At 71.8% G+C, this 55,281-nt stretch carries 56 protein-coding genes, 2 tRNA genes, 4 pseudogenes and 1 riboswitch (1 of these 63 only partly in view); of the genes and pseudogenes, 25 read left to right on the plus strand and 37 right to left on the minus strand.

Features of this window, described 5'->3' with window-relative positions; all coding sequences use genetic code 11:
• Together MCBG_RS19465 and MCBG_RS19470 are read left to right on the plus strand one after the other, a co-directional pair.
• Positions 1-332, plus strand: a pseudogene (locus tag MCBG_RS19465) (hypothetical protein); the annotation flags it as partial.
• A 119-nt stretch (positions 333-451) separates the two neighbouring features.
• Positions 452-2,286 (plus strand): annotated as a pseudogene (locus MCBG_RS19470) (NHL domain-containing thioredoxin family protein).
• Between the two features lie 60 nt (positions 2,287-2,346).
• Here MCBG_RS19470 and MCBG_RS19475 read toward each other — a convergent pair.
• From MCBG_RS19475 to MCBG_RS19485, 3 genes are read right to left on the minus strand one after another with little or no spacing between them, the layout of a single operon-like run.
• Positions 2,347-3,096, minus strand: a complete 750-nt coding sequence (locus MCBG_RS19475; protein ID WP_043327589.1) for a LamB/YcsF family protein — start codon at positions 3,094-3,096, stop codon at positions 2,347-2,349.
• Positions 3,080-3,943, minus strand: coding sequence for a 5-oxoprolinase subunit C family protein (locus MCBG_RS19480; protein WP_043327590.1), 864 nt, complete (start codon positions 3,941-3,943; stop codon positions 3,080-3,082). The genes MCBG_RS19475 and MCBG_RS19480 overlap by 17 nt, the downstream gene beginning before the upstream one ends.
• Positions 3,940-4,554 (minus strand): 5-oxoprolinase subunit B family protein, encoded by a 615-nt coding sequence (locus MCBG_RS19485; RefSeq protein WP_043327591.1) that lies wholly within the window; start codon positions 4,552-4,554, stop codon positions 3,940-3,942. Before MCBG_RS19485 ends, MCBG_RS19480 begins: the two co-directional genes overlap by 4 nt.
• A gap of 75 nt (positions 4,555-4,629) precedes the next feature.
• Between MCBG_RS19485 and MCBG_RS19490 the strand changes: the two genes are divergently transcribed.
• Positions 4,630-5,307: a PAQR family membrane homeostasis protein TrhA gene (locus MCBG_RS19490; RefSeq protein WP_030500524.1), complete on the plus strand. Its 678-nt coding sequence runs from the start codon at positions 4,630-4,632 to the stop codon at positions 5,305-5,307.
• Between the two features lie 70 nt (positions 5,308-5,377).
• Here MCBG_RS19490 and MCBG_RS19495 read toward each other — a convergent pair whose 3' ends face one another.
• Entirely contained in the window at positions 5,378-5,668 is a 291-nt protein-coding gene (locus MCBG_RS19495) for a DUF6458 family protein (RefSeq protein ID WP_030500523.1), read from the minus strand.
• A gap of 117 nt (positions 5,669-5,785) precedes the next feature.
• Between MCBG_RS19495 and MCBG_RS19500 the strand changes: the two genes are divergently transcribed.
• The gene (locus MCBG_RS19500; protein ID WP_043327592.1) at positions 5,786-6,322 is read left to right on the plus strand and encodes a SixA phosphatase family protein; all 537 of its coding nucleotides are present in this window, start codon (positions 5,786-5,788) and stop codon (positions 6,320-6,322) included.
• Between the two features lie 10 nt (positions 6,323-6,332).
• Here MCBG_RS19500 and MCBG_RS19505 read toward each other — a convergent pair whose 3' ends face one another.
• On the minus strand, positions 6,333-6,743 hold the full coding sequence (locus MCBG_RS19505; RefSeq protein ID WP_043327593.1) for a winged helix-turn-helix transcriptional regulator: 411 nt from the start codon (positions 6,741-6,743) through the stop codon (positions 6,333-6,335).
• 128 nt (positions 6,744-6,871) lie between these two features.
• Between MCBG_RS19505 and MCBG_RS19510 the strand changes: the two genes are divergently transcribed.
• The gene (locus MCBG_RS19510; protein WP_043327594.1) at positions 6,872-7,738 is read left to right on the plus strand and encodes an aldo/keto reductase family oxidoreductase; all 867 of its coding nucleotides are present in this window, start codon (positions 6,872-6,874) and stop codon (positions 7,736-7,738) included.
• Positions 7,739-7,747: 9 nt separating this feature from the next.
• Here MCBG_RS19510 and MCBG_RS19515 read toward each other — a convergent pair whose 3' ends face one another.
• The 4 genes from MCBG_RS19515 to MCBG_RS19530 form a co-directional block, all read right to left on the minus strand.
• On the minus strand, positions 7,748-8,017 hold the full coding sequence (locus tag MCBG_RS19515) for a DUF6458 family protein (protein WP_013283345.1): 270 nt from the start codon (positions 8,015-8,017) through the stop codon (positions 7,748-7,750).
• A 185-nt stretch (positions 8,018-8,202) separates the two neighbouring features.
• A complete protein-coding gene (locus tag MCBG_RS19520) occupies positions 8,203-10,059 on the minus strand; it encodes an acyl-CoA dehydrogenase (RefSeq protein ID WP_043327595.1) in 1,857 nt (618 codons plus the stop codon).
• A 116-nt stretch (positions 10,060-10,175) separates the two neighbouring features.
• Positions 10,176-11,303 (minus strand): PP2C family protein-serine/threonine phosphatase, encoded by a 1,128-nt coding sequence (locus MCBG_RS19525; protein WP_043327596.1) that lies wholly within the window; start codon positions 11,301-11,303, stop codon positions 10,176-10,178.
• Between the two features lie 68 nt (positions 11,304-11,371).
• Positions 11,372-12,004, minus strand: coding sequence for a septal ring lytic transglycosylase RlpA family protein (locus MCBG_RS19530; protein WP_043327597.1), 633 nt, complete (start codon positions 12,002-12,004; stop codon positions 11,372-11,374).
• Between the two features lie 160 nt (positions 12,005-12,164).
• On the opposite strand from MCBG_RS19530, the gene MCBG_RS19535 reads away from it, so the two are divergent.
• Both MCBG_RS19535 and MCBG_RS19540 read left to right on the plus strand, forming a co-directional pair.
• The gene (locus tag MCBG_RS19535) at positions 12,165-12,713 is read left to right on the plus strand and encodes a phosphoribosyltransferase family protein (RefSeq protein WP_181373796.1); all 549 of its coding nucleotides are present in this window, start codon (positions 12,165-12,167) and stop codon (positions 12,711-12,713) included.
• 39 nt (positions 12,714-12,752) lie between these two features.
• Complete coding sequence (locus MCBG_RS19540; protein ID WP_043327598.1) at positions 12,753-13,166, plus strand: ASCH domain-containing protein; 414 nt, start codon at positions 12,753-12,755, stop codon at positions 13,164-13,166.
• Here the strand turns inward: MCBG_RS19540 and MCBG_RS19545 are convergent.
• The 3 genes from MCBG_RS19545 to MCBG_RS19555 all read right to left on the minus strand — a co-directional run bounded on the left by MCBG_RS19545 (position 13,163) and on the right by MCBG_RS19555 (position 16,120).
• Positions 13,163-14,044, minus strand: a complete 882-nt coding sequence (locus MCBG_RS19545) for an LLM class flavin-dependent oxidoreductase (protein WP_051611557.1) — start codon at positions 14,042-14,044, stop codon at positions 13,163-13,165. The genes MCBG_RS19540 and MCBG_RS19545 overlap by 4 nt on opposite strands.
• Positions 14,045-14,094: 50 nt before the next feature.
• A complete protein-coding gene (locus MCBG_RS19550; RefSeq protein WP_043330778.1) occupies positions 14,095-15,147 on the minus strand; it encodes a MerR family transcriptional regulator in 1,053 nt (350 codons plus the stop codon).
• 76 nt (positions 15,148-15,223) lie between these two features.
• On the minus strand, positions 15,224-16,120 hold the full coding sequence (locus MCBG_RS19555; RefSeq protein ID WP_043327599.1) for a LysR family transcriptional regulator: 897 nt from the start codon (positions 16,118-16,120) through the stop codon (positions 15,224-15,226).
• A gap of 87 nt (positions 16,121-16,207) precedes the next feature.
• Between MCBG_RS19555 and MCBG_RS19560 the strand changes: the two genes are divergently transcribed.
• Positions 16,208-16,603, plus strand: coding sequence for a VOC family protein (locus MCBG_RS19560; protein ID WP_043327600.1), 396 nt, complete (start codon positions 16,208-16,210; stop codon positions 16,601-16,603).
• 9 nt (positions 16,604-16,612) lie between these two features.
• Entirely contained in the window at positions 16,613-17,119 is a 507-nt protein-coding gene (locus MCBG_RS19565) for a GNAT family N-acetyltransferase (RefSeq protein WP_043327601.1), read from the plus strand.
• Here the strand turns inward: MCBG_RS19565 and MCBG_RS19570 are convergent.
• The 5 genes from MCBG_RS19570 to MCBG_RS19590 form a co-directional block, all read right to left on the minus strand.
• On the minus strand, positions 17,098-17,709 hold the full coding sequence (locus MCBG_RS19570) for a dihydrofolate reductase family protein (RefSeq protein ID WP_043327602.1): 612 nt from the start codon (positions 17,707-17,709) through the stop codon (positions 17,098-17,100). The genes MCBG_RS19565 and MCBG_RS19570 overlap by 22 nt on opposite strands.
• 182 nt (positions 17,710-17,891) lie before the next feature.
• On the minus strand, positions 17,892-18,362 hold the full coding sequence (locus MCBG_RS33100) for an SRPBCC family protein (RefSeq protein WP_043327603.1): 471 nt from the start codon (positions 18,360-18,362) through the stop codon (positions 17,892-17,894).
• A gap of 88 nt (positions 18,363-18,450) precedes the next feature.
• Positions 18,451-18,870: a hypothetical protein gene (locus MCBG_RS19580; protein ID WP_043327604.1), complete on the minus strand. Its 420-nt coding sequence runs from the start codon at positions 18,868-18,870 to the stop codon at positions 18,451-18,453.
• A gap of 219 nt (positions 18,871-19,089) precedes the next feature.
• Entirely contained in the window at positions 19,090-19,482 is a 393-nt protein-coding gene (locus tag MCBG_RS19585; RefSeq protein ID WP_043327605.1) for a hypothetical protein, read from the minus strand.
• On the minus strand, positions 19,475-19,783 hold the full coding sequence (locus MCBG_RS19590) for a hypothetical protein (protein ID WP_043327606.1): 309 nt from the start codon (positions 19,781-19,783) through the stop codon (positions 19,475-19,477). Before MCBG_RS19590 ends, MCBG_RS19585 begins: the two co-directional genes overlap by 8 nt.
• A gap of 502 nt (positions 19,784-20,285) precedes the next feature.
• Between MCBG_RS19590 and MCBG_RS19595 the strand changes: the two genes are divergently transcribed.
• Together MCBG_RS19595 and MCBG_RS31915 are read left to right on the plus strand one after the other, a co-directional pair.
• Entirely contained in the window at positions 20,286-21,035 is a 750-nt protein-coding gene (locus tag MCBG_RS19595; RefSeq protein WP_043327607.1) for a PIN domain-containing protein, read from the plus strand.
• Positions 21,036-21,449: 414 nt separating this feature from the next.
• Positions 21,450-22,013 carry a tyrosine-type recombinase/integrase gene (locus MCBG_RS31915; protein ID WP_223201273.1) on the plus strand — a complete coding sequence of 188 codons (564 nt, stop codon included), beginning with the start codon at positions 21,450-21,452 and terminating at the stop codon, positions 22,011-22,013.
• A 51-nt stretch (positions 22,014-22,064) separates the two neighbouring features.
• Here MCBG_RS31915 and MCBG_RS19605 read toward each other — a convergent pair.
• Positions 22,065-22,138 (minus strand) — tRNA-Gly (locus tag MCBG_RS19605).
• Between the two features lie 268 nt (positions 22,139-22,406).
• Between MCBG_RS19605 and MCBG_RS19610 the strand changes: the two genes are divergently transcribed.
• Positions 22,407-23,399 (plus strand): zinc metalloprotease, encoded by a 993-nt coding sequence (locus tag MCBG_RS19610; RefSeq protein ID WP_043327608.1) that lies wholly within the window; start codon positions 22,407-22,409, stop codon positions 23,397-23,399.
• A gap of 72 nt (positions 23,400-23,471) precedes the next feature.
• On the opposite strand, the gene MCBG_RS19615 is transcribed toward MCBG_RS19610, so the two are convergent.
• Complete coding sequence (locus MCBG_RS19615) at positions 23,472-24,017, minus strand: pyridoxamine 5'-phosphate oxidase family protein (protein ID WP_043327609.1); 546 nt, start codon at positions 24,015-24,017, stop codon at positions 23,472-23,474.
• Between the two features lie 78 nt (positions 24,018-24,095).
• On the opposite strand from MCBG_RS19615, the gene dcd reads away from it, so the two are divergent.
• The gene (gene dcd, locus MCBG_RS19620) at positions 24,096-24,674 is read left to right on the plus strand and encodes a dCTP deaminase (RefSeq protein ID WP_043327610.1); all 579 of its coding nucleotides are present in this window, start codon (positions 24,096-24,098) and stop codon (positions 24,672-24,674) included.
• A 64-nt stretch (positions 24,675-24,738) separates the two neighbouring features.
• Here the strand turns inward: dcd and MCBG_RS19625 are convergent, their stop codons facing one another.
• On the minus strand, positions 24,739-25,770 hold the full coding sequence (locus tag MCBG_RS19625; RefSeq protein ID WP_043327611.1) for a C40 family peptidase: 1,032 nt from the start codon (positions 25,768-25,770) through the stop codon (positions 24,739-24,741).
• A 13-nt stretch (positions 25,771-25,783) separates the two neighbouring features.
• Positions 25,784-25,921, minus strand: a riboswitch (cyclic di-AMP (ydaO/yuaA leader).
• A 238-nt stretch (positions 25,922-26,159) separates the two neighbouring features.
• On the opposite strand from MCBG_RS19625, the gene MCBG_RS19630 reads away from it, so the two are divergent.
• Positions 26,160-28,193: an N-acetylmuramoyl-L-alanine amidase gene (locus tag MCBG_RS19630; protein WP_043327612.1), complete on the plus strand. Its 2,034-nt coding sequence runs from the start codon at positions 26,160-26,162 to the stop codon at positions 28,191-28,193.
• A 65-nt stretch (positions 28,194-28,258) separates the two neighbouring features.
• Here the strand turns inward: MCBG_RS19630 and MCBG_RS19635 are convergent, their stop codons facing one another.
• From MCBG_RS19635 to MCBG_RS19655, 5 genes are all read right to left on the minus strand, one after another.
• Positions 28,259-29,269, minus strand: a complete 1,011-nt coding sequence (locus MCBG_RS19635; RefSeq protein WP_043330781.1) for a C40 family peptidase — start codon at positions 29,267-29,269, stop codon at positions 28,259-28,261.
• 170 nt (positions 29,270-29,439) lie between these two features.
• The gene (locus MCBG_RS19640; RefSeq protein WP_043327613.1) at positions 29,440-30,444 is read right to left on the minus strand and encodes a hemolysin family protein; all 1,005 of its coding nucleotides are present in this window, start codon (positions 30,442-30,444) and stop codon (positions 29,440-29,442) included.
• Positions 30,437-31,744 carry a hemolysin family protein gene (locus tag MCBG_RS19645; RefSeq protein ID WP_043327614.1) on the minus strand — a complete coding sequence of 436 codons (1,308 nt, stop codon included), beginning with the start codon at positions 31,742-31,744 and terminating at the stop codon, positions 30,437-30,439. Before MCBG_RS19645 ends, MCBG_RS19640 begins: the two co-directional genes overlap by 8 nt.
• Positions 31,745-31,882: 138 nt before the next feature.
• Positions 31,883-34,081: a (Fe-S)-binding protein gene (locus MCBG_RS19650; RefSeq protein WP_043327615.1), complete on the minus strand. Its 2,199-nt coding sequence runs from the start codon at positions 34,079-34,081 to the stop codon at positions 31,883-31,885.
• A gap of 179 nt (positions 34,082-34,260) precedes the next feature.
• On the minus strand, positions 34,261-34,524 hold the full coding sequence (locus MCBG_RS19655) for a cell division protein CrgA (RefSeq protein ID WP_043327616.1): 264 nt from the start codon (positions 34,522-34,524) through the stop codon (positions 34,261-34,263).
• 230 nt (positions 34,525-34,754) lie between these two features.
• Between MCBG_RS19655 and MCBG_RS19660 the strand changes: the two genes are divergently transcribed.
• The 4 genes from MCBG_RS19660 (at position 34,755) to MCBG_RS19675 (ending at position 38,346) form a co-directional block, all read left to right on the plus strand.
• On the plus strand, positions 34,755-35,561 hold the full coding sequence (locus MCBG_RS19660; protein ID WP_043327617.1) for a DUF881 domain-containing protein: 807 nt from the start codon (positions 34,755-34,757) through the stop codon (positions 35,559-35,561).
• Positions 35,562-36,565: 1,004 nt separating this feature from the next.
• Positions 36,566-37,414, plus strand: a complete 849-nt coding sequence (locus tag MCBG_RS19665) for a class E sortase (RefSeq protein WP_051611559.1) — start codon at positions 36,566-36,568, stop codon at positions 37,412-37,414.
• A gap of 3 nt (positions 37,415-37,417) precedes the next feature.
• A complete protein-coding gene (locus MCBG_RS19670) occupies positions 37,418-37,690 on the plus strand; it encodes a hypothetical protein (RefSeq protein ID WP_030500496.1) in 273 nt (90 codons plus the stop codon).
• A 5-nt stretch (positions 37,691-37,695) separates the two neighbouring features.
• Entirely contained in the window at positions 37,696-38,346 is a 651-nt protein-coding gene (locus MCBG_RS19675) for an aminodeoxychorismate/anthranilate synthase component II (protein ID WP_043330783.1), read from the plus strand.
• Between the two features lie 175 nt (positions 38,347-38,521).
• Here the strand turns inward: MCBG_RS19675 and pknB are convergent, their stop codons facing one another.
• From pknB to MCBG_RS19710, 7 genes are read right to left on the minus strand one after another with little or no spacing between them, the layout of a single operon-like run.
• Positions 38,522-40,369: a Stk1 family PASTA domain-containing Ser/Thr kinase gene (gene pknB, locus MCBG_RS19680; RefSeq protein WP_043327619.1), complete on the minus strand. Its 1,848-nt coding sequence runs from the start codon at positions 40,367-40,369 to the stop codon at positions 38,522-38,524.
• Positions 40,366-41,763, minus strand: a complete 1,398-nt coding sequence (locus MCBG_RS19685; RefSeq protein ID WP_043327620.1) for a serine/threonine-protein kinase — start codon at positions 41,761-41,763, stop codon at positions 40,366-40,368. Before MCBG_RS19685 ends, pknB begins: the two co-directional genes overlap by 4 nt.
• Before the next feature lies 1 nt (position 41,764).
• Positions 41,765-43,273, minus strand: coding sequence for a peptidoglycan D,D-transpeptidase FtsI family protein (locus tag MCBG_RS19690; RefSeq protein WP_043327621.1), 1,509 nt, complete (start codon positions 43,271-43,273; stop codon positions 41,765-41,767).
• Positions 43,270-44,760, minus strand: a complete 1,491-nt coding sequence (locus MCBG_RS19695) for an FtsW/RodA/SpoVE family cell cycle protein (RefSeq protein ID WP_043327622.1) — start codon at positions 44,758-44,760, stop codon at positions 43,270-43,272. The genes MCBG_RS19690 and MCBG_RS19695 overlap by 4 nt, the downstream gene beginning before the upstream one ends.
• 28 nt (positions 44,761-44,788) lie before the next feature.
• Complete coding sequence (locus MCBG_RS19700; protein WP_043327623.1) at positions 44,789-46,234, minus strand: PP2C family protein-serine/threonine phosphatase; 1,446 nt, start codon at positions 46,232-46,234, stop codon at positions 44,789-44,791.
• A complete protein-coding gene (locus MCBG_RS19705; protein ID WP_030500489.1) occupies positions 46,231-46,716 on the minus strand; it encodes an FHA domain-containing protein FhaB/FipA in 486 nt (161 codons plus the stop codon). Before MCBG_RS19705 ends, MCBG_RS19700 begins: the two co-directional genes overlap by 4 nt.
• 6 nt (positions 46,717-46,722) lie before the next feature.
• On the minus strand, positions 46,723-47,511 hold the full coding sequence (locus MCBG_RS19710) for an FhaA domain-containing protein (protein WP_026267912.1): 789 nt from the start codon (positions 47,509-47,511) through the stop codon (positions 46,723-46,725).
• A gap of 209 nt (positions 47,512-47,720) precedes the next feature.
• Here MCBG_RS19710 and MCBG_RS19715 point away from each other — a divergent pair.
• The 4 genes and pseudogenes from MCBG_RS19715 to MCBG_RS19730 all read left to right on the plus strand — a co-directional run bounded on the left by MCBG_RS19715 (position 47,721) and on the right by MCBG_RS19730 (position 50,481).
• A tRNA-Leu gene (locus MCBG_RS19715) sits at positions 47,721-47,806 on the plus strand.
• Between the two features lie 71 nt (positions 47,807-47,877).
• Positions 47,878-48,987 (plus strand): NAD-dependent epimerase/dehydratase family protein, encoded by a 1,110-nt coding sequence (locus MCBG_RS19720; RefSeq protein ID WP_051611303.1) that lies wholly within the window; start codon positions 47,878-47,880, stop codon positions 48,985-48,987.
• A pseudogene (locus MCBG_RS19725) lies at positions 48,984-49,785 on the plus strand (WecB/TagA/CpsF family glycosyltransferase). The gene MCBG_RS19720 and the pseudogene MCBG_RS19725 overlap by 4 nt, the downstream one beginning before the upstream one ends.
• A 93-nt stretch (positions 49,786-49,878) precedes the next feature.
• Positions 49,879-50,481, plus strand: coding sequence for a hypothetical protein (locus MCBG_RS19730; protein WP_043327625.1), 603 nt, complete (start codon positions 49,879-49,881; stop codon positions 50,479-50,481).
• On the opposite strand, the gene MCBG_RS19735 is transcribed toward MCBG_RS19730, so the two are convergent.
• From MCBG_RS19735 to MCBG_RS19745, 3 genes are all read right to left on the minus strand, one after another.
• The gene (locus tag MCBG_RS19735; protein WP_043327626.1) at positions 50,449-50,847 is read right to left on the minus strand and encodes a hypothetical protein; all 399 of its coding nucleotides are present in this window, start codon (positions 50,845-50,847) and stop codon (positions 50,449-50,451) included. The genes MCBG_RS19730 and MCBG_RS19735 overlap by 33 nt on opposite strands.
• Before the next feature lie 136 nt (positions 50,848-50,983).
• Positions 50,984-51,205 carry a DUF397 domain-containing protein gene (locus MCBG_RS19740; protein ID WP_043327627.1) on the minus strand — a complete coding sequence of 74 codons (222 nt, stop codon included), beginning with the start codon at positions 51,203-51,205 and terminating at the stop codon, positions 50,984-50,986.
• Positions 51,175-52,056 carry a helix-turn-helix domain-containing protein gene (locus tag MCBG_RS19745; RefSeq protein ID WP_043327628.1) on the minus strand — a complete coding sequence of 294 codons (882 nt, stop codon included), beginning with the start codon at positions 52,054-52,056 and terminating at the stop codon, positions 51,175-51,177. Before MCBG_RS19745 ends, MCBG_RS19740 begins: the two co-directional genes overlap by 31 nt.
• Before the next feature lie 610 nt (positions 52,057-52,666).
• Here MCBG_RS19745 and MCBG_RS19750 point away from each other — a divergent pair.
• Both MCBG_RS19750 and MCBG_RS19755 read left to right on the plus strand, forming a co-directional pair.
• On the plus strand, positions 52,667-52,954 hold the full coding sequence (locus MCBG_RS19750; protein WP_030500482.1) for a hypothetical protein: 288 nt from the start codon (positions 52,667-52,669) through the stop codon (positions 52,952-52,954).
• Positions 52,955-53,051: 97 nt separating this feature from the next.
• A complete protein-coding gene (locus tag MCBG_RS19755; RefSeq protein ID WP_140946290.1) occupies positions 53,052-53,504 on the plus strand; it encodes a hypothetical protein in 453 nt (150 codons plus the stop codon).
• A gap of 24 nt (positions 53,505-53,528) precedes the next feature.
• On the opposite strand, the gene MCBG_RS19760 is transcribed toward MCBG_RS19755, so the two are convergent.
• A complete protein-coding gene (locus tag MCBG_RS19760) occupies positions 53,529-54,374 on the minus strand; it encodes a PASTA domain-containing protein (protein WP_084789575.1) in 846 nt (281 codons plus the stop codon).
• A 98-nt stretch (positions 54,375-54,472) separates the two neighbouring features.
• On the minus strand, positions 54,473-55,138 hold the full coding sequence (locus MCBG_RS19765; RefSeq protein ID WP_043327629.1) for a PASTA domain-containing protein: 666 nt from the start codon (positions 55,136-55,138) through the stop codon (positions 54,473-54,475).
• A gap of 104 nt (positions 55,139-55,242) precedes the next feature.
• Here MCBG_RS19765 and MCBG_RS19770 point away from each other — a divergent pair.
• A pseudogene (locus MCBG_RS19770) lies at positions 55,243-55,281 on the plus strand (hypothetical protein) (its annotated part continues 1,158 nt past the right edge of the window); the annotation flags it as partial.

A 55,281-nucleotide genomic window follows, 5' to 3' on the forward strand; every position in this document is an offset into this window, starting at 1 on the left:
CCGAGGCGCCCCCGCCGAAGGTACGCAACGGACGGGTGCTAAAAAAACGTACTGATCGCGGCGGTGCTCATCTCGCCGTACCGCTCGGTCTGCTCACGCTGCTCGGCAAGGTCGGCGACGACAAGCCGGCGGGCTTCGACCCGGCGGTCGGTTCCTGCGTCAAGCAGTCCGGCGAGACCGCCGTTCCCGCCGACTGCGGTGAGCAGGGCGCGTTCAGCGTGGTGTCGAAGGTGGACAACAAGGACAAGTGCGCCGATCTGACGCAGCCCACCGTCTCCGTCGAGAACGGCGGGACCACCCGAGTGCTCTGCCTGAAGCCGGCCGGCCAGTAACCACACGTACGCGGAGCGTCCACCCCTCACCGGGCGGGCGCTCCGCGCCGTTCCGGTGTGACCTCTGTTCACCCCGGGTTCGCCGCGAGCGCACCCGGCCGGTGCGGCACGATGGGGGCATGAGCGCGCGCGTACGGGCACCGGAACTGCGGGGTCGGGCCTGGCTGAACACCGGCGGCAAGGCCGTCACGCTGGCCGACCTGCGAGGCAAGATCGTCCTGTTGGACTTCTGGACCTTCTGCTGCATCAACTGCCTGCACGTGCTGGACGAACTGCGCCCGCTCGAAGAGAAGTACGGCGACGTCCTGGTCGTGATCGGGGTGCACTCGCCGAAGTTCGAGCACGAGAAGGACCCGGCGGCGCTGGCGGCGGCCGTCGAGCGGTACGGCGTGCACCACCCGGTGCTCGACGACGCCGACATGGACATGTGGCAGCAGTACGCGGCCAAGGCATGGCCGACTCTGGCCGTGGTCGACCCCGAGGGGTACGTGGTCGCCACCATGGCCGGCGAGGGGCACGCCGAAGGGCTGGCGCGGCTGATCGACGAGTTGATCGCCACCCATGAGGCGAAGGGCACGCTGCACCGGGGCGAGGGCCCGTACGTGCCGCCGGCCGAGCCGGACACCGTGCTGCGGTTCCCCGGCAAGGCGCTGCCGCTCGACGGCGGGAACCTGCTGGTCAGCGACTCGGCCCGGCACTCACTGGTCGAGCTGGCCGCCGACGGCGAGACGGTGGTGCGCCGCATCGGCGCCGGGTTCCCGGGGCCGTACGGACGGCCCGGCCTCCGCCGCCACGTTCGCCGAGCCGCAGGGGCTCTGCCTGCTGCCGCCGCACGTGGCCGAGGTCGCCGGTTACGACGTGGTCGTCGCGGACACCGTCAACCACCTGCTGCGCGGCGTACGGCTGTCCTCCGGCGAGGTGGTCACGATCGCGGGCACCGGGCGGCAGTGGCGCTCGACCGTCGACGACCACGCGCACGACGCCCGCGCCGTCGACCTGTCGTCCCCGTGGGACGTGGCCTGGTACGGCGATCGGGTGATCGTCGCCATGGCCGGCATCCACCAGCTCTGGTGGTTCGACCCGATCAAGCGGACCGCCGGCATGTACGCCGGGACCACAGTCGAGGCGCTGCGCGACGGCCCGCTGCCGGACGTGTGGATGGCCCAGCCGTCCGGGTTGTCCGTCTCCGTCGACGGGACACGGCTCTGGGTGGCCGACAGCGAGACCAGCGCGATCCGGTGGGTCTCCGGCGGCGAGATGCACACCGCAGTCGGTCAGGGCCTGTTCGACTTCGGGCACGTCGACGGCCCGGCCGACCAGGCGTTGCTCCAGCACCCGCTGGGCGTGTGCGCGCTGCCCGACGGTTCGGTGCTGATCGCCGACACGTACAACGGGGCGGTGCGCCGCTTCGACCCGGAGACCGGCCAGGTGGGCACCGTGGCGGACGGGCTGGCCGAGCCGAGCGACCTGGTGCTGACCGGCGAGGGCGACGTGCTCGTGGTCGAGTCGGCCGCGCACCGGCTGACCCGGCTGGCGCCGGGCGCGCTGACGTCGGCCGGGGCGAACACGGTGGACGGCCCCCGGCACCGGCTGGAGCGCAAGCCGACCGACGTGGCGGCCGGGGAGCTGACCTTGGACGTGATCTTCACGCCGGCGCCGGGGCAGAAGCTCGACGAGACGTACGGGCCGTCGACCCGGCTGGTGGTCTCGGCGTCCCCGCCGGAGCTGCTGGTCGAGGGCGCGGGCACGACCACCGACCTGTCCCGCAAGCTGGTGGTCAGCGGCGACGTGACGCAGGGGGTGCTGCAGGTGACCGCCCAGGCGGCGACCTGCGACGCCGATGTGGAGCACGCGGCCTGTCACCTGACGCGGCAGGACTGGGGCGTGCCGGTCCGGGTGGTCACCGGCGGCGCGACCCGCGTGCCGCTGGTCCCTGCGTGGCATGGACGCCTGACAGCGCGTGTTAAGAAGGGGCCCTTCCTCTACCGGAGGCGTTAAGAAGGGGCCCTTCCTTTCACGCGAACGGAGTGAGCGTGACCCCCGCGTCGATGAGCGCGGCGCGGACCAGCTCCGCGCAGCGCACCGCGCCGGGCGTGTCCCCGTGCAGGCAGATCGACTCGACCGGGCAGGCGATCACCGTCCCGTCGACGGCGACGAGCGTCTGCTCGACGGCCATCCGTACCGCCCGGACGGCCACCTGCTCCGGGTCGGTCACCAGCGCGTCGGGGGAGCTGCGCGGCACCAGCGTGCCGTTCGGGAGGTAGTTGCGGTCGGCGAACCCCTCGGCCACCACCCGCAGGCCGGCGCCGGTGGCGAGCTGCGCGAGCACGCTGCCGGGCTGGCAGAGCACGGGCAGCTCGTGGTCGTACCCGCTGATCGCGGCCACCAGCGCGGCGGCCTGGGCCTCGTCGCGGGCCGCCGCGTGGTAGAGCGCGCCGTGCGGTTTGAGGTAGCGGACCCGGGTGCGGTACAGCCGGCAGAAGGCGTCGAGCGCGCCGAGCTGGTAGATCGTCTCGTCGCGCAGCTCGGCGAAGTCGTACGCGATGTGCCGCCGACCGAAGCCGGCGAGGTCCCGGTAGCCGACCTGCGCGCCGACCGCTACGCCGCGTTCGGCGGCGGCGGCGCAGACCTGGTGCATGGTGGCCGCGTCGCCGGCGTGGAAGCCGCAGGCGACGTTCGCGGAGCTGATCAGGTCGAGCAGCGCGTGGTCGTCGCCGAGCCGCCAGCTTCCGAATCCCTCGCCCAGGTCAGCGTTGAGGTCCATGGAACGTCACCGTAGTGCCTGGCCGGGCCTGGGCGAGCGCTGTCACGTCGTCCACCACTCCGACGACCGGGTAACCGCCGGTGGTGGGGTGGTCGGCCAGGAAGACCAGCGGCTGGCCGTCCGGCGGGACCTGCACCGCGCCGAGCACCAGGCCCTCGCTGGGCAGTTCGCCGGCGACCGCGCGGGGCAGCGCCGCGCCGGCCAGCCGCGCGCCGACCCGGTTGCTGTCCGGGCTCACCGTGTACGCGGTGCCGCACAGCAGGTCCAGCGCCTGCGGGGTGAACCAGTCCTGCCCGGGGCCGGGGCGCACTGTCAGCCGCAGTTCGTCCGGGACCGGCCGGGTGACGGCGAGGTCGACCGGGGGCGGCGGCCGGTCCGCGGTGCCGAGTGGCAGCCGGTCCCCGTCGCGCAGCGGAGGCGGCCCGAGCCCGGAGAGCGTGTCGGTGGATCGGCTGCCGAGCACCGGTTCGACGGTGATTCCGCCGCTGACCGCCACCCAGGTGCGTACGCCGGCCCGGGCCGGCCCGACGCGCAGCACCGCGCCCGCCGGTAGTGCGAGCGGCAGTCCCACGTCCCCCGGCCGGGTGTCCCCGGCCGGCCACTCGACGACCACGTCGGCCGGGGCGCCGGTGAGCGCGAGCGCGACGGCCCGGGTGAAGCGCAGCGCGCAGCCGGTCATGGTGATCTCCAGCCCGGCGGCGTGCTCGTGGTTGCCGACGAGGCGGTTGGCCAGGCGCAGGGCGGCCGGGTCGAGCGCGCCGGAGCGGGGTACGCCGAGGTGCGCCCACCCCGGTCGGCCCTGGTCCTGGACGGTGGTGAGCGCCCCGGCCCGCAGTACCTCGATCACGGCGTGTCGACCAGCCGGACCCGGGTGCCGGGGGTGAGCCGGGCCGGCGGGTCGGCGTGCACGTCGAACAGCGGCAGGTCGGTCCGGCCGACCAGCAGCCAGCCGCCGGGTGACGCGGCGGGGTAGATGCCCGCGTACGGGCCGGCGAGCGCGACCGAGCCGGCCGGCACCCGGGTACGCGGTGTGGCGAGCCGGGGCACGGCGAGCGCGGGCGGCAGCCCGGTCAGGTACGCGAACCCGGGCGCGAATCCGCAGAACGCGACCCGGAACTCGGTACGCCGCAGCCGGTCGATCACGGCGGGCACGTCGGTGTCCCAGTGGGCGGCGACGCGCGGCAGGTCCTCGCCGTCGTACACGACTGGCACCCGGACCTCGGCGGTGGTCGCGCCGGGGCCGCCGGTCCGGGGCCGCCAGCCGGCGATCCGGTCGGCGGCGGCCGACGGGTCCGGTACGCCGTCGAGCAGCACGGTGACCGCGCCCGGGACGATTTCGGTGGCGGTCAGCTCGCCGCTCGCGCGCCGGTGCCACAGTTCGGCCCGCCATGCCTCGACCTGCTCGGGGTCGTCGCAGTCGAGCAGCAGGGCGTGGGTCCCGACCGGCCGGATCCGCATCCGGTCATCCTCCCGTCGGCTGACGTGACGGTCCACACTACTTGCAAGTAACCTACGCTGTCGTAACCTGTTGACGTGACCACATCCGCACCGTTCCGGCTCCGGCCGGCCGACATCGGGAAGCCGCGCATGCGCGGCTGGCTGCACGCATACGCGTTCTTCGCCGCTCTCGTCTGCGGCATCGTGCTCTGTTCGATCGCCGCCGGCCGTCCCGGCTGGGCGCCGCTGGTGAGCTGCCTGATCTACAGCTTCACCGTGTGCGGGCTGTTCGGCACCAGCGCGCTCTACCACCGGCGGGTCTGGTCCGAACGCGGCTACCAGATCATGCGCCGGATGGACCACTCGATGATCTTCGTGTTCATCGCCGGCACCTACACGCCGTTCTGCGCGCTGCTGCTGGACACCCGGCAGGCCACGATCATGCTGAGCCTGGTCTGGGGCGGCGCGATCGCGGGCGTGGCGGTGAAGCTGATCTGGCCGCACGCGCCGCGCTGGGTCTCCGCCCCGCTCTATCTCGCGCTCGGCTGGGTAGCGGTGGCCATGCTGCCGCAGATCCTGCACTCCGGCGGCGTCACCGCGCTGGTGCTGCTGGCGGTGGGCGGCGCGATCTACAGCGTGGGCGCGGTGTTCTACGCGCTGCGCCGCCCGAACCCGTGGCCCACGGTCTTCGGCCACCACGAGTTCTTCCACGCCTGCACGCTCGTCGCGGCGATCTGCCACCACATCGCGATCTACTTCGCCCTGTTCGCCTGAGCCGAGCCGGCCCCGGACACGCGCGAGGGCCCCGCGCCGTTGCGGGGCCCTCGGGTTCGGGGGTACGGGATCAGGCCGGGTAACCCGAGCCCGGACCACGCACCTCGCGGTACTCCTCGCGTACGACGCGGTCCTCCCGCACCGGTGCGACCGGCTCGGCGACGACCCGCTCACGCACCGGCGCGGCCACGACCCGGCGGCGGCTGTTCCAGAAGTAGAGCGTGGTGAGCAGGCCGGCGACGCCGGCGAGCATGAGCACCCAGCCCACCACGTTGAGGTTCAGCCATCCCAGATTGGCGTCGACGGCGAACGCGAAGATCGCGCCGAGCGCGATGAGAAAGATGCTGGCACCGATGCCCATGACGTCGCCTCCTTGGCGTCCTGCTGGCGTTTCCTGCCCGCCGCGGCCATGGATGAGGTAGCGGCACACATCGACATACCCAGGCGCTTTGATCGTCAATCAGGCAAGCTGGGCGGTATGACGGACGGCAGGAACGGGCAGCGGACGCTGGTGCTGCTGCGGCACGCCAAGGCCGAGCCGTCCGGGGACCTCCCGGACGTGGAGCGGTCACTCACCGCGCGGGGGCACGCCGACGCGGCCACCGCCGGGGCCTGGCTGGCCCGGCACGGGCTGCTCCCCGACGTGGTGCTCTGCTCGCCCGCCCGGCGCACCCGGCAGACCTGGCACGACGCGGCGATGGGCATGAGCGGTTCGCCGACGGAGAGCGGTCCGGCGGGCTCGGCGCCCGCGGTGCGGTACGAGGCGAGCGCGTACGACGCGCTTCCGGATCAGCTGCTGGAGCTGCTGTGGACCGTCGAGCCGACCGCCGGCACCGTGCTCCTGGTCGCCCACAATCCGGGGATCTCACTGTTGTCGGCGCTGCTCGACCCGCAGCGGGCCGACCCGGACGGGCTGCGGACCAGTGACCTTGTGGTGCACCGGCCGACGACCCGCTGGGCCGACCTCGGGCCGGGAACCGCGCCGATCACCGGCCGCCACACCGCCCGCGCCTGATCCACAGCGCTCAGCCGACGCGGGTGTCGTACGCGGCCCGGTTGGCGAGCACGTCGTCCATGTGCGCCTCCGCCCAGGACTTCAGGCCGCGGATCATCTCGTGCAGGGAGAACCCGAGGTCGGTCATCTCGTAGGTGACCGTCACCGGCACTGTCGGCTCGACGGTGCGGGTGATCAGACCGTCGCGCTCCAGGGCGCGCAGCGTCTGGGTGAGCATCTTCTGGCTGACCCCGGGCAGCGTGCGGAACAGCTCGGAGTATCGCCTCGGTCGTGGGTCGCCCGCGCAGTCCGCCCCGAACCGGTGTGAGCCGTCGCTGCGCAGTGCGGCCAGCACGAGTGCGACCCACTTGTCGGTGATCCGGTCGAGCAGTTGCCGGCTGGGGCACCCGGCCAGGAACGCGTCGTACTCGGCCTTGCTCATCTTCTGCTCCTGCCGCCCGGTGAGCTACGCACTTTCAGGTGCCTACTTCCCACGAGAAAGTAACACCCGGATAGTGGAAGGCGGCCGCCGCGACCCGGCGGCGTCGCGTAACGACGAGAGGTACACGCATGGCCCCCACCACCCTTCCCGGCGGCACCTGGACGCTGGGCGACCTGACCGTGACCCGGTTCGGCTACGGCGCGATGCAGCTCGCCGGCCAGTGGGTCATGGGACCACCGGCGGACCACGAGGGCGCCCTCGCGGTGCTGCGCGAGGCGGTCGCGCTCGGCATCACCCACATCGACACCAGCGCGGCGTACGGGCCGTACGTCACCAACCGGCTGATCCGGGAGGCGCTGCACCCGTACCCGGAGTCGCTGCACGTCGTCACCAAGGTCGGCGCGGACCGGGACGAGCAGGGCGGCTGGCCCACCGCGCGCGACCCGCGCAGCCTGCGCCGGCAGGTCCGGGAGAACCTGGAGACGCTCGGCCTGGAGAGGCTCGACCTGGTCAACCTGCGGCTCGGCGACGCCACGGGCCCGCAGCCCGGCTCACTCGCCGAGCCGCTGGAGACGCTCGTCGCGCTCCAGCGGGAGGGCCTGATCCGCCACCTCGGCCTGAGCAACGTGACGCCGGAACAGGTCACCGAGGCACAGGCCATCACACCCATCGTCTGCGTGCAGAACCACTACAACCTGGCGCACCGCGCAGACGACGACCTGATCGACGAGCTGGCCTGGCAGGGCGTCGCCTACGTGCCGTACTTCCCGCTCGGCGGCTTCACCCCGCTGCAGTCCTCGGCGCTGTCGGCAGTGGCCGCGCGCCTCGGGGCGACACCGATGGGCGTCGCCCTGGCCTGGCTGCTGCGCCGTTCCCCGAACATCCTGCTGATCCCCGGCACCAAGTCCGTCGCGCACCTGCGCGAGAACGTCGCGGGCGCCGGGCTGGCCCTCTCCGGCGAGGATCTCGCCGAGCTGGACCGGATCGGCAGCTGAGACGCGGCGTCAGGACGGCGGCGCCGTCGGCGGCGGCGGGTCGGGCGGCGGCGGCATCATCGCGGTCGGATGCGAGAGCCGGTTCTCCTCCACGATGAGCGTGCGGGCCCGCTTGCGGCGGTCCTGCCAGAACCACAGCGTGGTCAGCAGGACGCCCAGCCCGGCCAGGATGAAGACCCAGCCGACCGCGCGCAGGTCGATCCACCAGACGTTGGCCCGGATGGCGAAGGTCATGATCGCGCCGAGCGCGATGAGAAAGATGGCGCTACCAATGCCCATGTGCGCTGCACTCCCCCGTGCGATGGCCTTGGGCGTACTCCGGTCGTGGTCCGCGACGGTTACCCGCCACCGGGCCGCCTATCCGCCCGGAGCGCACGCACGACGACGGCCGGCGGGCTGGGGCCCGCCGGCCGTCGTCATGAGGGGGAGAGTGACGCTTCAGGGGTGAAAGCCCCCGGAAGGGCTCAGAAAGCCTCCTCCGGGAGGTCCATGATCTCCAGGTCGGTGCCCTCGATGATCCGCCGGTCCGCGCCGATGCGGGGCAGCACCTCGCGGGCGAAGAACCGGGCGGCGGCGACCTTGCCGGTGTAGAAGGACTTGTCGGCCGCGGAGACCTCGCCGGCCAGCGCCTTCAGCGCCACGTCCGCCTGCTTCTGCAGCAGCCAGCCGACCACCAGGTCGCCGATCGCGAGCAGGAACCGGCGGCTGCTCAGGCCGACCTTGTAGAGGGCGCGGGTGTCGCCACCCTGGGCCTCGCCCAGCCAGCCGGTCATCACGCCGAGGATGTTCTGGATCTCGGCGAGCGCCTTGCCGAGCGCCTGCCGCTCCTCCTTGAGCTGGCCGTTGCCGGCCTCGGAGGTGATGTGCTCCTGGATCTCGGCGGCGACAGCCATCAGGGCCTTGCCGTTGTCCCGGACGATCTTGCGGAAGATCAGGTCCAGGCTCTGGATCGCCGTGGTGCCCTCGTACAGGGTGTCGATCTTGGCGTCCCGGACGTACTGCTCCAGCGGGTAGTCCTGGAGGAAGCCGGAGCCGCCGAAGGTCTGCAGCGCCTCGTGCCCGAGCAGCTCGTACGCCCGCTCCGAACCGACGCCCTTGACCAGCGGCAGGAGCAGGTCGTTGACGCGCTTGGCCAGCTTGGTGGCCTTCTCGTCACCGGCCGCCTCGGCGATCGTGACCTTGTCCTGCCAGGTCGCGGTGTAGCAGACGAGCGCGCGCAGGCCCTCGGCGTACGACTTCTGCAGCAGCAGCGAGCGGCGCACGTCCGGGTGGTTGGTGATGGTCACCCGCGGCGCGGTCTTGTCGGCCATCTGGGTGAGGTCGGCGCCCTGCACCCGGTTCTTGGCGTACTCCAGCGCGTTCAGGTAGCCGGTGGAGAGCGTGGCGATCGCCTTGGTGCCGACCAGCATCCGGGCGTACTCGATGATCATGAACATCTGGCGGATGCCGTCGTGCTTCTCACCCAGCAGCCAGCCCTTGGCCGGTACGCCGTGCTCGCCGAAGGTCACCTCGCAGGTGTTCGAGACCTTCAGGCCCATCTTGTGCTCGACGTTTGTGGCGTAGACGCCGTTGCGCTCGCCCAGCTCGCCGGTCTCGGCGTCGAAGTGGTACTTCGGCACGACGAACAGCGACAGGCCCTTGGTGCCCGGGCCACCGACGCCCTCGACGCCGACCGGGCGGGCCAGCACGTAGTGGACGATGTTGTCGCTCAGGTCGTGCTCACCGGAGGTGATGAAGCGCTTCACGCCCTCGATGTGCCACGAGCCGTCCGGCTGCTGGATCGCGCGGGTACGGCCGGCGCCCACGTCCGAGCCGGCGTCCGGCTCGGTGAGGACCATGGTCGAACCCCACTGCTTGTCGATGAACAGCCGGGCCCACTTCTTCTGCTCCTCGGTGCCCTCGACGTGCAGCACGTGGGCGAAGGACGGGCCGGAGGCGTACATCCAGATCGGGGCGTTGGCGCCGAGCACCAGCTCGGCGAGCGACCACCAGAGGGCACGCGGGGCGTTGGTGCCGCCCAGGGACTCCGGCAGGTCGAGGCGCCAGAACTCGGAGTCCATGAACGCCTTGTACGACTTCTTGAACGACTCCGGCAGCGGCGCGGTGAACGTCGCCGGGTCGAAGACCGGCGGGTTGCGGTCGCTGTCCGTGTAGCTGGCAGCCAGGTCCTCGCGGGCGAGACGGTCGACCTCGCCGAGGAAGCTGCGGGCGGTGTCGACGTCCAGGTCCGTGAACGGGGCCTGGCCGAGCGTCCGGTCCGCCCCGAATACCTCGAACAGGTTGAACTCGAGGTCCCGCACGTTGCTCTTGTAGTGGGTCATGCTCGCTGGCCCCGCTTCCGGACAGGTGTTACCGATCAGTAACTCCAGACTGTATTACTCACCGGTAGGCAACGACAAGCGGATCTCGGAAGTGACAGCGATTACACACTTCCCGTTCATCCGTCGGCGGCGCCGACCTCCCAGCTCGGCACCGGCGTCGCGGTGGCGCTGTACGGGCCGGCGTACTCCATCAGGACCAGCGCGATGTCGTCGTCGAGCCGGCCGTGCACCCACTCGACCAGGGCGGTCTCCAGCGAGGCCAGCCCGTCGGCGACGGTGCCGTGGCCGAGCAGCCGCCAGGCCCGGTCGGCGGTGGGGAAGAACTCGCCGTCCCGGCGCGCCTCGCCAAGCCCGTCGGTGAACAGCAGCAGCCGGTCGCCCGGCTCCAGCCGCTCCACGCGCGGCCGGACCACCGGCATGAAGCCGAGCGGCGGCGCGGGCGCGGGCGGCTCCAGCGGGATCACCGCGCCCCGGCGCAGCAGCAACGGCGGCGGGTGCCCGCAGTTGACGATCGTGAGGGTGCCGCCGCGCTCCTCGACCAGCGCCGCGGTGACGAAGTCCTCGTCGCCGACGTTGCGGGCCACCGCGCGGTCCAGGTCGGTCACCACCGCGCGCAGGTCGGCCCGCTCGTACGCGACGTGCCGGTAGGAGCCGAGCACGATGCTGGCCAGGCGGACCGCGTCCAGCCCCTTGCCCCGGACGTCACCGATGATCATGCGGACGCCGTACGGGGTGTCCATCGCCTCGTACAGGTCGCCGCCGATCTCGGCGGTAGCGGTCGAGGAGATGTACCGGGCGGCCACCGCGAGCGTGCCGACCTGCGGTCCGAGCGGGCGCAGCACCGCCTGCTGGGCCACCGAGGCGAGCCGGGACAGCTCCGCGATGCGGTCCACCTGCCGCTGGCGTACCGCCGCCGTGGCCGCGGCGACGACAGTCCCCACCGCGATGGCTGTCACGTTCACGGCGGTCACCAGCGTGGTGCCCCGCTCGGCGAGGGCGAAGGCGACACCGACGGCGGTGGCCAGCCCGCCCATCGCGAGCACCACCCGCCAGGAGGCCAGCGCCGCCGCCAGGAACGGCGCGATGACCATCAGCGCGAGGTAGTGCGCCGGACGGCCGTCGGCCAGTTCCGCCGCGGCGACGATCGCGAGCAGCCCGAGGGCCGCGCCGAGGCCGGCGCGGGATCCGGGGCTCAGCGGGCGACGGCCCGGCTGGAAGGGTTGCGTGCGTACATCGGACAGCATGCCTGATGGACGTGAACGGGAGAATGAACCTGGCCCGTCGGCCGTGGAAGTTCTGGCCGAGTGGACGGTCAGCCGAGGACCTCGTACCGGACCTGGATGTGCCCGAGACCGGTGGCGGCGATGGACGCGAACGCGGCGCGGGACAGGTCCAGGCACCGGCCCTCGATGAACGGGCCCCGGTCGTTGATCCGCACCACCACCGACTTGCCGTTGTCCGGGTTGGTGACCCGGACCTTCGTGTTGAACGGCAGCGTCTTGTGCGCGGCGGTCAGCGCGTTCGGGTTGAACGACTCGCCGTTCGCGGTCATCTGACCCTCGGCGTAGAAGGACGCGCCGCAGGAGCCGCTGTCCACGACCTTCGGGCTGCTGGTCTTCTTCGCCGTCGGCGACGGGGAGGCGGTCCGGGCCTTGCTCCGGGAGGCCGCCTGGGTCCGGCTCGACTTCGGGCTCGCGGTGGCCGTCGGCGACGGGCTGAGGCTCGCGCTCGGCGAGGCCGACGCGCTCGGCGAGGGGGCCGCCGAGGTGGGGGCGGGCGTGCTGGGCAGCGTCGCGACCGCGACCGGCTCGGCGGGCGGCTCGGCGGAGGTGAGCCGCACGGCGCCGACGGTACCGCCGACCGCGAGCGCCACGCCGACCGCCGCGGTCGCGGCGATGGCGGCGGGCGAGGAGAACTTGCGGGTACGAAGGTGCCTAGCAGCCACCGGCCCGGTCCTTTCGTCAACTGAACAAACCGGCCCGGACCGTAACGAGAGAAGCACTTCCGAAGTCAACGTGATCATGGTGCTATGCCCGTATTTACCCCGGTACGTGTAGCCGATCACGCCACGCTCGATCGGCCGAACGGCCCACCGATCCCCGAGGATGGAAACCGTGCTGAACCGTCGCCTGGTCGAGCTGTTCCGGTGGATCGACCCCGGCCCCGGCAGCACCCACCTGGTCAGCGACACCTCCGGCTGGTGGCGTGACCCCGAGGTGCTCGCCCAGGTCGGCCCGGCGCTGGCCGGGCTCTTTCCGGACGCCCGCCCGACCGTCGTGATCGCGCCCGAGGTGACCGGGCTGCTGCTCGGCCCGCTCGTCGCGGTCGCCGCCGGAGCCGGTTTCCTGCCCGCGTACAAGGACGGCGGCGAGCGGCGCCGGGCCGGGCCGACGCGCTGGGCGCAGACACCCCCCGACTACCGGGGCCGGCGGCTGCGGGTCGGCGTGGACAGCAGGCGGCTCGGCACCGGCGACCGGGTGCTGCTCGTCGACGACTGGGTCGACACCGGCGCGCAACTCGACGCACTGTGCCGGGTCGTCCGGGACGCCGGGGCCGACCTGATCGGCGCCGCCGCGCTCGTCGCGACCTGCCCGCCCGAGGTCGCCGCGCGGCTCAGGCTGCGCGCCCTGCTCACCGGCGCCGACCTGCCGTGAGCCGCCGGCGGTGGCGGAGCGTGCCGTAGCGTCGGCGGCATGTGGCCCCGCATCGGTGGATTGCGCGCACTCACCCTCGGCACGCCCGGTGAGCTGCGCACCCGGCTCAACACCCTCGTGCTCTCCGGCGTGAAGACCGCCACCGCCGGCCTCGTGCAGGAGTACGACGACGAGAACGAGGAACTGGAGTACGTCGGCGAGCGACTGGTCCTGGTCGACGACAACGACCGGTTCGTCGCCGTCGTGGAGGTGACAGGCGTCGAGGTGGTGCGCTTCGCCGACGTGCCGTGGGACTTCGCCCGCGCCGAGGGCGAGGGCGACAGGTCGATCGAGGAGTGGCGCGAGGGCCACGGCGCCTACTGGGCCCGGCAGGGCACCCCGGTCACCGACGACACCCGGATCGTCTGCCTTCGGTTCCGGCTGGTCTCCACCGAGGGCAGCGTCGGCACCTAACCGACCCGGCGCAGCTCCGGCAGCAGCGCCGCCGCCTCCACCAGCACCGCCTCGTCGCCCGCGTACCAGCTGCTGGCCCGGGGCCAGTGCGTCACCACGTCGGTGAAGCCCAGCCGGGCCGCCCGGGCCACCTGCTCGGCGAAGAAGTCGGCGCTGGTCAGCGAGAACATCGGAGCGGAGTCGAGCGAGAGGTAGCGGTCCAGCGTCGCCGGGTCACGGCCGGCCTGCTCCAGCGTGCGGTCCATCCGCTCGGACAGCTCCGTGACCGTCCGCCACCAGCTCTCCACATCGTCGCTGCCCTGCCCGATGGTCACCCAGCCCTGCCCGAACCGGGCGGCCAGCCGCATCGAGCGGGGACCGTTCGCGGCCACCACGAACGGCACCCGGGGCTGCTGGACACACCCCGGGTTGTTGCGCGCGTCGACTGCGGTGAACCAGTCCCCGTGCCAGGTCGTGCCGTCCTCCCGCAGGATCGCGTCGAGCAGCTCGATGAACTCGGCGAACCGGTCCACGCGCTGCCGGGGCGGCAGCGTCTCGCCGCCGAGCACCGCCGAGTCGAAGCCGATGCCCCCCGCGCCCAGGCCGAGCAGCACGCGGCCGTCGGACACGTCGTCGAGCGCCGTCACCTGCCGGGCGAACGCCACCGGGTGCCGGAAGTTCGGCGAGGCCACGAGCGTCCCCAGCTTGACCCGGGACGTCACGCCGGCCGCCGCGGTCAGCGTCGTCCACGAGTCGAACCACGGCCCGTCGACCAGGTCACGCCAGCCCAGGTGGTCGTAGGTCCAGGCGTGGTCGAAGCCCCACTCGTCCACCTGGGCCCACCGCCGACGTGCTTCCGACCAGCGCTGGTCAGGCAGGATCACGATGCCGATTCGCATGCCCGCCAGGGTACGACCCGGGTCGGACACTCCGACCCGGGTCGCGGTGATCACGCCGCCAGATCGGCGACCACGCAGGCGATGTTGTCCGGTGCGCCGGCCGCGTACGCCAGCTCCACCAGGCGCTCGACGGCGCTCTCCGGGTCGTCCGCCTCGGCCAGCGCGCCGTGCAGCGCGCCCGGGTCCACCACGGCGGAGAGACCGTCGGAGCAGAGCAGATAGCGGTCGCCGGGCAGCGCGGTCCGCAGCGCCAGGTCCGCCTCGACCTCCGCGCCCGCGCCGAGCGCCCGGGCCAGCAGCGCCCGCTGCGGATGCGATCCCGCCTCGGCCGGGGTGAGCCGGCCCTGGTCGACGAGCGTCTGCACGTACGTGTGGTCCTGGGTGAGCCGGGACAGCTCACCGCCGCGCAGCAGATACGCCCGGCTGTCCCCGACGTGCACCAGCGCGAGCCGGGTACCACGTCGCACGAGCGCGGTGAGCGTGGTGGCAGGCTGGTCGGCGTCGGTGGCGTGCGCGCGTACCGCCCGGTCGGCCCGGGTCACCGCGTCGGCCAGCGCGGCGAGCAGATCGGCCTGCGACTCGTCCGTCTGCTCCAGCGGCCGCAGCGCGTCCACCGCCGCCGCACTGGCGGTGGACCCGGCCGGGCCGCGTACGCCGTCGGCGACAGCGAGCAGCGCTGCGCTCGCGTACGCGGTGTCCTCGTTGGAGTCGCGGACCGTTCCCGTTTCGCAGCGCGTCGCGTACCGGAAGATCGTCTCGGACATGGTGGTGCCCCTCTCGCTGAGCGTGTCGACGAGGAGCGCGACGGCCCGGCCGCGCGCCGCGGTGTCCGCGCTGACCCGCCGCCACCAGGCGTCGAGCGCTTCGGCGGCGGCCGCGGGCGGCAGGCCGCAGACGGTACGGATCTCGGCCAGCGGCATCCCCGCCCGGCGCAGCCCGGCGATCAGCCGCGCCCGGTCCGCCTGCTCCGGCGCGTAGTAGCGGTAGCCCGAGTGCGGGTCCACCGCAGCCGGGGGCAGAAGCCCGCAGTCGTCGTAGATGCGCAACGCCTTGGCGCTCAGGCCGGTCGCGCGGGCGAACGCCCCGATGGTCAGCAGTCGCACCGTGCCTCCCTCGCGCTCCTCGTGCCGGTCACCGCGACCGGCACCGACCACGCTGGGCCTTGCCGCAGGGGACGGGTCAAGCCGCGTCAGGGAGCGGGTTGGCGTCGGCTGCTGCGCGGACGAACTCGCGTACCCGGGATGTGGTGTTCCCGGCCGGCCACACCGGACCGCGACAGATCGGCGGCGCGTCATGGATCGGCACGTAGGCCACGTCCGGGCGGGCGTAGAACTGCCGGGCCTGCTCACCCACCGGCAGCACCCCGCGCCCGAGCGCGACGAGCGCCAGCATCTCGGAGAAGCTGCCACCCACCGGGCCCTTCGGCACCGGACGGCCGGACGGGGTGCGGTCCGGCGTGCGGTCCTGCTTGAACGCGGTCGACGTCACCGCCGGGTACTGCACCACCGGATGGTCGCCGAGCACCTCCAGCGACACCGACCCCTCGGCGGCGAGCGGATGGCCCGCGGCCACCGCGAGCACCCGGCGCTCGCGCAGCAGCACCGGGCCGTTCGCCATGCCGTCGAAGGGGTACGAGGCGATCAGGACGTCGATCGTGCCGTCCAGCAGGCTCGACCGGGTGCTGGCCAGCGGCGCCTCGTGCACGTGCACCTCGCAGTCCGGATGGCGCTCGGTGAACAGCGCGACCGCCCGCAGCAGCACCGGCGCTGTCGACTCGCCGACGTACGCCACCCGCAGCTCGCCGGTGAGCCCGCGCCCGGCGTCCACGGCCCGCTGCACCACCGCCTCGATGCCGGCCACCAGCGGGCGCATCTCCTCGGCCAGGCGGGCACCGATGGGGGTGAGCCGGACGACCCGGCTGGTGCGCTCGAACAGCGGCGCGCCGATGCGGCGTTCCAGCTTGCGCACCACGTGACTGACCCGGCCGGTGCTCACCCGCAGCCGCTCGGCGGTCCGCCCGAAGTGCAGCTCCTCGGCCAGGGTCAGGAACGTCTCGATCTCGTACCGCTCCAGCACAAGGCGCCTCCGTCGTTGCCCGTGAGTCAACGATCGTAGTGCGATCGGGGGTTGGTCCCGCCGCCGCGCCGGGCCAGAGTTGACGGCATGCGGAACGATCTCGTGACGGTGACCGGGTTCGACCATCTCGTGCTATCGGTGAGCGACGTCGAGCGTTCCCTCGACTTCTACTGCGGCACGCTCGGGCTGGCCCCGGTGCGGGTCGACAGGTGGCGGGCCGGCGAGGTGCCGTTCCCGTCCGTGCGCATCGACGCCGGCACCATCATCGACCTGATCGCGGGCGACCCGACCGGGTCCAACGTGGACCACTTCTGCCTCGTCGTGGAGCCGGTCGACTGGCAGCGGGTGGTCGACTCCGGGGTGTTCACGGTGCTGACCGGCCCGGTCCCGCGCTTCGGCGCACGGGGCACCGGCACCTCGATCTACGTCAGCGACCCGGACGGCAACACCATCGAACTGCGTTCCTACCCGGCCGACGCCTAACCTGGCCCGATGCCGGAGCTGGAACGACTCGCCGCCCGCCACGCGCCCGCCGTGCTGCGGTTCGAGCGGGAGAACCGGGCCTACTTCGCCCGGTACGTCCCCGACCGGGGCGACGACTTCTTCACGGGCTACGCCGCCCGGCACGCGGCCCTGCTGACCGAGCAGGACCGCGGCACCTGCCACTTCCACGTGCTGGTCGGCGACTACGGCGCCGTGCTCGGGCGCTTCAACCTGGTCGACGTCGCAGGCGGCAGCGCCGAGCTGGGCTACCGCGTGGCCGAGCGCGCCGCCGGGCGCGGGCTCGCCGGCGAAGGCGTACGGCGCGTCTGCGAACTGGCCCGCAGCGAGTACGGGCTGCACCGGCTCATCGCCTCGGCGGCGCTGGCGAACCCGGCCTCACTGGCGGTGCTCACGCGTGCCGGCTTCGTACCGGACGGTCCGGTGGAACTGGACGGGGAGCCCGGCCTGCGGCACACGCTCGACCTCGACGTGCCCTACGCTGCGGCGTCGCCGTAGGCGGGCGCGCCGGCCGGCTCGTACGTCAACTGGAGCGTGCCGTGGGCGTGGGTGACCGACTCGGTGAGCCGCAGCGCGGTCGGCACCGTGCCCTCGCCGAACAGCCGCTTGCCGGTGCCGAGGAGCACCGGGTACACCCACAGGTTGAGCCGGTCCACGAGGCCGGCGCGCAGCAGCGACTGCGCCAGGTCGAGGCTGCCGATCACGTGCACCTCGTCGTGGCGGGCCTTGATCTCGGTGACGCGCTCGGCGAGGTCACCGTTCACCAGCGTGGAGTTCGCCCAGGTCAGCGGCTCGGTGAGGGTACGGCTGGCCACGTACTTGGGCACGCCGTTGAGCAGGCCGGTGAAGGGGATCTCCTCCGGCGCCTTCGGCCAGTAGCCGGCGAAGATGTCGTACGTCTTGCGGCCCAGCAGCAGCGCGTCCATGCTGCTCGCCTGCTGGAACATCACCGTGCCGGACTCGTCGTCCAGCAGCGGCATCTGCCATCCGCCGTGGCTGAAGCCGCCGTCGCGGTCCTCGTCAGGCTCGCCGGGCGCCTGCGCCACGCCGTCGAGGGTCAGGAACTCGGTCACGATCAACGTACCCATGGGTCTGCTCCTCCGGTTTCCGCTCGTCCCCCGACAGACCCGTCAACGACCCGCAACTCATCGCCGAGGTGTACGTGATGGATTTCGTGGAGCACGGCTCCCACCTCGATGTCGACGTCCTTGTGACGGCGGACCGACAAGCCGTCCTGGACGCTGTCTTCGGGGTGCTCGCCGCCTTGGACCTAGGCGGCGTCCCGGGGCACGTGAGCGGCCCAGGCGGCGAGCCGCCGCATCAGGTCCGCGAGCAACATCTGGTACTCGTGGCGCACCTGCGCATCGGCGCCCACCAGTGAGCCTGCCGGAAGCTCTGCCCAGAACTCCTGGGTGAGACGGCACGAGTCGGGCCCGAGCGGCACAACGGTGAGCACGCCGCCGCTGGGACAGCCGGCCGTCAGGTTGCGGGTGACGGCGCGGCGTCCCGGTTCCACCTCGACCACCTCGTGCATCATGCCCGTTCGACCGCCGGGGCTCCGATCCACGAACGCCTGGATCTCGCCGACTCCCTTCGGGCCGGGCAGCGTCACGCCGAGCTCCGTCGAGTCGTGCAGCGCCACCGACGACGCCGGATCCTCCATGAAGCCGAAGGCTGCCTCCGCACTCGTGGGCAGGTCGACGGTGGCCGCCTCCCGTACCTGGACCGCAGACGTCGTCACCCTGATCAACCGCAGACGCGAGCGCACGCCGCATTGTGTCAGTCGATCCGCCGACGGTGGGGGCGAGATCAGCGCTACGGCGCCCTCCCTAGCGGGCTCCGCTCGGTGCGAACACGGCATAGAAGTACCGGAGGCTGTCCTCCGGGCCGTTCTCCAATCGCTTGAAGGCCTTCGCGATCGGATTGCACCAGCGCTGCCCGCCGAGCTCCACCACCATAGGCCACCCGACGACGGTCAGTTCGTCTGCCGCCGTTGCGCGCCACCGTCCACCGGCATGCCGGTTCAACACCTCGCCGACGTAGCAACCGAAGCCGAAGAGAGTCTCCGCCACCTGCCCAGCCATGAGGCCCTCGGCCCGAAAGCCGTCGAGGATGGCGTCCACGGATGCCAGGCTGTCCGGCGTGTAGTCCAGGTGCACACCGCTGACCTGGGCCGCTGACACCACGATGTCGCCAGCGAACCGGGCTGCGTTCTCCGGGACGGGCGCGTACTTCAGGCGCAGTTGCACGGTTCTCTCCGTTAATCAACAGATGGGGATCTTGCGATCGTACCGACGACGGCCGACAAGCAGCGGCCTCGCGACGGCTCGCAGGACGCCGGACGAGCACGACGCCGTGGTCTGGTTCGCGACGTCCGATCTCGCCGGCCTGCGTCTCAACCATAAGCCGCTTCTCCCGATGCTCACCGCCCTGCTCGCCGGGGTCAGCAGCCCTATCTCGTCCGCACGTCAGGTGCGAACCGGCGGCTCGCCGAATCTGCCACCACGAACGACGGAATCGGTCTCGACTTCCTGGACCGTCCAGACGTGACCGACGAAGTCGTCCACTGCGACGCCACCGCGTCCGAGCAGCGTCCGGATCGCTGCCACTGCGTCCTGCCGCCGCGACAACCGGTAGTTCACCTGGACCGCCCACGGCGGCCGCTCGCCGACAACGCGCTCCAACTCCGCCACCATCTCGCGCTCCCAGTCGAGGTACAGGTCACGGTGTTCCTCCACCAGCCAGAGGAAGACCGAGCCCGGCGCGACCCACTGATCAGACTGGGTCTCACCGAGGGAACCCAGGAGCCGCAACACGTCCGCCCTGGACACGGCCGGGAAGACGAACGCGTTCTCACTCATGTGCAGAACCATAGGCGCCGGCTTCGTCGCCCTCGATGCTGAGAAGAAACTCGGCCACCTGGTGGCCGTCCGGGTCGGTTATCGTGAGGGCGACCCGAATCTCGTCGTCGATCCGGATCATGGCCTCGTCATCGGCCGCGTCGAGGGCGGCGTTCCGGGCGACGAAGAGCGGACGCAGCGGCTCGAATGCAGGCAGCGGACGGAATCGGCCGTACGTCCACGGGAAGTCGTGAGTCTGCTCATCGATCTCGCCGGCCAGCTCGCCCCGGCGGTACAGCCGCCACACCCTGCCCGCGTCCATCGCGACAGCGTAGGCGGCGCTGAGCGGTCAGTTCCGGTGCGGTGTGGGTGAGGCCGGAGGGCCGAGGGCAAGCCGGCGTAGCCGGTGCGGCAGCCGATCGCCGAAAGCTCGACGGCCGCCAGCCACCTTGGCGATCGTCATTGCCTGGCCGCGATCGACTGTCTGCCCGATGCGGGCGTGGCAACCCGTCGGCTGTCGGCGGCTTGCCGCCGGGCGGACCACCGGGCCCGCACTCGTGGAACATCGAAGGCCCTGACCGGGACTGACGTCCTGATCAGGGCCTTCACGCTGGAGCGGGTGACGAGAATCGAACCCGCACTGTCAGCTTGGGAATCAGGCTCAATCACGAATAGATGGCAGTCTTTGTACTTTTTATTTGACCGTGATTGGACTGGCGGCCCTTGCCTGGAACCTCGCCTTGACCTCTGTTGGCCGCCCGAACGGGCATGCCACGGGCACGTGAGAGTCGAAGACTCCGGCTCGTTACTGGTAGCGTTCGCCGGTGCGCGTTGGAGTGTATGTCGATGGGCACAACCTCTACTACGGTGGCCGAGGGCTATGCGGACAGGGAACCCCTGGCTGGCGCTGGCTCGACATCCGGGCCCTTGCAGAGCGCCTGCTAGCCAACGTGCCGACCTGGGCTGGTGCTCAGGCGCACCGAATCGTCTACTGCACTGCTGTAATCGACGCGGCTAGCAACCCCTCGGGCTTCATCGATCAAGACATCTACCTCAAGGCTCTGATGGCGTCATCGAGCGTCGACCTCATCGAGTACGGCAGCTATGTCTCTCGCGTGAAGTACGCCCCGCTTGCAGTAAAGGCCCAGAGCCGCAGCGCAGGCCCCCAGCTCGTAACCTCGCAGTGGCCGATCATGGTTCAGGACGCGCAGGGCAATCCAGTACAAAACGCGACATTCATGGTGTCGTACGCCCACCGAGAGGAAAAGGGTTCCGACGTCAACGTGGCTTCCCACCTCCTGGTCGACGTACTCACGTCGCAGGTAGACGCGGCCCTCGTGATCTCCAACGACAGTGATCTTAAATTTCCGGTGTCATATGCGAGGACACTCGTCCCCGTCGGCACGATTAACCCCTCGCGGAACTACCTGGCAGGAGCCTTGAAGGGACAACGAGGGGACGGGGTCGGCAGCCACTGGTGGAAGCAGCTCACGGCGGGAGACCTCCAAGCCTGTCAGCTCAGTGACCCTGTAGTGAGCCCTGCCGGCACCTACGCGCGCCCAGCCGGCTGGTAGCTCTATAGTCTGTCTCGGTTGCAGGTCGAACTAGGCTGCGCTACAGTTCACCGCATATACCACCCGGTTCCCCTAGAGGGGCCGGGTTTTTTTTGGGCCGAAGCACCCAACCCCTCGACGCTTCCACGCTCTGACCTGCGGGTATGCAACCGCCAGGGCCGGCAAGGCGGGGGTTCGCTTCGCACCAAACCGGCCTACAGGAGCCTGCGACAAGAGGGCGAAAGAGGGAGCATCCACTACGCTCAGGCCGCCCGTTGGGTGCAAGCATCGCGGAGCGACGGCCTGAGCGTAGTGGATGCTGTCAAGTCCCGCGCACCCGGCCCCGACTAGGCTCCGGCGCTCAAAGGCTAGGATAGCTAGCCGGAGCCTAGTCGGGGCCGGGTGCTTCAAAGACGCGACACGCCGGGGAAATTTGTGACATTCGTCACTCTGCTTATCCTCGCCATCCGAACTTTCTGCCGTCGACCCGGCCTCGCGGGGGCAGGCCGCTGCCCGACCCGCCAACTTCAAGACGGACTTGACGCACGAACGGCCCCTCCCCCGGCAGGCCCAGTCGCCGATGCCGACATTCGGACCGTCACCATTCCCGACGCGATCCGCCGTGACATCCGCCCACACCTGGACGACTTCGTCGACGAGGACCAGGACGCGCTCGTCTTCACCGGCGCGAAGGGTGCTGTCCTGCGCCGCTCCAACTTCCAGACCGCCTGCAAGTGGCGTGACTGCGTGGCTGCGGCTGGCCTGCCCGGCTTCCACTTCCACGACCTGCGGCACACCGGTAATACCCTGGCGTCCCGGACCGGGGCGAGCCTTGCCGACCTCATGGCCAGGATGGGTCACGCCTCGACTCGCGCGGCATTGATCTACCAGCACACCGCCAAGGAGCGCGACGAGCACATCGCGAGCGGGCTCAGCGAGCAGATCAAGAAGGGCCGTGATCGGGCACGTAGCGGGCACGGCCAGCGCAAGAAGCGGTAGCAACGAACGAGGCCCCAGCCAGGAAACCTGTCCTGAGCTGGGGCCTCACGTTGGAGCGGGTGACGGGAATCGAACCCGCACTGTCAGCTTGGGAAGCTGATGTTCTGCCATTGAACTACACCCGCAGGCGGCACCACTCTACCTGAAGCCCCCCACCCCCGTGCAGTCAGGTGCGCGCGCCACCTCGGCGAGGTGGCGGCATCGGCGGGCGGCTGACCCAGCCACCTCCCCGAACTGGAGTGGATCAAGCACTCACCGGCGCCGGCAGGCGCGAAGTTGCACGTCGGAAACGTATGGGCATTCTCAAATGCATCGATGGGATGTAACGTCTGCCCCACGTTTCCGCACCGGCGTGACACACCCCCTGGCACGCCGTCAGAAAGAGGTGGGCCCATGGGACTCCGTCCCAACCTGCTGACCCGGCGTACCGCCGGTGTCGCGACGTCGACCCTCGCGCTGCTGCTCAGCACCGCCGCCGTCGGCGTCGTTCCCGCTGCTTCGGCCTTCTCGGCCGCCCCGGCCGGCGTCTGCGCCGAGCCTGCTGACGCCCACGCCGACGAGCACGCGAACGCTCGCGTCGCGAAGGGCGGCAACGCCAAGCTCGACCCCAACCACCTGACCGCCAAGCAGGTCCAGGACCGGGAGGCCGACCTCGCCGCCGCGCAGCGCGAGCGGGCCAACTTCCGGACCGGCGCGGTCACCCCGCTGGCCACCGTGACGATCCCGGTCGTCGTGCACGTCATCCAGGAGAACAGCACCCGGGCCGGCGGCAACATCACCGACTCGATGATCAACCAGCAGATCACCGTGCTGAACCAGTCGTACGCGGGCTCGACCGGCGGCGCCGCCACCGCCTTCGGGTTCCAGCTCACGAAGATCAACCGGGTGACCAACCCGTCGTGGTACCCGATCGTGCAGGGCTCCTCCGCCGAGCGCTCGATGAAGACCTCGCTGCGTGAGGGCGGCAAGAACACGCTGAACATCTACCTCGGCGAGCTGAGCGACAGCCTGCTGGGCTGGGCGACGTTCCCGAAGCGGACGCTGGACAAGATGGACGGCGTGGTCGTGCTCAACGAGTCGCTGCCCGGCGGCACCGCCACCAACTACAACCAGGGTGACACCGGCACCCACGAGGTCGGCCACTGGCTGAACCTCTACCACACCTTCCAGGGCGGCTGCTCCGGCTCGGGCGACAGCGTCTCCGACACCCCGGCCGAGGCGTCCCCGGCGTACCAGTGCCCGACCGGCCGCGACACCTGCTCGACCGCCGGCAAGGACCCGATCACCAACTTCATGGACTACACGTACGACTCCTGCATGTACCAGTTCACCGCCGGCCAGGCGAGCCGCATGCTCACCGCGTGGAACGCCTACCGCGCGGCCTGACCGCCTCGTACCACGTACCGGTGCCGGCCCTGTCCTCGGACGGGGCCGGCACCGCTCGTTTCGGGGTCGGGGTCAGGCGGCCGGGCGGCGGGTGTCGAAGCCGTGCCGGCCGCGCCGGCCCTCCGCGCCCACCGGCTCACGCCGGGCCGGTTCGGCCCCGAGCGGGTCGAGCCACACCCGCACCTGCGGCGGAGCGGCGCCGGGCTGGGCGACAGGGTCGCGCCGGGTCAGCATCGCCGCCTCGACTGTGAACTCGAACAGCCGCCAGTCACCATGTGGCGACGCGCGGGCGATCCGGGCCAGCCGCGTCACGGTGGCCGGGTCGGTCACCGGCCGCGCGCGCCCCGCGATGTACGCCTCGTCGTCGCTCTCCTCGGGCGGGAACGAGTGCAGCGCGTAGCGGCCGTCGCGTTCGAGGTCACGGCGCTTCGGCGAGTCGATGACGAAGCACCATAGGCCGTCGTCGGTGAACACCGGGGAGACCGGGTGCACGCGGGGGCCGCCGTCGGCGCGGACCGTGGCGAGGTAGCCGAAGCCCGGCCCGTACTGCTGCATCAGGAGGCGGATCTCGCCGGCGAGGCGGGGCTCGTCGGCGGCGAATTCGGACCAGGAAGCCATGCGGACATCCTATCGAACACGTGTACGAAGAAGTAGTGCGACACGCAGGTCACCCATACCGGTCGCTATGGTGTTCCGATGCTGCTCTCCGACCGCGACCTGATCTCCGAGATCAAGGCCGGCACGCTCGCGCTGGAGCCCTTCGAGCCCACGCTGGTGCAGCCGTCGAGCATCGACGTACGCCTGGACCGGCTCTTCCGGGTCTTCAACAACCACCTCTACACACACATCGACCCGTCGGTCCAGCAGGACGACCTCACCTCGATGGTGGAGGTGCCCGAGGGCCAGCCGTTCGTGCTGCACCCGGGCGAGTTCGTGCTCGCCTCCACGCTTGAGGTGATCTCGCTGGGCGACCAGCTCGCGGGCCGGCTCGAGGGCAAGTCGAGCCTGGGGCGGCTGGGGCTGCTGACCCACTCGACAGCCGGCTTCATCGACCCCGGCTTCTCCGGCCACGTCACGCTGGAGCTGTCGAACGTGGCGAACCTGCCGATCACGCTCTGGCCCGGCATGAAGATCGGCCAGCTCTGCATCTTCCGGCTCTCCTCGCCGGCCGAGCACCCGTACGGCTCGGCCGTCTACGGCTCGCGTTACCAGGGGCAGCGCGGCCCGACGCCGAGCCGGTCCTGGCAGAGCTGGCGCACCTGGCCGACGCGCTGACGCCGCCCGCAGTTGTTAAGAAGGGCCCCCTCCTCTACCGGAGGCGTTAAGAGGGGGCCCTTCCTTACACGCGGCCGTAGCTGTTGATGTCGCCGTCGTCGACCCGCTTCATCGTGATGGGCTTGCCGGACTGGGAGGCGTGCACCACCCAGCCGTCGCCCACGTACATCGCCACGTGGTGCAGGTCGCTGTAGTAGAAGACGAGGTCGCCGGCGCGCAGCTCGGCCCGGCTGATGCGCTTCGTCACGCCGTGCTGCTGGCGTGCGCTGTGCGGCAGCGAGACGCCGCCCTTGGCCCAGGCCGCCATGGTGAGGCCCGAGCAGTCGAAGTGGTCCGGGCCGGCGGCGCCCCAGACGTAGATCTTGCCGATCTGGGCGCAGGCGAACTTCACCGCCGCTCCGGCCGGGCCGCCGGGATAGCCGGCCGGGCAGGGCGCCGGGCGCAGCGGGCCGCCGCCGCCCTTGCCGTACACCTTGAGCCGCAGCTTCTCCAGCTTGGCGATCTCGGCGTCGATCTGCTTCTTCTTCGCCGCGAGCTGGGCCTCGGTGCGCGCCAGGCCGGCGATCATCTCGTCCAGCGGCTTCTTCTTCGCCGCCAGCTCGTCGCGCAGCGCGGCGACCGAGCGCACCTGCTCGTGCTGGCGGTGCGCGAAGCGGTCGAGCAGCTCCAGGCCGTCGACCAGGTCACCGGGTGAGCGGCTGCCGAGCAGCGCGTTGACCGTGGAGAGGTTGTCGGCCTTGTAGGCGTCGGCGGCGAGGCCGCCCACCTGGCCGAGCGCGGCGTCCACCCGGGCTTGCAGGGGTGCGATCTGCCGGCCGAGCGCGTCGGCCTGCCTGCGCCGCGCGGCGAGCTGCTCGCGTACGTCGTTGACCTGCTCGATGACCGGTTCGAGCTTGTTCCAGTCGCGGTCGATCTGGGCCTCGATCTCGGCGACCGAGGGTTCGGCGTGTGCCGCAGTGGCGCCGCCGGTCAGTACGACGGCGGTGCCGACCAGTGCGGCGAGGGCGGTGGTGAAGCGGGACCAGCGGGAACGCGGCGCGGCGCTGGACCGGTCGACCGACCGGTTCGACGACGGCCGCGGGGCATGGAGTGCCACCGGGCGTCCGTACTCCTTCTTCCGTACCGCCTACCGGGTTAGCTGACGGATTCGGGCGGGAAGGGAGCCGCCCTACCGCAGCAGCGCTGCGGATTCACCCCAGGTACCTGGTTCCCCGGCTCGCCCGGAGGCGACTCGGCGGTGTCGGACCGTCACCGACCGGGTTGGACGGTGAGACGTGCGGCCGACGATTCACCAGAGTAGGGACCACCGTTATCGATCCGCAACTTCCAGCGCCGTGACACTCCGTACGCGATCCAGCGCCACACCGCGCACGGAGGTGAAATTTTCTTTCACGACTGATTACTTACTGGAAAGGTATTGACCGTCGCGGGTGTGCGGAGTGAGGGTGGAAACGCAGTGACCCCCATCCCTGTCCAGGAGGTTCGATGCATCTCTCCGCCCCGCCGTCGGGCAGACGGATACTGCTCGCCGCCGCCGTGGCCACGGCCACCGCGCTGGCGACCACCGGCCCGGTTACCGCCGCGCCGGACACGTCCGCGCCCGCGAGCGACCGGCAACAACAATACGCCGCCGCCGCGGCCGAGTACGGCGTCCCCCAGAACGTGCTGCTCGGTGTCTCCTATCTGGAGTCCCGCTGGGACACCCACCCGGGTCAGCCCAGCACCAGCGGCGGCTACGGCCCGATGCACCTGACCGACGCCGCGCACATCCTCGCCACGCCGGGCAGCGCCCACGTCGACGAGGACGAGGACCCGCGCGGCGACGACTCCCGGCCGCTGAAGCTCGACCCGGCCACCGCCGCCGCGCCGACGCGGGAGACGCCGCTGCCGAGCGCCTCGCTCCAGACGCTCGACGCGGCCGCCGCGCTCACCGGGCTGGACGCGGGGACGCTGCGCACCGACCCGGCCGCGAACATCCGCGGCGGCGCGGCGCTGCTGTCGTCGTACCAGAAGGCTCTGGGCGGGCCGGTCGGCGCCGGCACCGACCCGGCGGCCTGGTACGCCGCGGTGGCCCGCTACTCCGGCGCGGACACCGCCGACGCGGCGGCGGCCTTCGCCGACGAGGTCTACGACCAGCTCGGCCAGGGCGCCACCCGGACCACCGACGACGGCCAGCGGGTCACGCTCGCCGCCACCGCCGCGAAGCCGGACCGCGCCCGGCTGGCCCGCCTCGGCCTGCGCACCGCGCAGCGGCCGGACGGACTGGAGTGCCCGGTCCGGCTGGCCTGCGAGTGGATTCCCGCGCCCTACGAGCAGCTCAGCGACGACCCGGGCGACTACGGCAACCACGACCTGGCTGACCGGCCGAAGCAGCAGAAGATCGAGTACATCGTCATCCACGACACCGAGGGCTACTTCGGCCCGAGCGTCGACCTGGTGAAGCGGGCCGACTACCTGGGCTGGCACTACACGCTGCGCTCGGTGGACGGCTACATCGCCCAGCACATCAAGACCAAGGACGTGGGCTGGCACGCCGGCAACTGGTACGTCAACGCCAAGTCCATCGGCCTGGAGCACGAGGGCTTCGCCGGCCAGGGCACCTGGTACACCGAGGCGATGTACCGCACCTCCGCCAAGCTGGTCCGCCACCTGGCGCTGAAGTTCGGCATCCCGATGGACCGGCAGCACATCATCGGCCACGACAACGTGCCCGGCATCACCGCCGCCAACGTGGGCGGCATGCACTGGGACCCGGGGCCCTACTGGGACTGGTCGCACTACTTCGACCTGATGAAGGCGCCGTTCCGCGGCACCGGCACGGCGAAGACCGGCCTGGTCACCATCGACCCGGACTTCGCCACCAACCGGCCCGCGTTCACCGGTTGCAACCAGCAGCCGCCGGGCGTCCCGACGCCCACCCCGCCGGCGCAGCCGTGCCCCTCGCGCGGCTCCTCGGCGGTGATCCTGCGGACCGCGCCGAGCCCGGACGCCCCGCTCGTCAACGACCTCGGGCTGCGCCCGGACGGCACGCCGGACACCATGTACATCTCCGACCACGGCGCCCGCGCCTCGGCCGGCCAGACGTACGCGCTCGCCGGCCGGCAGGGCGACTGGACCGCGATCTGGTACCTCGGCCAGAAGGCGTGGTTCCACAACCCGGCCTCCGCGCCCACCGCCAAGTGGGCCACCGGCTTCGTGGTGACCCCGCGGCCCGGCAAGGCCACCATCCCGGTGTACGGCCGCGCCTACCCGGAGCAGTCCGCCTACCCGGACACCATCCCGTACCAGGCCATCTCTCCGCTGCAGTACACGTTCGCCGCCGGCCAGCGGTACGCGGTCGGCGGGGTGCTGCCCGGCGAGTACTACCGGGCGGTCTCGTTCGACGGTTCCGCGCCGGGTGACCGGACCGTGGTACGCGGGAAGAACCAGTACGTGCAGGTCCAGTTCGGCCACCGGATCATGTTCGTGAACCTGGACGACGTGCTGATCCTGCCGTCCCCGGTCGGCGCGCCGCGCTGACCCCTCCCCGAGAACGCGAAGGCCCCCGGTCCATGCGGACCGGGGGCCTTTCGGTGTGACCGAGGTCAGGTGACCCGGACGAAGCCGGCGAGCGGCTGGGTGTTGATGCTCGACACCTGGACCGGCTTGCCTGTCCGGGGCGCGTGCACCATCACCCCGTTGCCGAGATAGAGCCCGACGTGATGCAGATCGGAGCCGAAGAACACCAGGTCACCCGGGCGCGCCTCGGAACGGGACACCTTGCGGCCCTCGTTCCACTGCGCGCCGGTGAAGTGGGTGAGCGAGATGCCCGCCGCCTTGTACGCGTACTGCGTGAGGCCGGAGCAGTCGAACGCGTTCGGGCCGGTGGCACCCCACACGTACGGGTCGCCGACCTGGGCGCACGCCGTCGCGATCGCGGTACGCGCGGCGCTGCTCACCACGCCGTCGATCTTCGGGCAGCCCGCCGGGCGGATCGAGGTCACCGGCAGCATGGCGGTGAGCCGCTTGATCTCCGAGTCGATCTGCTTCTTCTTCGCCGCGAGGTCGTTCTGCTGCTTGGTCTCCAGCTCGATCAGCTCGTCGAGCTTCTCCTTCTGCCTGTTGTACTCGTCCCGCACCTTGAGCACACCGGCGATCTGACGGCGCTGGTCGTCGGCGATCCGGTCCAGCATGACCAGCTGCTCGGCCAGCGTGCCCGGCTTGGTGCTCACCAGCAGCGCGCCCAGCTCCTGCGACGGGCCCTGGATGTAGTAGCGGGCCGCGATGTCGCCGACCTTGTTCATGGCGAGCGTGGAGGCCAGCTCCAGCGGCACCATCTTGTCCTTCAGCGCCTTGGACTTCTTCTGGTTGGCGCGAAGCTGCGAGCGGACCTTGTTGAACTGCTCGATGGTGGGTTCGAGCTGCTCCCACTGCTTGTCGATCTGCGCGTCGATCTCGTCCACCGACGGCACCGCGTGCGCCGGAGCCGTCAGCATCCCGGCGCCGACCGCGGCGGCCGCGACCAGGGTGACCAGACGGCGTGCCATCCGGTGGAACCCGGCACGTCGGCCGGGTGGAGCGCTCGGGGCGTGACGTTGAGGGGGCGTGGTTGCCACCGGCACGGACTCCTTTGCAACCGACCGCCGGGCGCCTCGCGAGAGGGAAGATCGAGGCAGACGACCCACAGCGGTCGGTGCCCCACATTAGGGAAGGCGTCCGGTGGAATCAAGGCGACCGTTTGTTCAATCACGTATCCGCAATCGATTGCACACCAAGGGTATTCATTTCATCTTCCGACGATGGCTGTCAATACGTCGTCGAGCGTCACCACGCCCATCGGCCGCCGTCCGTCGCTGACCAGCACCATGTGGCGGCGTTCGCGGCGCATCGCGAGCAGCAGGTCGGCGAGCGTACGGTCCGGCGGCACCACCGCCAGCGGCCGGTAGACAGCGGCCGGCACGGGGGCCCGGCGACTCGCGCCGGCGTACCCGAGCACGTCCTTCACGTGCACGAAACCGAGCACCCGGCGGGTGGACCGCTTCACCACCGGGAAGCGGGACCGGCCGGTGCGGGTCGCCAGCACCTCCAGCGACGCCGGTGAGACGTCCTCGGCGACTGTGGTGACAGTGGACCACTGTTGCAGCGCGTCCGCCGCCGTACGGCTGTGCAGGGCCAGCGCGCCGGTGATCCGGGCGTGCTCCTCGGCGTCCAGCAACCCCTCGGTACGCGCCTGCGAGACCAGCCCGGCCAGTTCCTCGGCGGTGAACACGGTTTTCACCGCGTCTGTCGCCTCCACCCGCCACCACCGCAGGACCTGCCGGGACGCCCACTTCATCGCCAGCAGCAGCGGCTTGGTGACCAGGCAGAACGCCAGCATGGCCGGGCCGAGCCAGAGCGCCGAGGGCTCCGGACCGGCCAGCGTGATGTTCTTCGGCACCATCTCGCCGACCACCGTGTGCAGGAACACCACCACCGCCAGCGCGATGACGAAGGTCACCGGGTGCACCGCCGAGGCGGGCATCCCCAGCGCGGCGAACGGCCCCTCCAGCAGGTGGGCCAGCGCCGGCTCGGCGATCGCGCCGAGGCCGAGGGAACAGACGGTGATGCCGAGCTGCGCTCCGGCGATCATCAGCGGGATCTGGTTCATCGCGGCCAGCGCCCACCGGGCCCGCTTCGACGTCGCCGCAAGCGGTTCGATCACGGTACGGCGGGAGGCGATCAGCGCGAACTCGCTGCCCACGAAGAACGCGTTGCCGAGCAGCAACACCACCGCCACGAGTAGCTCAGGCACCGTCGTCGGGCTCCTCGGGGCGCACCACCCGCACCTGCTCGATCCGGTGCCGGTCGACCTCCACCACCGTGAACTCGTACCCGGCCTCGTCGACCGTCTCGCCCGGCACCGGGATGTGGCCCAGCCGCGCCATCAGGAAGCCGCCCAGCGTCTCGTACGGCCCGTCGGGCAGCCGGAACCCGGTCTGCTCGACCAGTTCGTCGGCGCGCAGCACGCCGTCGGCCAGGACGGTCCGCTCGCCGCCCGGCACGGTGAGCTCCACCGGCCCGGCGTCGTCGACCGCGTCCGGGTCGAACTCGTCGGCGATCTCCCCGACCAGTTCCTCGACCAGGTCCTCCACCGTCACCACGCCGTCGGTGCCGCCGTACTCGTCCACCACGATCGCCAGGTCCGCCCCGGCGGCCTTCAGCGCGGCCAGCACCCCGTTCAGGTTGAGGCTCTCCGGCACGTACACCGGTTCCCGGGCCACCGCGGCCACCGAGGTGACGGCCCGGCGGGCCAGCGGCACCCCCAGCGCGTCGGGCACCCCGGCGACGCCGGTGACCAGGTCGAGCGTCTCCTCGTAGACCGGGAACCGGGTCCGGCCGGTCTGCCGGGAGAGGTCCAGCAGGTCGGCGACGGACGCGGTGGCGCGCAGCGCGGTGACGTCCACCCGGGGCGTCATCGCCTCGGCGGCCCGCTTGTCACCGAAGCGGATCGTGCGCCGCAGCAGCATCGCGGTGTCCGGCGGCAGCGCGCCGGCCCGCGCCGAGATGGCGGCGAGCAGGCCCAGCTCTTCCGGGGAGCGGGCGCTGGCCAGCTCCTCCTGCGGCTCCACGCCGAGGCGGCGCACCAGCCGGTTGGCTGATTCGTTCAGCAGCCGGATCAGCCAGCCGAACATGCGGGAGAACGCGCGCATCGGCGCGGCGGTGGCGAGCGCCGCCGGCATCGGGCGGGCCAGCGCCAGGTTCTTCGGCACCAGCTCGCCGAAGAGCATCGAGATGAGCGTGGCGAGGGCCAGCGCGAGCAGGCCGGAGAAGCGTTCCGCGCCGCCGAGCGGATGCAGCAGCGGGGCGAAGATCCGGGCCAGCGCGGGTTCGGCGAGGTAGCCGGTGAGCAGCGCGGTGAGGGTGATGCCGAGTTGCGCGCCGGAGAGCTGGAAGGACAGTTCGCGCAGCGCGCGGCGTACCGTGGCGGCCCGGCCGTCGCCCTCGCCGGCCCGCCTGTCGATCTCCGCCCGGTCCACGGTGACGAGGGCGAACTCGGCCGCGACGAAGAAGGCGTTGCCGGCGGTCAGCAGCACGAAACCGACCAGGGGCAACAGCGTCAGAAGAAGAAGGCCGTCGATGGGCGTGATTGTGGCACGCGAGCGCCGACGGTGGGCCCCCGTGGCGCGCGACGGCGGCGGCACCGCACGGGTGCCGCCGCCGTCGTGGTCCGGCTTCCGCCGGGGTACGCCTCAGCTCGCGCTCGGCGCGACCTCCGGCTCGCCAGCCGGGGCCTCCGGCTTGACCGAGCGCAGCAGCACGCTGGCCACGTCGACCACCTCGACCTGTTCGCCCGCGCCCTTGCCGTTCACGCCGTCGTTCAGCATCGTCGAGCAGAACGGGCAGCCGACCGCGATGGTCTTCGCCCCGGTGGACATGGCCTCCTCGACCCGGTCCACGTTGATCCGCTTGCCGATCTTCTCCTCCATCCACATCCGGGCGCCGCCGGCGCCGCAGCAGAAGGAGCGCTCGCTGTTACGCGGCATCTCGGTCAGCTCGCCCTGGATCGAATCGCCGAGCACCTCACGCGGCGCGGCGAAGATCCGGTTGTGGCGGCCCAGGTAGCACGGGTCGTGGTAGGTGACGCCGCCGTCCACCGGCTGCACCGGGGTGAGCTTGCCGGCGCTGACCAGGTGGGCCAGCAACTGGGTGTGGTGCACGACCTCGAACTCGCCGCCGAGCTGGCCGTACTCGTTGCCGAGCGTGTTGAAGCAGTGCGGGCAGGTGGCGACGATCTTGCGCTTGGTCTTCTCCCGGCCCTCGAACGCCTCGTTCAGCGTCTCGACGTTCTGCTGGGCGAGCATCTGGAAGACGAACTCGTTGCCGATGCGGCGGGCCGGGTCACCGGAGCAGGTCTCGCCCTCGCCGAGGATGGCGAAGGAGACGCCCGCCTCGTTGAGCAGCGTGGCGACCGCACGGGTGGTCTTCTTGGCCCGGTCCTCGAACGCGCCGGCGCAGCCGACCCAGAACAGGTACTCGAAGTCGTCGACCTCGCCGACCCGCGGCACCTCGAACCCGAGGCCCTTGGTCCAGTCCTCGCGGGTGTTCTGCGGGGCGCCCCACGGGTTGCCCTTGTTCTCCAGGTTGCGCAGCATGACGCCGGCCTCGGACGGGAAGCTCGACTCGATCAGCACCTGGTAGCGGCGCATGTCGACGATGTGGTCCACGTGCTCGATGTCCACCGGGCACTGCTCGACGCACGCGCCACAGGTGGTGCAGGACCAGAGCACGTCCGGGTCGATGACGCCGCCCTCTTCGGCGGTGCCGATCAGCGGCCGGTCGGCCTCGGCCATCGCGAGCACGTCGACGCCGGCCAGCTGCTCCTGCGTCGCCTTCTCCTCGCCGGTGAGGTCCTTGCCGCCGCCGGCGAGGAGGTAGGGCGCCTTGGCGTACGCGTGGTCGCGCAGGCTCAGCACCAGCAGCTTCGGCGACAGCGGCTTGCCGGTGTTCCAGGCCGGGCACTGCGACTGGCAGCGGCCGCACTCGGTGCAGGTGCTGAAGTCGAGCAGGCCCTTCCAGCTGAACTGCTCGACCTGGGCGACGCCGAACTGGTCCTTCTCCGGGTCGGCCTCCTCGAAGTCCAGCGGCTTGCCCTCGCTGGTCATCGGGCGCAGCGGGCCGAGGCCCGAGCCGGCCGGCTTCTCCGGGTCGCGCTTGAAGAAGATGTTCGGGAAGGCCAGGAAGCGGTGCCAGGCCACGCCCATGGTGACGTTCAGCGAGATCACGATGAGCCAGGTCATCGAGATGCAGATCTTGATGAGCGCGGCGACGCTGACGCCGGCCTCCCAGTTCGGGAGGACCGAGCCGATCGCGTGGCTGAGCGGGGCGGCCCAGACCGGGTACTCGAAGTGGTCGGTGGCGACCTTGAAGCCCCGGATCACGAACCCGAAGATCAGGACCAGCAGGACGACCCACTCGACGAAGTAGCCCTGCCACATGCTCGAACCGGTGAACCGGGAGCGGTTCTCCGCGCGGCCCGGCCGGTTGCGCAGGCGGATCGCCATCAGTACCAGGATGCCGACCAGGCCGAGGATGCCGATCCACTCGGTGACCAGGCCGAAGATCGTCCAGTGCCCGATGATCGGCAGCCCGCCGCCGGTCGAGACCACCTCGAAGTAGGCCTCCAGCACCAGCAGCGACAGCACGATGAAGCCGACCATCACGAACCAGTGGGCGGCGCCGACCACGCTCCACTTCAGCATGCGGGTGTGACCTGCGGTCTCCACCAGCATCTTCTTGGTACGCGCGCCCTTGTCGCCGAAGCGCTCCGGCGCGGGCTGACCGAGCCGGATGACGGCGGTCATCTTCATGACCGCGCGCACCGCAAGCCACACCGCGACAGCGGTGATGGCGGCCGCGAGGATCGTGGTGACGATCTGGACGCTGCCCATCGAGTTGGCCTCCCGGTCTGCTGCTTGTCCGTGCAGCCTACGCGCAAGGTTACCCAGCAGTAACGTGAGTCTTCTCGCACCAGGCCACGCCGCCCTGCGCACACCTTAGGTGTAGCGGCGACGAAGCGCCTGGCAGGGGCGGCGTGGCGTGACCTACGACCGGTCGACGGGCGGCCGGCTCAGCGCCAGCGGGAGAGCAGGATCAGCGAGGAGACCATCGCGCCGAAGCCGACGGCGAGGTTCCAGTAACCCCAGGTGGCGACCGGGTACGCCTGCTCGGACAGGTAGTAGAGCACCAGCCAGCCGATGCCGACCACGATCAGCGCGACCGCCGTGACCGGCAGCCAGACCGGGCTAGGCTTGCGCGTCGACGCCGTCGCCGTCGGACGAACGTCCGTGGGCGGGGTGTACACCTTCTTCTTGCGGACCTGAGACTTGGGCACGACGCTCTCCAGAGGGGGGTACGACCTCGTCCGGCCTGACAACCGGGCGCGAGGGCGACGGTCCATGGCCAATAATGTTCGACAGCTAGCGTAGTCCCGACGGACCGTCCAGGCCACGAATGGGGCCAGGCCGGTGCACTCAGTAACCGGAAAGAGCGGACTTTCCGGGTCGATCAGGTCGGTTCGCATCGGCGCGAGCCGGAACGAGACGACGGGAAAGGGAACGCCCGGTGGAGTACACGTCCGGCGCCGCCTCCTGGCAGAAGGTCCTCCGCCGCGCGGCAGCCGCCCTGTTGCCCCGGCGCGCCCGCCAGCGCCGCCCGGGCTGGTCGATCGGCGTACCCCTGATCGCCGCCGCGGCCGGGCTGCTGTTCACCACCACCGCCACCACCGCGGGCGGCACGCCGCTGCGCGAGGACCGCCGGCCCCAGCTCACCCAGCTGATCGAGGACCGCCGGGAGCAGGTGGCGGCGAGCGAGGCGAAGGCCGCCCGGCTCCGCACCGAGGTGGAGGAGCAGACCGCCGCGCTGGCCGGCGCCGACGGGCCGATCAAGACCGAGCGGGACCGGGCCGCCGCGAGCCGGCAGGCTGCCGGGTTCACCGCGCTCACCGGCAGCGGCGTGACGGTCGAGCTGAACGACGCCGACCGCCGGCCCGACCAGCCCCTGCCCAAGGGCGCCAGCAACGACGACCTGGTCGTGCACCAGGGCGACGTCCAGGCGGTGGTCAACGCGCTCTGGGCCGGCGGCGCGGAGGCCATGTCAATCATGAACGTCCGCGTGCTCAGCACCAGCGCGGTACGCTGCGTCGGTAACACCCTGCTGCTGCATGGCCGGGTGTACTCCCCTCCTTTCAAGATCGTGGCAATCGGCGACCCCGCGGAACTCCAGCGGGCGCTCGCCGCCTCTGAGGGAGTGCGGGTGTTCAAGGAAGTGGCTGAGCACTACCAACTCGGCTACGTCGAGCGCGTCTCCACAGTCACCGTGCCGGCGTTCGAGGACTCCACCGCGTTGCAGTCGGCGACGGTGCCCCGGTGAGCGGCGGCGACCCCCGGGACCGCCGCGGCCACGACCGCCAGGAGGAGCCCACCGCGTTCCTCCCCAAGGTCGAGCGCCCGGCCCCCGCCCCGGCGTCGCCGCCCCCGCTCGACCTGCCCTGGCCCGACGCCGGACCGTCGCACACCTCTCCGGCGCGACGGGGCCCGTTCCCACCGACGCCCGCCCCACCACGGAGCGCCCCGCCACGGACCGCCCCGCCGTCGACCGCCCCACCGTCGACCGCCCCGCCACCGCCCGGCCCGCCACGGTCCGCTCCGCCGCCCTGGCCGGGCAACCAGGCCCATCCGCCGGCCGGCCCGCACCGCGCCGAGGCCGACAGGCGGTTCCGCCCCTCCGCCGGCGGGATTCCCGAATCCGGGTTCCAGCCCTCCGGTGGCAGAGTTCCCGAGTCCGGGTTCCAGCCTTCCGGTGACGGGATCCCCGAGTCGGCGCACCGATCGCCCGGCCGTCCGGGCGCGGGCGGGTCCGGCCCGGCGCGTTTCGCCGGGCCGGCCGGACCCGGCACCGGCCAGCCGGGCGGTCCACCGCAGCACACGGCCGCGCCCCAGCGCGGGCCCGGGATGCGTCCCGCCACGCCGGCCGACGTGCCGCCCCGGACGGGCGAACGCACGACGCGACCGGGCGACGTCCCACCCTCGGCGGGTGAACGCCGGACGCGACCCGGCGATGCCCCGCCCGGGACGGGTGAGCGGCAGATGCGGCCGGGCGCGTACGGACCGGCGGCGCACCAGAATCCCGCCCGCCCGGCCGGCGGCGCGCTCCCGCCGGAACGCGGTGTGCGCGGGGCCCAGCCGTCCGCACACCGGCCCGCAGCCGTGGGAGAACGGAGGACGTACGCCGGGGGGCGAGGGACGGCAGGCGGCCGGTGCGCCCTGCCTTACCTCGGTTTCGGCGGCCCGGCCGACGCGGACCGGACCCCGCCGGCCGACCCGGGAGCGACGGCGGTGCTGCCCGCCGTCACCCGGCCGCCCGCGGACCCCCGGATGGACGCCACCGGGCTGATGGGCGCGGTGCCTCCGGCGCCGGACGCGGCGGACAGCGGCGACGAGCCACCGGCCGAGCCGCCCCGCCCCCGGCGCGGCGAGCGGGTGGTGCAGTTGCGGCCCGAGCAGACCGGCGAGGGCTACCGGAGCGTCTACTCCGAGCTGACCCGCCCCAGCGCCGGCTCCCGGCTGCGCACCGTCGTACGCGGCGCCGGCGAACTGCTCATCACGTTCGGCCTGGTGGTGCTCCTCTTCGCCGGCTACGAGATCTGGGGCAAGGCGGTCATCGTCGACGCCCACCAGAGCGACCTGAACAGCCAGCTCGCCCAGGAGTGGGGCGCGGACCCGACGGTCGCCCCGACCACCGGGCCGACCGTGAAGCCGAAGCCGCCGGCCAACGGAAAACCGGTCGCCGGCCTCTACATCCCCAAGTTCGACAAGCACTGGGTGGTGGTCGAGGGGGTCACCCCCAACGACATCCGGTACGCCCCGGGCCGCTACCCGGACAGCGCCATGCCCGGCGAGGTGGGCAACTTCGCCGTGGCGGGCCACCGGATCCGCTCCACGTTCTGGCGGCTGGACGAGCTGAAGACCGGCGACGCCATAGTGGTCGAGACCCGCACCGACTGGCTCGTCTACCGCGTGTACGAGCAGCGCATCGTCAAGCCGTCCCAGGTCGAGGTGGTCGCACCGGTGCCGGGCAAGCCGGGCCAGAAGCCCACCGAGAAGCTGCTCACGCTCACCACCTGCAACCCGAAGTTCGACAACTACCAGCGGCTGATCATCCACGCCCGGCTGGACACCGTCCAGGCCAAGTCGGCGGGCCGCCCGGCCGAACTGGAGACGTGAGCCGTGTACTCCTGGATCTGGCGGAAACTTCCCTTCGGGCTGCCCGGAAAGCTGATCGGCTCGCTGCTGCTGGCCACCGCCACCGTCGCGCTGCTCTGGTTCGTGGTGTTCCCGTGGGCCGAGCCGCTGCTGCCCTTCGACGACGTGCAGGTCACCCAGGACTCCGGCGTACCGGGTGACGGCGGGCTCACCGAGCCGACCGGGCTGCCCGGCGACGAGGAGCTGCCGTACAGCACCGAGACGAACAACGCCCCGCCCCCCACCCCGAACAGGTGACCCCGATGCGTGTCCTGGTGATCGACAACTACGACTCGTTCGTCTTCAACCTCGTGCAGTACCTCGGCCAGCTCGGGGCCGACTGCGACGTACGGCGCAACGACGAGATCGACGTCGCCGAGGTGGGCCGGGCCGGCGCCGGTGGCATCCTGCTGTCGCCCGGTCCGGGCAGCCCGGACCGGGCCGGCATCTGCCTGGACGTCATCCGCGAGTACGCCGGCAAGCTCCCGATCTTCGGCGTCTGCCTCGGTCACCAGGCGATCGGCGAGGCGTTCGGCGCCACAGTGGCGCGCGCGCCGGAACTGCTGCACGGCAAGACCTCCGAGGTACGCCACGACGGCGTGGGCGTGCTCGTCGGCCTGCCCGACCCGTTCACCGCCACCCGTTACCACTCGCTCGCCGTACTGCCCGAGACGCTGCCGGACGAGCTGGAGGTCACCGGCCGGACCGGCTCCGACGTGGTGATGGCGATGCGGCACCGGACGCTGCCGATCGAGGGCGTGCAGTTCCACCCGGAGTCGGTGCTGACCGAGGGCGGTCACCTCATGCTGGCGAACTGGCTGGCCGCCTGCGGCTTCCCGGAAGCGCTGGAGCGTGCCCCGGAGCTGGCCGCCGAGGTCGACGCCCGCCGCCGGGCCGCCTTCGCCGCAGCCTGACCCGCCGCCCGCTCCTCCCCCCGCCGCCCGCCCCGTCGATCATGAAGTTGACGGCGTTCGACGCCCGATTTGTCGCCGTCAAGTTCATGATCGACGGGGAAGGGGCGGGCGCTGGGACGGGCGCGGCGGCGGCCCCGGGATCGGGGACGCCGCCGCGTCGTCGGTCAGGTGATGCTCAGCGTTCGGTACGGCTGGGCGCGATGGTCGGGAACGGGAAGCCACTGCCGCCGCCGTTGCCGCCGCCGTTGCCGCCACCACCGCCCGGCGTGGTCGGCGTCGTGCTGGGGCTGCCGCTCGGCGTCGGGCTGGTCGGCTCCTCGTCCTCGCGCGGCACGTCGACCTCGATGGTCACCCGCTCGCCCTTGGCCAGCTTCGTCTTGCCGGCCGGCGACTGTTTGCTGACCTTGCCCGCCTGGGACGGGTCGACCTCGTTGCCCTCCCGGACCCGGACCGTGTAGCCGGCCTCCTTGAGCTGTTGTGTCGCCTGCTCCTCGGTGTAGCCGATGACGGTCGGCACCTCGCCGACGTTGCCCTTGGAGACCTTGAGCGTCACCTTGCTGCCCTCGGCGACCGAGCTGCCCTCGGTGGGCGAGACGGAGATGACCTGACCCTCCGGCGCGCTGTTGCTGACGTCCTCGCGCACCGCGACCAGGTTCCGTTCGTCCAGGCGGGCCTTCGCGGCGTCGTAGGTGCTGCCCGTCAGGTTTCCGGGAATGGTGACCTGGCCCGGGCCGGTGCAGACCTTGACGGTGACCTCGGTGTCCTTGTCCACCCGCTGGCCGAACGTCGGGCTCTGCTCGACCACCGAGCCCCTCTCGCAGGTGGTGTTCTGCACCGGGTCGCCGGGGGCGTACCGCAGCCCGGCCTGGGTGAGCGCGGCCTTCGCGTCGTCCGCCGACCGGCCCACCAGCTGGGGCACCGACACCTTCTCGTTGCCGGCCTGGTTGAGCCAGAGCGCTGTCCCCAGCGCGATCACCGCGAGCACGCCGAGCGCGGCGAACGCCGCGATGACCCAGGACGAGCTCTTGCGCTTGCCCGGGTCACCGACCCGCGCCACCGGCTGCGGGCGGGTCTGCGGGCCCATCATCTGGGTCTGCTGCGCCTGCTGGTAGCCGCCCGCGGCGGCGCCCATCGGCATGGTCTCCTCGGCCGGCATCACCGGGGTGGCCAGCACCGGCCGGCCGGCGGCGGCGCGGAGCAGGTCCGCCCGCATCTCACCGGCGCTCTGATAGCGGTTGAGCGGGTTCTTCGACAGCGCCTTGAGCACGATGGCGTCGACCGCCGGGTTGACGTCCGGGTTGATCGTGCTCGGCGTCGGCGGCTGCTCCCGCACGTGCTGGTACGCGACGCTGACCGGGCTGTCGCCGACGAACGGCGGGTGGCCGCAGAGCAGCTCGAACAGCACGCAGCCGGCCGCGTAGACGTCGGAGCGGGCGTCGACCGCCTCGCCGCGCGCCTGCTCGGGAGAGAGGTATTGCGCGGTGCCGATGACCGCGCTGGTCTGCGTCATCGTGGTGGCGCCGCTGGCCAGCGCCCGGGCGATGCCGAAGTCCATCACCTTGACCTGGCCGGTCTGGGTGAGCATCACGTTGCCGGGCTTGATGTCCCGGTGGATGATCCCGTGCCGGTGGCTGAACTCCAGCGCCGCGCACATGTCGGCGCAGATCTCCAGCGCCCGGCGCGGCTGGAGCCGCCCCTCGACGCCGAGGACCTCCTTGAGCGTCCTGCCGTTCACGAACTCCATCACGATGAACGGCAGGGTTTCGCCCGTCGGGCCGGTTTCCTCACCGGTGTCGTAGACGGCGACGATGGCCGGGTGGTTCAGCGAGGCGGCGTTCTGGGCCTCGCGGCGGAACCGCATCTGGAAGGTGGCATCCCGGGCCAGGTCGGCACGGAGCATCTTGATCGCGACATCCCGCCCGAGCCGGAGGTCGCGGCCGCGGTGCACCTCGGCCATGCCGCCGTAGCCCAGCAGCTCGCCGACCTGATACCTGCCACCGAGCAGGCGGGCCTGCGCTGTCATCGCGTGTCTCGTCCTTCGCTCGTCGTCGTACCGCCGTCGGCCGGCAGGAGGCGTACCTCACGACGGTACGACGTGCGGACCGGATAGTCGCCTCCGTGCGGCCGCACCGCGCCGGAGGTCACGCTCACACTCGCCGGAGCGGATGCGGTAGCACCGTATTTCCGGTACAGGAACGAAATCACGCCCGAGCAGAGGATGACCAGTACGGCCACCACGATCGCCGTCGTCCAGAGCCCGGACCGGGAGCGCCGGGGCGGGGGCGGGGCGGCCGGGCGCGCGTACGGCATGGGGTTGTGCTGGGGCACGGGCCGCTGCGGTACGGGTGCCGCGCCACGCGGCGCCACCGGCGGGCGGGGCATCGGGGCCGGGTGGGCGATCACGGCCGGGCGCTGCGTCACCGGCGGGCGGGCCGGCGAAACGGGCGGACGGGCCGGGGAGACCGGCGGACGGGGCTGCGGATGCGCGGCGGCGGCCGGTGGCTGCGGCCGGGGAGCGGTCGGCACCTGAGCGCGTGCGACGGGTGCGGCCGGTGAGGCGGGCGCGGCCGAGATGGGCCGTCCGGCGCGGGCCGCCTGGGAGAGCGCGAGCTTGGCCTGCCGGGCGATGCTCGCCAGCGCGGCGGCGCTGGGCCAGCGGGCGGAAGGGTCCTTCGCCATGGCCCGCTCCACGATGGCCCGGACCTGCGGCGGGATGTCGGCCGGAAGCGCCCGGGGCGTCTCCCGTACGTGCTTCATGGCGATTTCGAGCGGGTTGTCCCCCTCGAAGGGGCGCCGGCCCGCGAGGCACTGGTACGCGACCACGCCGAGCGCGTAGACGTCCGAGGCGGGCGTGGCCACCGCACCGGTGGCCTGCTCCGGCGAGATGTACGAGGCGGTGCCGAGCACCGAGCCGGCGGCGGTGAGCTGGCCGACCAGCTCGGAGCGGGCGATGCCGAAGTCGGTGAGCACGAGCGTGCCGTTCGGCCGGACCAGCAGGTTGCCGGGCTTCACGTCACGGTGCACGATGCCCTTCTCGTGCGCGGCGTGCAGCGCGTCGGCGGCCTGGGCCAGCAGCGCCATGGTCCGCGCCGGGGTCAGCCGGCCGACCCGGCTGAGCGTGGCCGACAGCGCGTCGCCCTCGACGTACTCCATCACCAGGAACGCGATGTGCTGGTCGCTGCCGAAGTCGTAGACGTCGACCACGCCCGGGTGGTTGATGGTCGCCATGGTCCGCGCCTCGCCCCGGAACCGCTCGGCGAAGCCCGGCTCGTCCAGCAGCGCGGGGAGCAGGCTCTTGACCGCGACGGTACGGCCCAGCACCTGGTCGGTGCCGCGCCACACGTCGCCCATGCCACCGCTGGCGATCCGCTCGTCGAGGCGGTAGCGGTTGCCGAGCTTCACCCCCGGGCTCAGCACGTCAGCGCCTCCCGGAGTCCGCGATGGCCGCCGCCATGATCCGGCCGGCGATGCGGGCCGCCTCGGCGCTGCCACCGTTGCCCGCCTGCTCCAGCTCGACGCAGACGGCGGACAGCGGCGTGCCGTCCTTGTCCAGCGCGAAGCCGATGAACCAGCCGTGGTCCGGGGTGTTCGGGCCGGACTGCGCGGTACCGGTCTTGCCACCGACCAGGTAGCCGTCGATGGCGGCCCGGCGGCCGGTGCCCTCCTTCACCACGTTCTGCATCATGTCGCGCAGGTCGGCCGCGACCTGACCGCTGATCGGGCGGCGCAGCTCGCGCGGCTGGGCGGGGTCGTAGACGGTGGTGCGGTCCGGCCCGAGCAACTGCTTGACCAGGTACGGACGCATCTGCTTGCCGTCCTTGTTCGCCACCGCGGCAGCGATCAGCGCGCCCTGCAGCGGCGTCATCCGCACGTTGTTCTGGCCGATCGACGACTGGGCGAGCGCGGCCGGGTCGGTGCTGCCGTCCGGGTTCTGCATGTCGCCGGTGCGGCTGGCCGCCACCGGCAGGCCACCCTCGCCGAGCTGGCCGACGGTGAGGTCGTCCTGCTCGAAGCCGAACTGCTTGGCCTTCTCCTTCACCTTGTCCGCGCCGAGGCGTACGCCGAGCTGGGCGAAGCCGGTGTTGCAGGACTCGGTGACCGCCTCGCGCAGCGTCACCTGCGACTCGGGGCAGATCGACGGCGCGGCGTTGCGGATCGGCTGCCCGGCGCCGGGCGCGGTGTAGCTGGAGCCGGCGGGGATGCGGGTCTGCTGGCCGACGCCGTTCTCCAGCGCGGCAGCCGCCATGATGATCTTGAAGGTGGAGCCGGGCGGCAGCGTCTCGGACAGCGCCCGGTTCGCCAGCGGCCGATCCTTGTCCTTCTCCAGCGTGTTGTACGCCCGGTCCGCCTCGGTGCTGTTGTGGCTGGCCAGCGGGTTCGGGTCGAAGCTCGGCATGGAGACCAGCGCCTGCACCGCGCCGGTACGCGGGTCGATCGCGATCGCCGCGCCCTTCGTCGCGCCCACCTGGTTGTCGTTCAGCTGCTTGTACGCCGTCTCCTGGGCCCGCTTCGACAGCGTCAGCACCACGTTCCCGCCACCGGTCTCGTCACCGGTGAACATGTCCTTGATCCGGTTGGCGATCAGCGCGTCGCTGGTGCCGGCGAGGAAGTCGTTCTCCACCCGCTCGATACCGCTCGCGCTGCCGTTGACCGGCTTCCAGCCGAGCACGTGCGCGTACATCTCGCCGCCCGGGTAGGTGCGCTGGTACTTCAGCTCACCGCCGGTCTCCTTGCTGAGCGCGTACGCGGTGCCGCCGACCTCGATGTTGCCGCGCTTGCGGTCGTACTCGGCGACCTGGACCCGGCCGTTGTAGTCACTGTTGCGGTATTCGTCGGCCTTGTAGGCCTGGATCCAGTTCAGGTTCGCGAAGAGGAGCCCGAACAGGACCATCACGACCACGCCGACGCGGCGCAGAGGGGCGTTCACGGTCGGATCACCTCCGTCGGGGCGCCGTGCAACTGCTCGGGTGGACCACCGGACGGCCGGGCCGCCGGGCCGCCACCACCGGTCACCGGTCGGCGGGCACCGTCGGAGACGCGCAACAGCACCGCGATCAGCAGCCAGTTCGCCATCAGCGAGGAGCCACCGGCGGACAGGAACGGGGTGGTCTGGCCGGTCAGCGGGATGAGCTTGCTGATGCCGCCGACGATGACGAAGACCTGCAGGCCCAGCGTGAACGCCAGGCCACCGGCGAGCAGCTTGCCGAACGAGTCCCGCACCGCCAGCGCGGCGCGCAGACCCCGCTCCACGATCAGCAGGTAGATCACCAGCAGCGCGGAGAGACCGAACAGGCCGATCTCCTCACCGATGCCGGCGAAGATGAAGTCGGTCTGCACCTCGGGCAGCAGCGTCGGCTGGCCGCCACCCGGACCGGCCCCGAACAGACCGCCGGTGCCGAGCGTGAGCAGGCCCTGCACCAACTGGTAACCCCGGTCGTACGGCTCGGCGAACGGGTCGAGCCAGATCTGCGCCCGGTCGTAGAAGTTCGCGAACGGGCCGCCCACGGTGCTGCCCAGCACGTACGCCAGATAGGCGCCGCCGAAGAACAGGATCAGACCGATGAGCAGCCAGCTGACCCGCTCGGTGGCGATGTAGAGCGTCACCACGAACATGCCGAAGTAGAGCAGCGAGGTGCCCAGGTCCTTCTCGAAGATCAGGACCAGGAGGCTGACCAGCCACACCACCAGCACCGGGCCGAGGTCGCGCCCGCGCGGGAAGTCGATGCCGAGCACCCGCCGGCTGGCGAGCGAGAGCACCTCACGCTTGCGCACCAGGTAGTAGGCGAAGAACGTGAGCAGGGCCAGCTTGGCGAACTCGCCCGGCTGGATGGAGAACCCGCCGAACTTGATCCACAGCTTGGCGCCGTTGATCTCGGAGAAGCGGCTGGGCAGCACCGCCGGGATCATCACCAGCACGATGCCGGCGAGGCCCAGCGTGTACGCGTACCGGGACAGCGACCGGTGGTCGCGCAGGATCGCCAGCAGCCCGGCGGCAAGCACCACGGCGGCCAGCGTCCAGGCGAGCTGCCGGCCACCGGTGCCGGCGAAGATGGCCAGGTCCTCCCGCTCCGCGGGCGCGGCCTTGGCCAGGTCGTACCGGCGCAGGAAGCCCACGCCGATGCCGTTGAGCAGGGCCACCGCCGGCAGCAGCGCCGGATCGGCGTACGGCGCCAGCCAGCGGATCACCAGGTGCAGGCCGAGGAAGACCAGCCCCAGCGCGGCGGCCGGGATCCAGAAGTCGGACGTGATCGTGTCCAGCGCCTTCGCCTCGACCATCGCCGCGTACGCCGCCACGAGCACCATGGCGAGCAGGAGCAGGGACAGCTCGGCGTTACGCCGGGACCGGGCCAGGCGTACGCCGGACTGCTCGCCCGTCGAAGCGGGCGAGGCGGCCGGTACGGCGGCTGCGGTCACGGATACGTCCTCGGGATCGAGCCGGCACTCACTGCGGCGACCGGCAACCCGCCGGATCGGCCGGCGGAACGGTGTCGGAGGGAACGGCGTCGGGCGTGGTGGTGAACGTCGGCGTCGGCGCGTCGGGGGTGGGCGTCGACGCGCCCGCGGGCGGCGTGGACGGGAGCGGGCTGCCGCTCGGCGGGGGCAGCGGGTCGGTGGTGGCCACCGGCGTCGGACTGGTCACACCGGGCGTCGGGTCGGGCGGGCAGAGCGGCTTGAGGTTCGGGTTGCCCGGGTCGTCGCTGGTCAGCTCCGCCAGCCGGCGCTCGGCGTCCGGCTCGTTGCGGGCCTGGATGCCCTGCTTCACCCGCTCCTGGGCGGCCAGCGTCAGGTCGTCGAGCCGGGCGTTACTGCGCTCGTGCACGTTCGACAGGTCCAGCCCGGCGACCTGGCCGGGCACGCCGCGGAAGACCGCGAGCTGGCCGTCGTCGGTGGCGCCGACGTAGTACTGCCGCTGGGTGTACGTCCAGCCGCCGAACACGCCGCCGCCGACGATGACCGCGAGCGCCAGCACCATCGCGACGGTGCGCAGCGGTCGGCGGCGCCGGCCGTCGGGCTCGTCGTCGCGGTTGTCCGCCGGCTCCTCGGGGACGGGTGGCCGGGGCGCGGACAGCGCCGAGGCGCGGGCGGCCGGGGTGGAGTCGTCGGCCGAGGTCGCCATGCCGCGGTCCCGGGCGGCGGCGCCGCCCACGATCGGGGACGCCTCGACGATGTCCTGGTCGGTGGCGTCGGCGATGATCACGGTGATGTTGTCCGGGCCGCCGCCGCGCAGCGCGAGCTGCACCAGGCGTTCCACGCACCGCTGCGGGTCGGGGTACTCCCGCATGGTGTCGGCGATGGTGTCCGCGCTGACCACGCCGGAGAGCCCGTCGGAGCAGATCAGGTAGCGGTCGCCGGGCAGCACCTGCCGGACGCTGTACTCCGGGTCGATGTCGCGGCCGTCGAGCGCCCGGGTGAGCAGCGAGCGCTGGGGGTGGCTGCTCGCCTCCTCCGCGCTGATCCGGCCCTCGTCGACGAGCATCTGGACGTACGTGTCGTCCTTGGTGATCTGCGCGAACTCACCGTTGCGCAGGAGATAGGCCCGCGAGTCACCGATGTGGACCATCCCGAGCTTGCTGCCGGAGAAGAGGGTCGCGGTGAGCGTGGTGCCCATCCCCTCCAGCTGCGGGTTGGCGTCCACGGTGTCGCGGAGCTGCTGGTTGGCGGTGCCCACGGCGGAGCGGAGCGCGTCGACCAGGGCGTCACCGGGGACGTCCTCGTCGAGCGGCGCCATGGCACCGATGACGATGTTGCTGGCGACGTCACCGGCGGCCATGCCGCCCATGCCGTCGGCCACGGCGAGCAGCCGCGGTCCGGCGTAGACGGAATCCTGATTGCCGTCTCGGATCAGACCGCGGTCGCTGTGGGCCGCGTAGCGCAGGGTCAGAGTCATGGCCGTAATTCGAGGGAAGTGCGGCCGATCCGGATCGGCACGCCGAGGGGGACGGGGGTTGGTCCGGTGACCTTAGCGCGATCGAGATAGGTGCCGTTAGTCGATCCGAGGTCCTCGACGTACCACTGCCCCTCACGGGGCACCAGCCGGGCGTGTCGCGCCGAGGCGTAGTCGTCGGTGATCACCAGGGTCGAGTCCTCCGCCCGGCCGATGGTGATCTGGGCCTCGCCGAGCGTGATCCGGGTGCCGGCCAGCTGACCGGCGGTGACCACGAGCTGGTGGGCGGCCCGGCCGCGCTTGGCCTTCGCCGGCTTCCCCGCCTGCCCGGTCGACGCGCCGATCCCCCGCGGCGCGGCCACCAGGCGGCCCGACCGGGCGCCCGCGAACAGGTCCCGGCGGATCACACCGACGACCGTGAACACGAAGATCCACAGCAGGATGAGGAACCCGAACCGGGCGACGGTGATGACGAGCTCCGGCAACGGGGATCAGCCGTCCACGCGGAAGGTCAGCGTCGTGGTGCCGAGCTGGATCATGTCGCCGGGGTTGAGGGCGACCGCCGAGACCCGCTGGCCGTTGACCATCGTGCCGTTCGTGGAGCCCAGGTCGGTCAGCACGACCTGCCCGCCGTCGAAGTCCAGCCGGGCGTGGCGTCGCGAGATGCCGACGTCGGGCAGGCGCAGGTTGGCCTGGTCGCCGCGGCCGATCACGGTCGAGCCCATCTGGAGGGGGTAGGTGCGGCCGTCGCCGGAGACCAGGCGGACGTTGCGGCCCCCGCCGTGACCGGGCGGAGGGCCGTAGCCGCCGCCCTGGTCGTACGCCGGGTACGCCGGGCCGGCGTCGTAGCCACCGGGCGCGGAGACCGGGGCGACGTCCCCGCCGGTGTAGACCTCGGCGGTGACCCGGAACATGCCGGTGTCCAGGCCCTCACCGCGCTCGACCTCGACGATCACGTCGCCGTAGACCGTCCACGCCTGCTCGCCGATGAACTCGGCCTGCGACTGCGCCAGCTCCTGGGCCAGCGCGGCAGCGTACGGCGCCAGCCGACTGTGGTCGTAGGGCGAGAGATCGATCACGTAGCGGTTGGGCACAAGGGTGCGCCCACCGGCCAGGATCGCCTTGTGCGCCTCGGCCTCCCGCTGCATGGCGTTGAGGATCTCCACGGGGTGGACCACCCCTTTGAAGACCTTGGCGAAGGCCCCCTCGACCAGGCCTTCCAGACGCTTCTCGAAGCGTTGCAGCACGCTCACCGGCTCCTCCTCGGGTCCCGAGGCAATGATGGTATCCGGACACCGCCTCCGCAGCTCACACGCCGCTCGGCCGGCTGCCGTCGGCCCGTTCGTGACCAGGCCCGCGGACGTGCTAAAGTTTCGCCCGCCACGAGCGGTGATCGTTCGTGGCGTGGCCAGTGGACAGCGTAATATGTCCCGGCACCCGTCGCAGATGGCGGGCGCGGGATGCGATATGGTGTTCCGGGTCGTGCCACGGGGATGTGGCGGAATGGCAGACGCGCACGGTTCAGGTCCGTGTGTCCGAAAGGACGTGGGGGTTCAACTCCCCCCATCCCCACCAGAACAAGGGCTCCGCAGACAGCGGGGCCCTTGCTTCGTATCGGGGCGTTTCGGACGTCACGCTATGCTCCGATGGTTTCCCTGCCTCCCACGGACCAGGAGTGGCGTGTGACTGTCGCGTTGGTGACCGGTTCCGGCGGTCTGATCGGCTCCGAGGCGGCCCGGCACTTCGCCGGACTGGGTCTCGACGTGGTCGGCATCGACAACGACATGCGGCGGTACTTCTTCGGCGAGGACGGCTCGACCGCCTGGAGCCTGGACCGGCTCGCCGCCGACCTCGGCTCCGCGTACACCCACCACGCCGTGGACATCCGCGACCGGGACGGCCTGGAGCAGGTCTTCAAGCGGTACGGCAAGGACATCGCCGTGGTGATCCACAGCGCCGCCCAGCCGAGCCACGACTGGGCCGCCAAGGAGCCGTTCACCGACTTCGACGTGAACGCCGGCGGCACGCTCAACGTGCTGGAGTACACCCGGCGGCACGCGATCGACGCGCCGTTCATCCACTGCTCCACCAACAAGGTGTACGGCGACCGGCCCAACTCGCTGCCGCTGATCGAGCTGGAGACCCGCTACGAGCTGCCCGAGGACCACCGCTGGTACGACGGCATCACCGAGGACATGTCGATCGACGAGTCGCTGCACTCGATCTTCGGCGCCTCGAAGGTCGCCTCGGACGTGATGGTCCAGGAGTACGGCCGTTACTTCGACATGAAGACCGCCTGCTTCCGGGGCGGCACACTGACCGGCCCGGCGCACTCCGCCGCCGAGTTGCACGGCTTCCTGGCGTACCTGATGCGCTGCGTGATGGAGGGCCGGACGTACAACCTCTTCGGCTACAAGGGGAAGATGGTCCGGGACGCGATCCACTCGCACGACGTGCTCACCGCGTTCGAGGCGTTCTTCCGCGAGCCGCGCTCGGCCCAGGTCTACAACCTCGGCGGCGGCCGGCACTCGAACACCTCGCACATCGAGGCGTTCCGGATCGCCCAGGAGATCACCGGCCGCGAGGCCCGGATCAACTACGTCGAGCAGGCCCGCACCGGCGACCACCAGTGGTACGTCAGCAGCATGGCCCGCTTCGAGGAGCACTACCCGTCCTGGAAGATTACGTACGACGTGCCGATGATCCTCCGCGAGATCTACGAGGCCAACGTCGACAAGTGGGTGCCGAAGGCATGAGCGCCGGGACCAAGCGCAACGTCCTCGGCGTCGGGGTCGACGCGACCGACTACGCCCGGGCCACCGAGGCCGTGGTCTCGGCCGCGCACGAGCGCCGCCCACTGGCGCTCACCGCGCTCGCCGTGCACGGCGTGATGACCGGCGTGCTCGACCCGGCGCACAACGCCCGGCTCAACTCGTTCGACGTGGTCACCCCGGACGGTCAGCCGGTGCGCTGGGCGCTCAACCTGCTGCACGGCGCCGGGCTCACCGACCGCGTCTACGGCCCGGAGCTGACCCTGCGGGTGCTCGCCCGGTTCGCCGAGGAGGGGCTGCCGGTCTATCTCTACGGCTCCACCGAGGAGACGCTGTCCCGGCTGGTCCCGGCGCTGGAGCGCAAGTTCCCCGCGCTGAAGATCGCCGGGGTCGAGCCGTCCAAGTTCCGCGCCGCCACCCCGGGCGAGGACGCCGAGATCGCCGACCGGATCCGGGCCAGCGGCGCCCGCCTCGTCCTGGTCGGGCTGGGCTGCCCGCGCCAGGAGGTCTTCGCGTACGCCATGCGCCCGCTGCTGGACATGCCGCTGATGGCTGTCGGCGCGGCGTTCGACTACCACGCCGGTCTGCTGCGCAACCCGCCCGTGATGCAGCGCGCCGGGCTGGAGTGGTTCTGGCGCCTCCCTGGAGCCCAAGCGCCTGTGGCGCCGGTACGTCATCCTCAACCCGGCCTACTTCTCTCTGGCTCGCCGCCCAGAAGACCGGGCTGTGGAAGGCACCCCGCCGGCGCCGGCCACCGCCCGACCGGCCACTTTCGACGTCTGACCCGCCCCGACGACCCCTACGGGCCCGGATACGGGACGAACCGGGGTGCCGTCCCGGATTCGGCGAACGTCGAAACGGGCAAGGCTGAGGGGCATGGATGACCGCCTCGCCGTACTGCTTCCCGTCGCCGCCGTCTGGCTCGCCGCCGGACTGGTCGCGGAGGGCCTGCCCGGGCTCGACCGCGCCCGCGCGCTGCGCCGGCGTACCGGATGGTTGTCCGCCCTGGTGCTGACCGGCCTCGCGCTCACCGCGGCGGTCCTCGCCGCGGGCCTGCAGAGCGCCGGCGACACCGCTGTGGACCGGGCCGCCGCCGCGCTCGGCCTCGCGGCGGCGCCGGCGGCCGTGGTGGCGGTCTGCACGGTACGGCGGGTCCGGCGGCTGCGCTCCGGCGCGGGCGCGTTCGCGGCGGCGCCGGGAACGCCCGCCCCGCACGGGCTGCGCGCGGCCGCGGCGCATCCGCTGATCGCGCTGCCGTTGCAGGCGACGGCGCTCGCGGTGCTGGTGGCCGTGCTGCCGGCGCTCGGCGTCGACCTGCTCGCCGCGCCCGGAGTGGCCGGCCCGGTGATCACCGTCGCGGTGCTCGGTGTGTGCGCGATCGGGGTACGCCACGCGCTGCGGCACAACCGGCTCGCCGAGCGGGCCATGCCGGCGGCCGAGCCGGTGTCAGCGCGACCGGCTCGCGCCCTGCACGTATAGCAGCTCCAGGATCGCGCGGGTCGCCTCGAACCATCGGTCCAGCCAGCCGGGCGGAGGGACGCTGCCCTTCGGCGGCAGTTCCATCAGCAGACCGCGCAGCAGCGGATGGTCCACCAGGGACTCCTGCTGCTCGATCGGCCAGCCGCTCGGCGGGAACGACGGCTCGGTGAGCGGGTTGGGGTCCAGCGACGGCAGGGACAGCGGCGTCGCGGCCTGCTCGGGCACGCCACCCTCGCGGGCCTCCTCGCCGTCGCCGGAGACCACCTCGGTGAGGACGGTGTCCCGGCGGGCGCCGCGGTACTTGCCACCGAACCGCTCGGGCTTGCCCGGGCCGCTGGTGAGGTTCTCTGAACCGATCGTCGTCATCCGTCTCGCCTGCCTCGTTCGGTTGCCGATCCGTGCGGTTCAACGAGGCGGATCGAAACTGGCGACGGGTGCGGCGTCCGGACGCGAATGGTCCCGCCCGGCAACGCTGCCGGACGGGACCACGCTGCGGTGCCGGTCAGCTCCGGCCGAACGCGCCGCCCCGGGCGCGGGCGACGAAGGTCTGCCAGTCGTCCGGAGCGAAGATCAGGGCCGGGCCTGTCTTGTCCTTCGAGTCCCGGACCCCGACCGCCCCGGTCACGTACGCGACCTCCACGCAGTTGTCGCAGTTCGGCCCGCTCTTCGAGCTCTTGAACCACGTCGCCTGCGTCAGGTCCACGGGGAACTCCTTGGTCGCCATTTCCACAGTGGCTCCTCTGCCAGTTTCGCGATATGTGCGATGGATTCCTCCGGGCGTATGGCCGCTGCTCGAATGTGATCGAAGATGAAGCTGTACTTCTGCAGTTCGTCGCTCTTCTCCAGGAAGAGCCCACCCGTGGCGTTCTCCGCGTACACGACATCGGGATCACTCGGCTCGGGGAAGCTGAGGATCGTGAAGGTGCCGTCCATGCCCGCGTGCGCGCCCACCTCGAAGGGCAGGACCTGCACTGTCACGTTCGGCAGTTCAGCCACCTCCACCAGCCGCTTGAGCTGACCACGCATCACCGCGTCGCCGCCAACCGGCCTGCTCAGCACCGCCTCATCGAGCACCACCCACAGATCGACCGGATCGTCCTGCGTCAACAACGACTGACGGCCCAATCGGACACGCACCCGTTGGTCTACTTGTTCGGCGGTGAAGTCCGGCCGGGCCGCCCGGATCATCGCGCCGGCGTACTCCTCGGTCTCCAGCAGCCCCGGCACGACCTGCTGCTCGTACGCCCGGATGGAGCTGGCCGCGGCTTCCAGGCCGACGTACGCCCCGACCAGCACCGTGCTGTACGGATGCCACCAGCCCTTCTGCCGGGCCTCACGGGCGATCTGCACCAGCTCGTCGCTCTCCGCGCCGACGACTCCGTAGATACGGAGCATGTCGCGCACGTCGCGCGGCGTGGCGGTGGTGTGGCCGGTCTCGATCCGGGAGACCTTCGACGCCGAGCACTCCAACTGCTCGGCCACCGCTTCTATGGTGATGCCCGCGGCCTCGCGCTGCCGGCGGAGTTCCGCCCCCAGCCGGCGCCGCCGGATGGTGGGGCTGCGCCGTTCGGTCACGGCATCTCCTCGGCTCGCGACTGCGTCACAGTCACCCGGCTACCTCCGGTCGGTCGCGCCCCGATTCCGCACCCACCGCGGGCGCGACCGGCGGGCGGCGGGCGAGCGTTCGCGGCAGGGGTGGTGCCGGTCGTCGACCGGCCGCGACGGGCGAAACCGGCGTCCAGTGTGACGCCCCGATACCTGACGCTTCAAGTTTCCCGTTCACGTGTCCTCCTCACCTATCCGCAAAACACGACGTGCAACTTGCATGTCGCACGTCGCTGTAGCACTCTGTCCGTATGGCACGGGTTACTCACCGTCTTCGAACGATCTCCGGGCGTGGTGACACCGCGGTCCGTGGGACGGCCGGAGGGGAGCCGTCCCGCGCCGTGCGACCTGCCCCGGAATGAAGACCCCGTCGCTGCAAGCCAGCTTGGCTGCGGCGGCGGGAGCGGTAACCGGGAGCAGCCGGGTGATGGTCGGGTGGCGGTCCGCCACCGCGGGTACGGCCCGACCAGCACCGCCAAACGACCGCCGGTCCACGAGGCAGACCCCCGTCACCGGACCGCACCGACCTCGTTCAGCCTCGCCGGTCCCGACGACCGGCCGACCCTCCCCAGGAGCCCATGTGCTTCCCCGCTCCGGTGACGTACTGCACGTGACGCGCGCGGCGAGTGTCCAGTTCTTCCGACCGATCATGTTCCGGGTGATCCGGATTCTCGACTGGCCGACCTACGACGGTTGGCTCTGGCTCGACGGCTACGAGTTGAACGCGGCGGGGGACGCGGTCAACCGGCGGTCGATCTTCGTACTCGAAGAGGGGTTGCAGCAGGTCCACGCTGCGCCGGTCCCCCGGCAGCACACCGTCCGGACGGCCCGCCGCCCGGTGGTCCGGACTCCGGTCCGGGTGGGCTGACCTCACGATTCCCGGTCGGGAGGGCGTGCCGACGCCATAGAATCGGTACGCCCGCCCCGGCATGTTCCACCCGCGCGCCACGGACCCTGAACCTGGGATGGTCATGGTCAATCTGCCCGCCGCGCGGCGGCACCACCGGTCCCGTGTCGGCTATGCCCTCGGGCTGTTCGCCTTCCTCGTCGTGGCCACCGCGCTCGCGCTCGTGGTGCGGCACCCCGCCTTCTCCGCCACCCAGCAGCTCGCCGAGCCGGTACCGGCCCCGGAGATCACCGTGGCCGGTGAGGACGGCCGAGCCGCATCCGGCGAGGACGCCCGGGCGGCGGCCGGCGAGGACGACGGCTGGTCTCCCACCGACCCGTCGCAGGACGAGGACGATCCGGAGGCCGACGCGCCGCCCGCAGGCACCGGAGGCGGCGAGGGCGCGCTCGCCGAGCGGCCCACCGACCCCACCGACGACCTCAGCCGGTCGCTGTTCTACTCCGGCCTGCTCGGGCTCGCCATCTCCCTCGCCGGCCTCGGGCTGGTCGGCGCCCGCCGGCGTCAGTGGTGAACGTTCCGACGCCGGTCGTGGACGTCAGGGCGTGGTGGTGGTCGCCGGGGCGGAACCCGGCGAGCTCGGGCCGGCGGTCGGCGGCGCAGGTACGGCCACCACGATGGTGACCCGGTCGTCCTCACCCACCGGGTAGCCGGCCTCCGGATCGGTCGAGATCACCGTGCCGGCCGGCCGGTCCGACGCCCGCCGCTGCACCCGGTAGTCCACGTCCAGCCGGTCGAGCGCCGCCCGGGCGGCGGCCTCCGGCAGCCCCACAAGCGGTGGCATCGGCACCTCGACCGCCTCGGTCGTGGGTGGCGTGCTCGGCGGGGAACTGCTCGGCGCGGCGCTCGTCGGGGCGGCACTGGTCTGCGCCGAGGTGCTCGGCATCGCCGACGGCACCGTGCCCGGATCCGAATCCCGGTCGGCGGCACGCAGCGCCAGCCACACGCCCGCCCCGATCAAGCCCAGCAGGAGCAGCGCCAGGATGCCCAGCAGGATCGGCATCCACCAGCGGCGTCCGGCCTGCTCGTCGCCGTACCACTCGCCCCCGGGCTCGGGATAGCCGGCCGGTCGCGGCGGCGGCACCCCGGCCCGGCCGGACCAGGCGCCCACCGGCTCCTGCGGTGCGGTGGCGTCCAACGGACGCCGCGACGGCCCGCCGGGCAGCGGACGGGTTGCGTCACCGCCCGCGTCCGGCGGCATCGCTTGGGTCTCGTCGCTCCCGGCGGCATTGCGCGGCATGGCGCGGGTCGCGTCGACGTCCTCTCCGCCCGAGTCGCGCGGCATCGCGCGGGTGGCGTCGGCGTCCTCCCCGGCCGGATGCCGGGGCATGGCGCGGGTCTCGTCCGCGTCACCGGCGGGAGGATCCTGACGGTCGTCGCTCATGGCACGTCCTTTCCCCACCGGGACGGGGCGCACGGCCCTCGATCGTCCACCGTAACGGGCCACCGCCAGGTCGGCCGGGATCAGCGCGCCCGCGCCGGTCAGCCAGTCTGCGACGGGGTGGCGGACGGCGACTCGGACCGGGTGTCGCCGCAGGTCAGCACCACCTGGTCGTTCCATCGCGCCGGGCTGCCCGCGACCGGCTCCTGTGCCGTGACCGGGCCCTGGCGACCAGTGCCGTAGCGGGGATAGAGCCCGGCGTCCACCAGATCGTCCGCGGCGTCGGAGCAGGACAGCGCACCCACGTCGGGCACGCTGACCGCCGGGGCCGGTCCGGTCACGAACAGGGAGACGGTGACGCCGCGCTTCACCGGCGTACCCGGCGCCGGGGAGGCGCGCTCCACCGAGCGTCCGGCGCCGGTGCCGAAGACCAGTCGCCAGCCGAGCCGGCGGTCACGCAACTCCCGGCGGGCCTGCTCGAAGTCGACGCCGACCACCTCGGGCACGGTGAGCCCGGCGGGCGTGCTCGTCCGCGTACCGGTCGGGGCCGTGGTCGCGGGAGGCGTGGTGGCCGGCGCGGACGTCGAGGCGGTGACAACCGGCGTGGCCTCGCCGGAGGCGGCCGGGCGGTCCGGGTCGCCGGCCAGGATCCAGCCGGCGCTGCCCCCGATCACCGCCAGCAGAACCACTGCCAGGCCACCCCCGAGGAACAGCCGGGCCCGTCCCGGGCCGGTGCCGTCGCCGTCCGGTCGCCGCTCGTCCGTCATGTCCCCCGCCCCCGCTCATCGACGACCGTATCCACCGCTGCCAAACGGTCACGGCGTGTCGCCACGACTCGCCGCGCCGACCTCGGGACGTTACGCTCCCCGGCATGGTCAGTCGGGGCTGGGGAGGATCGACCGCCGCCGCG

The organism is Micromonospora sp. M42, assembly GCF_000568915.1.
Classification (GTDB): Bacteria; Actinomycetota; Actinomycetes; order Mycobacteriales; family Micromonosporaceae; genus Micromonospora; species Micromonospora chalcea.

Bases quoted from the DNA above. Each gene is read 5' to 3' on its own strand.
- MCBG_RS19475 (WP_043327589.1), bottom strand. From the start codon at position 3,096: ATGGACCTCAACGCTGACCTGGGCGAGGGATTCGGAAGCTGGCGGCTC.
- MCBG_RS19485 (WP_043327591.1), bottom strand. From the start codon at position 4,554: ATGCGGATCCGGCCGGTCGGGACCCACGCCCTGCTGCTCGACTGCGAC.
- MCBG_RS19495 (WP_030500523.1), bottom strand. From the start codon at position 5,668: ATGGGCATCGGTGCCAGCATCTTTCTCATCGCGCTCGGCGCGATCTTC.
- MCBG_RS19500 (WP_043327592.1), top strand. From the start codon at position 5,786: ATGACGGACGGCAGGAACGGGCAGCGGACGCTGGTGCTGCTGCGGCAC.
- MCBG_RS19505 (WP_043327593.1), bottom strand. From the start codon at position 6,743: ATGAGCAAGGCCGAGTACGACGCGTTCCTGGCCGGGTGCCCCAGCCGG.
- MCBG_RS19510 (WP_043327594.1), top strand. From the start codon at position 6,872: ATGGCCCCCACCACCCTTCCCGGCGGCACCTGGACGCTGGGCGACCTG.
- MCBG_RS19515 (WP_013283345.1), bottom strand. From the start codon at position 8,017: ATGGGCATTGGTAGCGCCATCTTTCTCATCGCGCTCGGCGCGATCATG.
- MCBG_RS19520 (WP_043327595.1), bottom strand. From the start codon at position 10,059: ATGACCCACTACAAGAGCAACGTGCGGGACCTCGAGTTCAACCTGTTC.
- MCBG_RS19525 (WP_043327596.1), bottom strand. From the start codon at position 11,303: ATGCTGTCCGATGTACGCACGCAACCCTTCCAGCCGGGCCGTCGCCCG.
- MCBG_RS19535 (WP_181373796.1), top strand. From the start codon at position 12,165: ATGGAAACCGTGCTGAACCGTCGCCTGGTCGAGCTGTTCCGGTGGATC.
- MCBG_RS19540 (WP_043327598.1), top strand. From the start codon at position 12,753: ATGTGGCCCCGCATCGGTGGATTGCGCGCACTCACCCTCGGCACGCCC.
- MCBG_RS19545 (WP_051611557.1), bottom strand. From the start codon at position 14,044: ATGCGAATCGGCATCGTGATCCTGCCTGACCAGCGCTGGTCGGAAGCA.
- MCBG_RS19560 (WP_043327600.1), top strand. From the start codon at position 16,208: ATGCGGAACGATCTCGTGACGGTGACCGGGTTCGACCATCTCGTGCTA.
- MCBG_RS19565 (WP_043327601.1), top strand. From the start codon at position 16,613: ATGCCGGAGCTGGAACGACTCGCCGCCCGCCACGCGCCCGCCGTGCTG.
- MCBG_RS19570 (WP_043327602.1), bottom strand. From the start codon at position 17,709: ATGGGTACGTTGATCGTGACCGAGTTCCTGACCCTCGACGGCGTGGCG.
- MCBG_RS19585 (WP_043327605.1), bottom strand. From the start codon at position 19,482: ATGAGTGAGAACGCGTTCGTCTTCCCGGCCGTGTCCAGGGCGGACGTG.
- MCBG_RS19590 (WP_043327606.1), bottom strand. From the start codon at position 19,783: ATGGACGCGGGCAGGGTGTGGCGGCTGTACCGCCGGGGCGAGCTGGCC.
- MCBG_RS19610 (WP_043327608.1), top strand. From the start codon at position 22,407: ATGGGACTCCGTCCCAACCTGCTGACCCGGCGTACCGCCGGTGTCGCG.
- MCBG_RS19615 (WP_043327609.1), bottom strand. From the start codon at position 24,017: ATGGCTTCCTGGTCCGAATTCGCCGCCGACGAGCCCCGCCTCGCCGGC.
- dcd (WP_043327610.1), top strand. From the start codon at position 24,096: ATGCTGCTCTCCGACCGCGACCTGATCTCCGAGATCAAGGCCGGCACG.
- MCBG_RS19630 (WP_043327612.1), top strand. From the start codon at position 26,160: ATGCATCTCTCCGCCCCGCCGTCGGGCAGACGGATACTGCTCGCCGCC.
- MCBG_RS19650 (WP_043327615.1), bottom strand. From the start codon at position 34,081: ATGGGCAGCGTCCAGATCGTCACCACGATCCTCGCGGCCGCCATCACC.
- MCBG_RS19665 (WP_051611559.1), top strand. From the start codon at position 36,566: ATGGACGCCACCGGGCTGATGGGCGCGGTGCCTCCGGCGCCGGACGCG.
- MCBG_RS19675 (WP_043330783.1), top strand. From the start codon at position 37,696: ATGCGTGTCCTGGTGATCGACAACTACGACTCGTTCGTCTTCAACCTC.
- pknB (WP_043327619.1), bottom strand. From the start codon at position 40,369: ATGACAGCGCAGGCCCGCCTGCTCGGTGGCAGGTATCAGGTCGGCGAG.
- MCBG_RS19700 (WP_043327623.1), bottom strand. From the start codon at position 46,234: ATGACTCTGACCCTGCGCTACGCGGCCCACAGCGACCGCGGTCTGATC.
- MCBG_RS19720 (WP_051611303.1), top strand. From the start codon at position 47,878: ATGGTTTCCCTGCCTCCCACGGACCAGGAGTGGCGTGTGACTGTCGCG.
- MCBG_RS19730 (WP_043327625.1), top strand. From the start codon at position 49,879: ATGGATGACCGCCTCGCCGTACTGCTTCCCGTCGCCGCCGTCTGGCTC.
- MCBG_RS19735 (WP_043327626.1), bottom strand. From the start codon at position 50,847: ATGACGACGATCGGTTCAGAGAACCTCACCAGCGGCCCGGGCAAGCCC.
- MCBG_RS19740 (WP_043327627.1), bottom strand. From the start codon at position 51,205: ATGGCGACCAAGGAGTTCCCCGTGGACCTGACGCAGGCGACGTGGTTC.
- MCBG_RS19755 (WP_140946290.1), top strand. From the start codon at position 53,052: ATGGTCATGGTCAATCTGCCCGCCGCGCGGCGGCACCACCGGTCCCGT.
- MCBG_RS19760 (WP_084789575.1), bottom strand. From the start codon at position 54,374: ATGAGCGACGACCGTCAGGATCCTCCCGCCGGTGACGCGGACGAGACC.
- MCBG_RS19765 (WP_043327629.1), bottom strand. From the start codon at position 55,138: ATGACGGACGAGCGGCGACCGGACGGCGACGGCACCGGCCCGGGACGG.